Below are 57,671 nucleotides of genomic sequence, written 5' to 3'. Positions count from 1 at the left end.
GCCGACCGTTGTCGATGAAGTGGTCGACCTTCACCTCGATGAAGAGCGCGTCGGCGCGGACGGCGACGGGGCCGTCCGGGCCGCCTATCCGGCCCACCGCGGTGGAGTAGATCTTCCGGCCCGCGACGGCCGTGACCTCGGCCTCCAGGTGCAGCACGGTGTCCACGGGGACGGGCCGCACGAAGTCGGTCTCCAGCCGGCCGGTCACCGCGATCACGCGCAGCAGCCAGTTCAGGGAGCCCAGCGTCTCGTCGAGCGCGGTGGCCAGCACCCCGCCGTGGGCGAGGCCGGGCGCGCCCTGGTGGGCGGGACGGACGGTGAACTCGGCGGTGACGCGCACGCCCTCGCCCGCGCGGGCCTCCAGATGGAGCCCGTGGGGCTGGCCCCCGCCGCACCCGAAACAGTGTTCGTAGTGCGCACCGAGGAGCTCTCCGGGTGCCGGGGCATCGGGATGCCGGACCGGAGCGACGGCATCGGCCGGGGGCGTCAACGCTGTGTTTCGTCCACTCACAGCCGCAGACCTTACCCGCGCGGCTACCCGCCGGTCGCCTCGTGGGAGGCTTGAAGGCATGCAGCTCTCCCCCGCGCACCACGACGAACGCCTCTCCGCCCCCCGCTCCTGGTGGGGCATCGCCGCACTGACCGGTGTGGCCGGCGCCCTGATCACCCTTCCGCTGGGCACCCTGCCGCTGCTGGCGGGGTTCGTCGGCGGCGGGGCGCTGGCGGGGATGCTGGTGAGCTCGATGGGCTCGGCACGGGTGCGCGTGGTGAACGGGGTGCTGGCGGCGGGCGACTCCCGCATCCCGGTGTCGGCGCTGGGCGAGCCCGAGGTGCTGGAGGGCGAGGAGGCGCGGGCCTGGCGCACCTACAAGGCCGACATGCGGGCCTTCATGCTGATGCGCAGCTACATCCCGACGGCGGTCCGGATCGAGGTCACGGACCCGGAGGACCCCACCCCGTACGTGTACGTCTCCACGCGCGAGCCGCAGGCCCTGGCGGCGGCGGTCCGTGCGGCGCAGGAGGCGTCCGCCCCCCGGGCCTGAGCACCGGGGGCGGCCGGCGGGCGGGCGCCGGGACCGTCAGCGTCCGAACCCGTCCCGCTCCGGCGGTTCCGGCAGGGCCGGGGCCGCTCCGGGGGCCCCGGGAAGGGGCTGGGAGGGGTGCTGCGGGGGCGTGGCGGCGGGGAGCGCCTCCCAGGGCACGGCCCGGCGGCGCAGGTCCCTGCGCACCTTCTCGGCGACTTTCCGGGTGTCGCGGCGGTTCATGGCCGCGCCGACGACGGCGCCCACCATGAAGGGCATCAGGTTCGGGAGGTTGCGGAACGTCCGCTTCATGACCTGCTGGCGCACTTCGCGCCTCATCTGGCCGCCGAGCGCCGCGTTGAGCGTGGTCGGTCTGGTCAGGTCGATCCCCCGCTCCTCGGACCAGGCGAAGAGGTAGGCGAGGGCGCGGTCCTTCTTCGCGCCGGGCGGCCGCTGCCCGTAGACCTCGTGCAGTTCGGCGACGAGCTTGAGCTCGATCGCGGCGACGCCGGTGATCTCGGTGGCCAGCTCCGCCAGCAGGGCGGGCGGGACCGGCAGCATGGCCGCGGCGCCGACGCTCGCGCCGACGGCCGAGGTGGCGTTCGCCGCCCCGGCGATCAGCTTGTCGGCCAGCTGGTCGGGGCCGAGGCCGGGGAACTGCGCGCGCAGGGTCGCGAGGTCCCGGACGGGAACGCGCGGGGCGTTCTCGATGATGCGGTCGGCGATGTACAGGGCGACGTTGCGCGCGCTTGCGCCGCCCTTGCGCACACCGTTCTTGACGGCTTGCATCCGACGCGTCCCGGGCCCGTCCCGGGACTCCTCGTCCGCCACGGTGGCCGGCGGCACCGCCGCGGCGGTGTCGGACGGCACGGCGGTCGTCCCGGAGGTACGGCCGCCGGGGGCCCCGGGGCCCGTTTCCGGGCCCGTGGTTCCCGCCTGCGTACCCGCCTCCGGATCGCCGGTCTTCCGAAAGCGGAGCTTCCGGAACGGCGTCGAGCCGGTCACGGCCGAGACCTAGTCGCAGTCGCGGCAGATCGGCTGGCCGTCCTTCTCGCGCGCCAGCTGGCTGCGGTGGTGCACCAGGAAGCAGCTCATGCAGGTGAACTCGTCGGCCTGCTTGGGCAGCACCCGGACGGCCAGCTCCTCGTTGGAGAGGTCCGCACCCGGGAGCTCCAGGCTCTCGGCGCCGTCGAAGTCCTCGATGTCGACGCTCGAGGTGACCTTGTCACTGCGCCGCGCCTTCAGCTCTTCGATGCTGTCGTTGTCGACGTCGTCGTCGGTCTTGCGTGGGGTGTCGTAGTCCGTTGCCATTTTTTCGCTCTCCCCCTCTGGGATTTAGCGGTGTCTCAGCGCACGTAACGCGCGAGAGGCCGGACTTGTGCCCGACCTGAGGCGGAGATTTTGCCTCACATCAAGGTCTGTTACTCAATCGACACCCAGCCCCACGCCCGCAGGGGCCCGCGGCTGGGATGACGACCGGGACCGTACACGGTCCGGGGGCCGTCTTGCACGAACGCCACCCCGTGTATTTCCCGCCATTCGAGGGGCCGGAAACCCGGACTTCCCGGGCTTTCCGGCCGTCTCGGGGTCACGGAACGCGCATGCCCGGACACTCGGCAATGTGATCGATCACACAGCCGAGGCCCTCCGCCCCAGGGGGCGGTTCAGCTGACAGCGAACAGTCCCGGGGCGGATCAAAGGGGCAACGTGACACGCATCACCAGTCCGCCGCCCTCGCGCGGGGTCGCGAGGATGCGACCGCCGTGTGCGCGCGCCACAGAGCGTGCGATGGACAGGCCGAGGCCCACACCCTTGTCGCTGCCCGTTCGCTCCGTACGCAGCCGCCTGAAGGGCTCGAAGAGGTTGTCCACCTCGTACGCGGGAACCACGGGACCCGTGTTCGAGACGAGCAGCACCGCCTGACCGTGCTGGACCTCGGTCGCGACCTCCACCCAGCCGTCCTCCGGGACGTTGTACCGGACGGCGTTCTGCACCAGGTTGAGGGCGATCCGCTCCAGCAGCACGCCGTTGCCCTGGACCACGGCCAGGGCGCGCTCGCCCCGGATCTCCACGCCCTTGGCCAGCGCCTCCCCGCGCGCCTGGTCGATGGCGCGCGAGGCGACCTCCGCCAGGTCGACGGGTTTGCGCTCCACGATCTGGTTCTCGCTGCGGGCCAGCAGCAGCAGGCCCTCGACCAGCTGCTCGCTGCGCTCGTTGGTGGCCAGCAGCGTCTTGCCCAGCTGCTGGAGCTCCACCGGAGCACCCGGGTCCGAGAGGTGGACCTCCAGCAGGGTCCGGTTGATGGCCAGCGGGGTCCGCAGCTCGTGCGAGGCGTTGGCCACGAACCTCTGCTGGGCGGTGAAGGCCCGCTCCAGGCGGTCGAGCATCTCGTCGAAGGTGTCGGCGAGCTCCTTCAGCTCGTCGTCCGGCCCGTCCAGCTCGATCCGCCGGGTCAGGTCGGAGCCGACCACCCGGCGGGCGGTACGGGTGATCTTGCCCAGCGGCGAGAGCACCCGGCCGGCCATCGCGTAGCCGAAGGCGAAGGCGATCACGCTCAGGCCCATGAGGGCCATCAGCGAGCGGCTGAGCAGGTCGTCCAGCGCGTGCTTGCGCTGGTCGAGGATGCACTGCCCGATCGCGGCGTTGAACTGCTCGATCGACTGGTCGATGCCCACGCCGGGGCAGGTGCTGCTGGAGACCTCGACCTTCTGGCCGCCCACGATCTTGAACGGGAGGGCGTTGCCCTCCCGCAGGGCCTGTGCGGCCAGCAGGTAGATGATCGACAGCAGCAGGATCCCGGCGATCAGGAACATGCCGCCGTAGAGCAGCGTGAGCCGTATCCGGATGGTCGGCCGCAGCCAAGGGAAGGGACCCTCGGGCTGGCCGGGGTCCCAGGTCGGTTTCGGTGGCGCCGGTGGTGGCGAGGGGGTCGCGGCCATGGGGTCAGATCCGGTAGCCGGAGCCGGGCACGGTCACGATGACGGGCGGCTCGCCCAGCTTGCGGCGCAGCGTCATGACCGTCACGCGGACCACGTTGGTGAAGGGGTCGGTGTTCTCGTCCCAGGCCTTCTCCAGCAGCTGCTCGGCGGAGACCACGGTCCCCTCGCTGCGCATGAGCACCTCCAGCACCGCGAACTCCTTGGGCGCCAGCTGTACCTCGCGGCCCTCGCGGAAGACCTCGCGCCGGTTGGGGTCCAGCTTGATCCCGGCCCGCTCCAGCACCGGCGGCAGCGCCACGGTCGTCCGCCGCCCCAGGGCGCGGACGCGGGCGGTCAGCTCGCTGAAGGCGAAGGGCTTGGGCAGGTAGTCGTCGGCGCCCAGCTCCAGGCCCTCGACGCGGTCGCTGACGTCACCGGAGGCGGTGAGCATGAGGACGCGCGTGGCCATGCCGAGTTCGATGATCTTCCGGCAGACGTCGTCGCCGTGCACCAGCGGAAGGTCCCGGTCGAGCACGACCACGTCGTAGTCGTTCACCCCGACGCGCTCCAGGGCCGCGGCGCCGTCGTACACGACGTCCACGGCCATGGCCTCCCGGCGCAGGCCCGTGGCCACCGCATCGGCGAGCAGCTGCTCGTCCTCGACGACGAGTACGCGCACGTCGTTTCCTTCCTTCGAGCCCCGAGGGCACACCTGAGGGCACACCTGTATTGCGCCTCCATCCTGCCGGTTTCGGCCGTAAACCGGCTGTAAGGCGCCTCTGGACCGCTTCTCGGGGCCCTCGGGGGCATGGAAGTGAGGATTCCCTCGCCTCACGAGGTTTCTGGGCCCAGGGTGCCGGGGAGGACGTCTGCACACCCCATCCACTCCCTGACGGCGGACTGCCCCGCGCTCGTCCGTCGCGACCCACGAAGAGGGGGCGCACCCACCATGGACGCATTCACCGCGGGTCTCCTGCAGCGCATCAGCGCCACGCAGTCGGACCTGAGCAAGGCCCGTGAGACGGGCGACGACTACCTCGCGGACGTGGAACAGGCCGCGTTGGAAGACCTCCAGCGGCTCGCCGCGGAGCACGGCGTGGCGGTCACGGCGGCCTGACCGGGGCACCGCCCCGGTCTGCCTCCGGGCCGCCCCGGCCCGAGCGACACGTCAGCCCGGGAGCCCGCCAGGGCCCCGGGAGGGCACGGAACGGCGACGGACCCCCTGCCGCACCCGCGGCAGGGGGTCCGTTCACGTCCGCGCCCGGGCCTCAGTCGTGCCAGGCCCCGGCCTCCTCCAGGAGCGGCTGGAGGGAGGCGAAGACCGCCGGGGTGGCGGCCAGCGTCAGCTCTCCCGAGGCCGGAGCGGAGGGCCGGCCCCCGGTCAGCGCGCCCGCCTCGCGGGCGATCAGCTCGCCCGCCGCGTAGTCCCAGGGGTTCAGCCCGCGCTCGTAGTACCCGTCGAGCCGGCCGGCCGCGACGTCGCACAGGTCGAGCGCCGCCGAGCCGCCGCGCCGGACGTCCCGCACGAGGGGGATGATCCGGCGGGCCACCTCGGCCTGGTGCTCCCGGCGGCTGCGGAGGTACCCGAACCCCGTGGCGACGAGCGCCTGGTCCAGCGGGGCGGCCGCCCGGCAGGCCAGCCGGGCGGTGCCCGACCAGGCACCGCCGCCGAGCACGGCGTGGTACGTCTCCCCGCGCATCGGCGCCGCCACCACGCCCACCACCGTCTCGCCCCCGTACTCGGCGGCGACGGACACGCCCCAGGAGGGGAGCCCGTAGAGGTAGTTCACGGTGCCGTCCAGCGGGTCGACGACCCAGCGGACCCCGCTCGTGCCGGGGACGTCCGCGCCCTCCTCGCCGAGCAGCCCGTCCCCGGGCCTGCGCTCCGCAAGGACGCCGGTGATCAGCTTCTCGGCGGCGAGGTCCATCTCGGTCACGACGTCGATGGGGCTGGTCTTGGTCGCAGCCACCGCCAGGTCGGCCGGGCGGCCGTCGCGCAGCAGCTCCCCGGCCCGCCGGGCGGCCTCCAGGCCGACCTCCAGCAGTTCGGCCTTCAGCTCTTCGGAGATCACGCCGTCCCCCTACGCGTACGGGCTGTCCGCGCCGGCGGCCGCCGGGCGGGGCGAGCGCGCCGGGCAGCAGCCCACGGCGCACAGGTCGTGGCTCTGGCCCAGCGTGCCCACCCAGCACTCGGCGGGCCGCTCGCCGCGCTCGCGGGCGGCGCGCTCCAGCACCAGCTCGCGGACGGCAGCGGCGAAGCGCGGGTCGGCGCCGACGGTGGCGGAGCGCTCGGCGGGCAGGCCCAGCTCCGCGGCCTTGGCGGCGGCCTCGGTGTCGAGGTCGTAGAGGACCTCCATGTGGTCGGAGACGAAGCCGATGGGCACCATGACGACCGCCGGCGCGCCCTCGCCGTGCAGGGCCTCCAGGTGGTCGCAGATGTCGGGCTCCAGCCACGGGATGTGCGGGGCCCCGCTGCGGGACTGGTAGACGAGCTCCCAGGGGCGGGCCGTGCCGGTCTCGGCCTCGACGGCGTCGGCGATCACCCGGGCCACGTCCAGGTGCTGCCGGACGTAGGCCCCGCCCTCGCCGCCGCCGGTGTGGTCCTCGACCGGGCCGGAGGCGTCGGCCGCGGCGGTGGGGATGGAGTGGGTGGTGAAGGCCAGGTGGGCGCCGTCGCGGACGTCCTCGGGCAGGGCGGCGAGGGAGGCCAGCACCCCGTCGATCATGGGGCGCACGAAGCCGGGGTGGTTGAAGTAGTGCCGCAGCTTGTCCACCCGGGGCGGCTCCAGGCCCTCCTCGGCCAGGGCGGCCAGCGCGTCGGCGAGGTTCTCGCGGTACTGGCGGCAGCCCGAGTACGAGGCGTACGCGCTGGTGGCGAGGACGGCGATGCGGCGGCGCCCGTCCCGGACCATCTCGCGCATCACGTCGGTCAGGTACGGGGCCCAGTTGCGATTGCCCCAGTACACGGGCAGGTCCAGCCCGGCGTCGGCGAAGTCCTTGCGCAGGGCGGCCAGCAGCTCGCGGTTCTGCCCGTTGATCGGGCTGACCCCGCCGAAGCCGAAGTAGTGCTGCCCGACCTCCTTGAGGCGCTCGCGCGGGATCCCTCGCCCGCGGGTGACGTTCTCCAGGAAGGGCACGACGTCGTCGGGTCCCTCGGGGCCGCCGAAGGACAGCAGCAGGAGGGCGTCGTAGGGGGCCGCGAGGCCGTCGGCCGCGGGCGCGTCGGGGGCACGGAGCTGGTCTGACATGCCCCGAATCCTGCCACCCGGGGCGTGGGCGGGAGAACCGGCCGGTCCGCATGCCGGGACGCATTCCAGGTAAGGTGACCCTAAGTTCCGCCGCCCGAGATGCCTGACATGTCGGTGGCGGAAGATTCCCCGTGCGGGTGCCTCGTCGGCGGTCGTAACCTGTATGGGCCGATGACGTCCCTTACGGAGAGACCTTGCCCAGTCCCTACCGCGCGATATTCGCGGCCCCCGGCACCAAGGCCTTCAGCGCCGCCGGCCTGATCGGCCGCCTGCCGATCTCCATGGTCGGCGTCGGCATCCTCACGATGATCTCGGAGATCACCGGCCGCTACGCGATGGCCAGCGCCCTCACCGGCACCCTGGCCCTGGCGGCCGCGGTCGTCGGCCCCCAGGTCTCCCGGCTGGTCGACCAGTACGGGCAGCGGCGGGTGCTGCGGCCCGCGACCCTGGTCTCCGTCGCCTCCGTCACCGCCCTGGTGCTGGCCGCCGCCAACGGACTGCCCGACTGGACCCTGTTCGTCTTCGCCGCCGTCGCCGGCTGCGTGCCGAGCGTCGGCTCGATGGTCCGCGCCCGCTGGACCGAGCTCTACCGCGACACCCCGCGCGAGCTGCACACCGCGTACTCCTTCGAGTCCGTGATCGACGAGGTCTGCTTCATCTTCGGCCCGATCCTGGCCATCGGGCTCTCCACCACCTGGTTCCCCGAGGCCGGTCCGGTGATCGCCGCCGGCTGCCTGCTCGTCGGCGTCTGGCTGCTCACCGCGCAGCGCGCCACCGAGCCCCCGCCGCATCCGCGCAGCCGGGACGGCGACCGCTCCTCCGCCCTGCGCTCCCCCGGCCTCCAGGTGCTGACGGCCACCTTCGTGGCGACCGGCGCGATCTTCGGCTCCATCGACGTGTCCACGCTCGCCTTCGCCGAGGAGCAGGGCCACAAGTCCTCCGCCAGCTTCATCCTGGCCATCTGGGCGGCCGGATCCTGCCTGGCGGGGATCGTCTTCGGCCTGCTGCACCTCAAGGGCCGGACGGAACGCAGGTGGGTACTGGGCATCTGTGCGATGGCCGTGAGTATGATCCCCCTCCTACTGGCCGGGAACCTTCCGTTTCTGGCCGTGGCGCTCTTCGTCTCGGGCCTCGCCATCGCTCCCACGATGATCACCACGATGGCCCTGATCGAGGCGCACGTACCACGCGCGAAGCTCACCGAGGGCATGACGTGGATCAGCACCGGCCTGGCGGTCGGTGTCGCGGCCGGCTCCTCCGTGACCGGTCTGGTCATCGACGCGGCCGGGGCCCAGCGCGGATACGTCGTCTCGGTCACGGCGGGGCTCGCCGCGGCGGCGGTGGCGTTCGCGGGTTACCGCCGGCTGACGAGGCCGGCGCAAGGGGAGGAGCCCTCGCGTGACGGCGACATCGGGGACAGCAGCGAAGAGCGGGCGGACCGCGTGGCGTAACTGGGCGGGCAACGTCCGCGCCACGCCCGCGCGGGTGGTGAGCCCCGCCTCGGTCGACGAGCTCCGGGAGGCGGTCGTACGGGCCGCCTCCGAGGGCCTGCGGGTCAAGGCGGTCGGCACCGGCCACTCCTTCACCGCGGCCGCCGCCACGGACGGGGTGCTCGTACGGCCGCAGGCGCTCGCCGGGATCCTGTCGGTCGACCGGGCCGCGGGCACCGTCACCGTGGCGGCCGGCACGGCCCTGAAGGACCTCAACCGCGCCCTGGCCGCGCAGGGCCTGTCGCTCACCAACATGGGCGACATCATGGAGCAGACGGTCTCCGGCGCCACCAGCACCGGCACGCACGGCACCGGCCGCGATTCGGCCTCCATCGCCGCACAGATCCGCGCGCTGGAGCTGGTCACCGCCGACGGGCGGCTGCTGTCCTGCTCGCAGAAGGAGGAGCCGGAGGTGTTCGCCGCCGCCCGGCTCGGGATCGGGGCGCTGGGCGTCCTCACCTCGCTCACCTTCGCGGTGGAGCCGCTGTTCCTCCTGAACGCCCGTGAGGAGCCGATGCGCTTCGACCGGGTGACCGCCGAGTTCGAGCAGCACGTCGCGGAGAACGAGCACTTCGAGTTCTACTGGTTCCCGCACACCGGCAACTGCAACACCAAGCGCAACAACCGCAGCCAGGGCCCCGCCGCGCCGCCCGGGGCGGTCAGCGGCTGGATCGAGGACGAGCTGCTCTCCAACGGCGTCTTCCAGGCCGTCAACGCCCTGGGCCGCGCCGTCCCGGCGACGATCCCCTCCATCGCCCGGCTCGCCAGCCGCGCCCTGTCGGCCCGGACGTACACGGACATCCCGTACAAGGTCTTCACCAGTCCGCGCCGGGTGCGGTTCGTGGAGATGGAGTACGCCCTCCCGCGCGAGCGGGCGGTGGAGGCGCTGCGGGAGCTCAAGGCGATGGTCGACCGGTCCGACCTGCGGATCAGCTTCCCGGTGGAGGTGCGCACGGCCCCGGCGGACGACATCACCCTGTCCACGGCCTCGGGGCGGGACACGGCGTACATCGCGGTGCACATGTACCGGGGCACCCCGTACCAGGCCTACTTCACGGCGGCCGAGCGGATCTTCACCGCCCACGGCGGGCGCCCCCACTGGGGCAAGGTGCACACCCGGGACGCGGAGTACCTGGCCGCGGCCTACCCGCGCTTCGGGGAGTTCACGGCGCTGCGCGACCGCCTCGACCCGGACCGGGTGTTCGGCAACGACTACCTGCGGCGGGTGCTGGGGGACTGACGCCCGCTCACTCCCCGGCGGCGGGACCGGCGCCGCCTCCGCCCGGGGCGAGGGTGGGGCCGGAGCCCGGGGTCTGCCGGGAGGGCGAGGGGGACGGGTCCGGGCCGGGGCGGCCCGAGCCGGAGGGGGTGGGGGTCGGGGCGGGGTCCGGGCCGCGGCCGCCCTGGGAGCCGGAGGGGCTCGGCGGGCTCCCGGGGCCGGGGCTCCGCCCGTCCGTCCCCGCCGTGCCGTCCGTTCCCGCCGTGCCGTCCGTCCCCGCACGGCCGTCCTTGCCGCCCTTGCCGTCCCTCTCAGCCTGCCGGCCGCCTCCACCGGGCTCCGGGCCGGTCTTCCGCTCGGAGGGCCTGTGGTCGGGGGCGGTTCGGAAGCCGCCCGACAGGAGGGTGCCGCCGCCGCTGCTGACGGAGGTGCCCGCGAAGGCCTCGTACGTCCCGAGCCCGCCGATGGCGAGGGCGAAGGCCGCCCCGGAGGCCACCGCCGTGCGCTTCCAGCCCCGTACGCGGGTGCCGTGCACGGTCGGCTCGCCGAACTCCCCCGGCGGCGGGGCCGCGGGCGCCTCCTCCCCGACGGGCGCGGGGACCTGACGGCCCCTGGGGCGGGCGCCCTCGCGCAGCCGGTCGCCGGTGCGGCGGAAGGCGTGCTGGATGACCGGCCCGCCGGCGGTGGCCACCACGCTGACCACGCCCGCGCCGAGGATGGTGCCGTAGACGCCCAGCTGGGAGGCGAGCAGCGCGGCCGCCACGGTGGCCAGGGAACTGCCGGCGACCTGGGTCGCGCTCAGGTCCAGCTTCCTGCGCTCCGGGCCCCGCGCGTCGTCCTCACGACCGCCCGGCTCGCCTTCCCCCACCGTCTTCTGACCCATCGCCATCCCCTGCTTGTCCTGCCCCTCGCGCTTCTCCTCTTTCAGCAGTTACTGACACATGAGCGAAATGAGAAGTTCCGTTTCTGCGGATTCTGTGAAGCAGGACACCCCGAAACGGCCCCGTACGCAGGGGGAGTACGCTCCGGGCCCGATTCCGGGCAGGCCAACTCCCGCCGCCCGGGACAACTTCGGCGGCGCGGCGGTCCACCCAGGTGGCCCGAATGGAGTACTGTGGCGAGCCCTGGGACTGTGCTTCCTTTCGGATGCCCGGACCCGGGAGAGGGGGCCGGCTGACGGAGAAGCGGCGCTCAAGACCGGTGATGCCGCGGTATCGCACGGGCTCCTGCTGCGCACAGTAACCACTTGGTCACTGTGTGTGCCCAACAGGTAACCGTGCCATAACGTCGATCAAGGGCGCATGCCCGACACGCCGGTTTAACTCGGCAAGGTTGTGGCAGGCTGCACCCGGGCAGGCCACACTCGACTAGCGGAAGCAGCGACGCACGTGACGTCGGCAGGCACCACCCGGGAGGTCCCCATGCCCGAACTGCGTGTCGTGGCCGTCTCGAATGACGGAACACGACTGGTGCTCAAGGCTGCGGACAGCACGGAGTACACGCTTCCGATCGACGAGCGGCTGCGGGCTGCCGTGCGCAATGACCGCGCGCGCCTGAACCAGATCGAGATCGAGGTGGAGAGCCACCTCCGCCCCCGCGACATCCAGGCCCGCATACGGGCCGGTGCCTCCGCTGAGGAGGTCGCGCAGCTCGCCGGCATCCCGGTCGACCGGGTCCGCCGCTTCGAGGGTCCCGTCCTGGCCGAGCGCGCCTTCATGGCCGAGCGGGCCCGCAAGACCCCCGTCCGCCGCCCCGGGGAGAACACCGGTCCGCAGCTGGGCGAGGCCGTGCAGGAGCGGCTCACGCTGCGCGGGGCCGACAAGGACTCCGTCCAGTGGGACTCCTGGCGCCGCGACGACGGCACCTGGGAGGTCCTGCTGGTCTACCGGGTGGTGGGCGAGCCCCACTCCGCGAGCTGGACCTACGACCCGCCGCGCCGACTGGTCGTCGCCGTGGACGACGAGGCCCGCTCGCTGATCGGCGAGTCGGACGACCTGCCCTCGACCCCGGAGCCCAGCTTCCCGTTCGTGCCGAGGATCGCCCGGCTGCCGCGCGACCGGCCGCTGGACCGCACCCTCGACCGGCAGATCGAGCGGCCCGACAGGCCGGCCGCTCCCCCGCCCGCGCCGGAGCCCGAGGAGGAACGGGACACCCTGACCAGCCTGCTGGAGGCGGTCCCCAGCTTCCGGGGCGACCTCGTGGTCCCGGAGCGGACCGACGTACCGGCCGAGGAGTCCGAGGCGGAGGAGCCCCCGGCCGCGGCGGCCTCCGCCGGCGCGGCGTACGCGGACGTGCTGATGCCGCGCACGGTCGCGGGACACCGCGAGCGGCTGACGGGGACCACGGACCGGCAGGCCGAGGCCGACGGGGTCCGGCCGGGGCGCCGCGCGGCGGTGCCCAGCTGGGACGAGATCGTCTTCGGGACCCGGCGCAAGAAGCAGGAGTAGCCCGTCCGGCGGCGCCCCCTCGGGAGCGCCGCCGGACGGGGACCGTCAGGGGTTGGGCCCGGTGGCCACGGGGCGCTGCGGGTCCGAGGACCAGTGCGACCAGCTGCCCGCGTAGAGGGCGGCCGGAATGCCCGCCACCTCCAGCGCGAGGACCTCGTGCGCCCCGGAAACCCCCGAACCGCAGTACACGCCCACCTCGGTACCCGGCACGGCGCCCAGCTCCGCGAACCGGGCCCCCAGGGCCTCCGCCGGCAGGAACAGCCCGTCGGGGCCCGTGTTCTCGGTGGTCGGGGCCGACACCGCGCCCGGGATGTGGCCGCCGACCGGGTCGATGGGCTCGACCTCGCCCCGGTAGCGCTCTCCCGCGCGGGCGTCCAGGAGCAGTCCCGTCCGGGCCAGGGCGGCCGCGTCGTCGGCCTCCAGCAGGCCGAACAGGCCCGGGTTTGGCTTGAAATCGCCCTCGGTCGGGGTCGGCGCGTCGGCGGTCACCGGGCCCCCCGCCGCCGTCCACGCGGCCAGGCCCCCGTCCAGGACTCGCACGTTCGGGTGACCCGTCCAGCGCAGCAGCCACCAGGCGCGGGCGGCCGCCCAGCCCTGTCCGCCGTCGTACACGACCACCGGTTCGTCCGCGCGCACCCCGGCGCGGCGCATCACGGCGCCGAAGGCCTCCGGGTCGGGCAGCGGATGGCGACCGCCCGACCCGGGCGGACCTGCCAGTTCGCGGTCGAGGTCGACGTACACGGCGCCGGGCAGGTGCCCGGCCTCGTAGGCGGGGCGCTGGTCGGGGCCGCCCAGCTGCCAGCGGACGTCCAGGAGCACCGGAGGACGGGGGGCGGCCAGCTCGTCCATCAGTGCGGAAGCCGAGAGAATCGCAGTCATGGGCCCATCTTCCTCCGCGCCCTCGCACACGTGTAACAAGCCGGACATCGACGGGCCGCAGTGATCCGGTCATCTCCGGCCGGGGCCCCGCCGTCCGGCCCGGTCGGGGCGCGCCGCGCGCCGCGGAGTGGAAGCATCAGCGGCGTCATTCGGGACACGACGGAGGAGACTGCTGACATGACCGAGGCAGCGGGGGCTTCGCGGCGGCCGTCCGGCACACCGTGCTGGGTGAGCCTGATGGTGCACGGCCTCGGGAGGACCGAGGACTTCTACGCCGACCTGTTCGGCTGGGAGTACGAGCCGGGACCCACGCAGCTCGGGCCGTGCGTGCGGGCCATCCTCGACGGGGAGGAGGTCGCCGGGATCGGGGAGATGCCGCCGGACCGGCACCTCCCGGTCGCCTGGACGACCTACTTCGCCACGGACGACGCCGACTGCGCGGCCGAGGCGATCCGCTCCTGCGGCGGCACGGTGGCGGTCGGCCCGATGGACGCCGGGGCCGAGGGTCGGGTGGCGATCTGCGCCGACCCGCTGGGAGCGATCTTCGGGATCTGGCAGGACTCGGGGCACGGGCGGCCCTACGGCGTGCCGGGCACCCCGGTGTGGAACGAACTGGTCACCCAGGACACGCTGACGGTCGGCAAGTTCTACGAGCACGTCTTCGGCCACGAGGCCGAGCGGCACCCGGCCGCCTCGGCCGACTTCGACTACCTGACCCTGCGGCTGGACGGCCGCCCGGTGGCCGCGGTGCACGGGGTGGGCCGGTCGCTGCCGCACGACCGGGGGCCGCACTGGATGACGTACTTCGAGGTCCACGACACCGACGCGGCGGCCGCCCGGGTGACGGCCCTGGGCGGTCGGGTGCTCAGCCCTCCCCGGGACCGCATCCGGGGGCGGCTGGCGCTGGTGGCGGACCCGGAGGGGGCGGTGTTCGCCCTGGTGCGGTCCGCCGAGGGCAGCCCGGCCTAGGACACCGGGAGGGGCAGGGGGCGCTTCGCGGTGCGGCCGTCGCCGGAGGAGGTGCCGCGCAGCCGCCGGCCGAGCCAGGGGCCGAGGAAGCCGGCCGCCCAGCCGACCTCCGCCGCCACCGCCCGGGCGGCCGTACGGGGAGTCCGGGGCGGCAGGGGGCTGCGCCAGGTGCCGTCGGAGCCGGGCAGGGCGAGGGCCTCGGCCAGGGCGGCGGCGATCCGGGCGTGGCCGAGCGGGCTCGCGTGGAGCCGGTCGGTGCTCCACATGCGGGGATCGGTCGCCACGGCCGCCCGGGCTGTCTCGGCGACCACGACCCCGTGGCGCGCCGCGGCGGCGCGGACGCGGGCGTTGAGCTCCTCCACGCGCGGGCGCAGCGGCCGGGCCATCGGGGCGATCCGGGCCACGTCGGGGAAGGTCGCGGTCGCCACCCGCGCCCCGGCGGCGGTCAGCGCGGCGAACACCTCCTCCAGCTCCCCCGCCACCTCGGCGGCGTCGAACCGGGGCCGGAGCAGGTCGTTGACCCCGGCCACGACGGTGGCCACGTCGGGCTCCAGCTCCAGGGCCGGGCCGAGCTGTCCCGCGCGGACCTGGCCGGCGAGCCGGCCGCGGACGGCGAGGTTGGCGTAGAGCAGGCCCGGGTGGGCCGCCGCGAGGTGTTCGGCGAGCCGGTCGGCGAAGCCGCGCAGGCCCGCCGTGTCGTCGCCGTCGCCGACCCCCTCGGTCTGGCTGTCGCCCAGGGCGACGTAGCGCAGGGGTTCACCGTTGTGCATGGATCGACTGCCTTTCACGGAGGACGGCCGCGGTCCGCAGGCACCAGTCCCGGTGCTCCCGCTCGAAGGCCAGGCCGCGCAGACAGGTCAGGTACCGCCCGACGCGCTCGCCCCGCAGGAGGTACTCCGCCTCGTCCGTGTCGCCGCGCATGTGGTGCAGGAGCTTGCCGAGGAGTTCGATCTTGGCCCCGGCGGCGGCCGCCCGCTGCTCCAGCTGCTCGATGACGGGGCCGGTGCCGACGCGGTCGGCGGTCTGGACCTTGACGAGGAGGTCGTCGCGGATGAAGGACGGCTTGGACACGGCCTCGGCGAACCGCTCCAGCTCGGCGCGTCCCGCCTCGGTGACCCGGAAGAGGCGCTTGTTGGGGCGGGTCTCCTGGACCACCTCCCGGCCCGCGACCAGTCCGTCCGCCTCCAGCCGGGCCAGCTCGGCGTACAGCTGCTGGGGCAGGGCGTGCCAGAAGTTGGCGACGCTGATGTCGAAGGCCTTCGCCAGCTGGTAGCCGCTGTACTCGTCGTCGAGCAGCGCCGCCAGGACCGCGTGCCGCAGTGCCATGCCGGCCCCCTTCCCTTTTCTCGTGCGCCTCGGCATCCTACTCAAGAAAGTGACTAGTCAGATTGTTGAGTATCCGACATAGCCGAGGAATCCCAGGAGGGGTCATGGAGACTGCCGAACGCTTCCGCGCCGCCGTGGAGAAGCGCGATCTCGCCGCGCTGGAGGAGCTGTTCACGGACGACGTCCGCCTCTACAGCCCGGTGAAGTTCGTCCCGTTCGAGGGCAGGGCGATGGTCATGGGCCTGTTCGGGGTGCTGCTGCGCACCTTCGAGGACCTGCGCTACCTGGGACGGCTGGAGGGGGAGGTCGAGACCACAGCGGACGGGGAGGCCGCCCCGACGGTGGTGCTGCCCTTCCGGGCGCTGGTGGCGGGCCGGCAGATCCACGGCATCGACCAGCTGCAGTTCGACGGGGAGGGCCGGATCAAGGAGTTCACCGTGATGGTCCGGCCGCAGTCCGCCGTGCACGCCCTGGGCCAGGCGGTCCTGGCCGGGCTGGTGGAGGACGGTCTCGCCCCCGGGCCCGCCTGAGCCCCGTCGGACGCCCCGGCCGGCCGGCTACGCGGGTTCGCGGTCGCCGGCCGGCTACGCGGGTTCGCGGTCCGCGAGGTGCAGGAGGGAGCGCGCGGCCAGGCGGTAGCCGTAGGAGCCGAGGCCCACGATCACACCGGCGGCCAGGGGGGCGATCACCGATTCGTGGCGGAAGCGCTCGCGGGCCCAGACGTTGCTGAGGTGGACCTCGATCCAGGGCGGGGTGTAGCTCGCGAGGGCGTCGCGCAGGCTCCAGCCGGCGATCATGAGGGCGCCGGGGTTCACGATGGCGCCGACGGTGGTGTCGCAGTGCCGGTGCACGGCGCGGACGAGTTCGCCCTCGCAGTCGCTCTGGACGGAGCGGACCTCCCAGCCCCGGGCACCCACCTCGTCGGCGACGGCCGCCTCGATGTCGGCCAGCGTGTCGGTGCCGTAGACCTCCGGTTCGCGGCGGCCCAGAACACCCAGGTTCGGACCGTTCAGGAGAAGCACGACGCTCACGGGACAACACCTCGCTGTTGGCTGTCGGGGACCGGGTCGTCCCCATGCTGTCCGGGGTCCGGGGCGCGCGCCATCATCAGGACTGATAGTCCCGCGGCGGCGGAGGATGGCCGGGGAGCCACTTGACTCCCCGTCCGATCCGTTCGGACACCTCACGAATGATCACGCTTCGGGGGCCCGGGGGCCGTCTCGACCGGCACTCGAAGCTGGGCGGAAATCTCCTTTGCCCGCCGGACCGGTACTGAATCATGAGCCGGGCGTCCGCCGTTCCCCCACGAGTGCGGACGCGGCGCGACAGATGATCCGATGACAGGAGACGTAATGCCCGATTCCGTGACTCGCTTCCTGCCACCGGTCCTCTCCGTCCTGCGCACCTGCGAGAGCGGGTCCTGCGAGACGGTGAGGCTGGCCGAGCTGTCGTTTTCGGCCTGGTCGCGCGGGGATCTGGGGGAGGCCGTACGGCTGGCCGCCGCGGCCGCCCGCAGGCAGTCCTCCTCCTGCCCCGGCGCGTGCACGGGGCCGGCCATGATCTGGCATTCCGCGCTGCTGGTCAGGATCCGCGAACTCGCCTCCGGCGCCCGGGTGCTCGGCGGCATAGACGAGCTGGCGGCCACCGCCTCCCACCCCGACGGGCTGGTGGCGGCCTCGCTGACGTGCACGGCGGACCTCGCGTTCACCCGGGGCGACGTCGACTCGGCCGCCGACCTGGCGGGCAGGGGCGCGCTCAAGGCCCAGGAGGCCGACCTCGCCTGTCTGCTGCCCGAGGCGCACACCGTCCTGGCGCTGAGCGCGCTGCGGCAGGGCAACATGAGCACCAGCCTGGACTTCGTCAACCAGCTGCGCGAGGACGCCCTCCTCGGGCGGACGGCCGACCGGCCCAGCCAGTGCGCCTGGGCCGCGGCCCAGTACCTGGAGGTACAGGGCGGCGCGAAGAGCGCCGAGCACCTCGTCGTGGGCCTCATCACGGACGACCAGCTCCTCCTGGACCTGCTGTCCTCGCAGCCCGCCGCCGCCTCCTGGCTCGTACGGGCCGGACGGAACCTGGGCGACGAGGCCCTCGCCAGGCGGGCGGGCGCCGAGGCGGCCCGGCTGGCCGAGCTCAACGGCGGGCTCCGGTCGGTCGAGGCGGCGGGGATGCACGCCGACGGGCTGCTGGAGGAGGACCCCGAACGGCTCATCGCCGCCGCCCGGTCGCACCTGGACCTGTGGGCCGGCGCCTCCGCCTACGAGGACGCCGGGAGTCTGCTCTGCGAGATGGACCGGGAGCGGGACCGGGCCGTCGAGGTGCTGGAACGGGCCGTGGACGGGTACTCGAACTCGGCCGCCCCGCGCGATGCGCGCAGGGTCGTCAGCAAGCTCCGCTCCCTCGGGGTGCGGCGCGGGCGCTATCCGCAGTACGGCAGCCAGGACGGGACGAGCACCGGCTCCCTCACCGTCACGGAGACCGCCGTGGCGGAGCTGGTCAGCCAGGGGTTCACCAACTCCCAGGTCGGCGAGCACCTGTTCATCTCGGGGCACACCGTGGCCTTCCACCTGAAGAAGATCTTCCGCAAGATGAACGTGGCGTCCCGCGTGGAACTGACGCGCACGTGGAGCAGGGTCGCGAACTCGGCGCCCGAGCTCGCGAACGCCGGCTGACGCCCGGGCCCGCCGCCCGGTGGCCGCCGGCCGGCCCCGGGGTGACGCCGTCCCGCCGGTTCGCAGTCCCACGGGAACGGCGCCGCGCCCTCAGACCTTGGCGGCCGGCGAGGGCTTGAGCCCGCGCCCTCCGCCGCTGCCCAGGGCCATCTCGCTCTCCGCCCGTTCCTCGACCCGCGCCATGGCGGCGCGGAGGATGGGCGGCGCCATGAGGGAGGTCACGATGGCCACCAGGATGATGACGGTGTACGTCTCGGCGCCGAGGATGCCGAGCCGCAGGCCCACCATCGCCACGATCACCTCGATCACGCCGCGGGAGTTCATCCCGGCGCCGAGCGCGAGGGCCTCCCACCGGTTGAGCCCGCTCAGCTTCGCCCCGATGTACGCGCCGACGAACTTGCCGAGGACGGCCACGGCCAGCACGGCGACGGCCGTCAGCAGGACGGCGGGCCGGGCCAGTGCGGTCAGGTCCATCCGCAGCCCGGCCGTGGCGAAGTAGACCGGCGCGAGGAAGGCCAGCACCGTGGTGCGCAGCGGGGCGAGCTTCTCCGGGTCCAGCTCGCCGCTGGTGCTGATCAGCACGCCGCAGACGAACGCGCCGAAGACGGCCTCCAGCCCCAGGGCGTGAGTAGCCGCCGAGCCGAGCAGGACGGCCAGGGCCGCCACGGCGACGGTAGGCCCGGCCTGGGGGGACCTGTTGGCCGCCCGCAGGGCGAGCCGCACCAGGGGCCGGCCCGCCAGGAAGGCGACGAGCACCACGCCCACGGGGTAGAGCAGGGAGGCGGCGACCTTGCCGGTGGTCAGTCCCGCCGTGGCCATCGCCGAGACGATGGAGAGCAGGAACCAGCCGATGACGTCGTCGATCACGCCCGAGGCGAGGGTCAGTTGGCCGACCTCGCGGTGCAGCAGGTTCATGTCCATCAGCGTCTTCGCGATGACCGGGATCGCGCTGACGCACAGGGCCACGCCGAGGAACAGGGCGAAGACCGTCTGGTCGGTGCCGCCCGGCAGGAGCGAGGCGGGCAGCAGGAATCCGGTGGCGACGCCGAGGCCCAGGGGCAGCAGCAGACCGGCGAGGCTGACCCGGACCGCGGTGGTGCCCCGCCGCCTGACGAGGTCGAACTTCAGCTCCATGCCGGTGACCACGACGAGCAGCAGGACGCCGAGCTGGCCGACGGCGTCCAGCAGGTGCATCTGCTCGGGCTGCTGCGGCAGCAGCCAGTCGGAGAGGCCGGGCAGGAGGTGGCCGAGGACCGAGGGGCCGACGAGGACGCCCGCGAACAGCTCGCCGACGATCGCGGGCATCTTGAAGCGGGCCGCCAACTGCCCCAGCGTCAGGGCCAGGAGGAGCAGCAGGGCCAGCTGGAGGAGGAGCACCAGCAGGGAGTGGTGGGCGATGGTGGGCACGGGTGCCGCGCTCAGCTCCATCTCACGCCACCGCCGCTCGGGCCGGGGCGGGCTCCTCGGCGCCCCGCCCTGCCAGCAGCTCCCGCAGGAGTGCGATCACCAGCGCGCTCTCCCGCGGCTCGGCGAGGTAGAAGTGGCCCCCGGGGTAGACGTGGAGGTCGGCGGGTCCCGAGGTGTGGCGTTCCCAGGCCGCCGCTTCCTCGACCGTGACGCGGGGGTCGCGGTCCCCGGTGAGGGCCGTCACCGGGCAGTCGAGCTTGCGGCCGGGGTCGTGGGCGTACGTCTCGACGGCGCGGTAGTCGCTGCGGATGGCCGGCATGATCATTTCCAGCAGTTCGGGATCCGTCAGCATGGTGTCGGCGGTGCCGCTGAGCTTGCGGAGTTCGGCGACGAGCTGCTCGTCGGACTCGGCGTGGATCCGCTCGTCGCGCAGGCAGGAGGGGGCGCGCCGGCCGGAGGTGAAGACCCGTGCGGGCGCGGGGAGTCCGGCGTCCTGCATGCGCAGCGCCACCTCGTAGGCGAGGACGGCGCCCATGCTGTGCCCGAACAGCGCCAGGGGCTTGTCGTCGAGGTCGCAGACCGCGTCGAAGATCCGGTCCGCCATGGCGTGCAGGTCGGGGATGTTCGGCTCGTGGCGCCGGTCCTGACGGCCGGGGTACTGGACCGCCAGCACCTCCACCGCGGGCGCGAGCGCCCGGGACACCGGGAAGTAGAAGCTCGCCGAGCCGCCGGCGTGCGGCAGGCAGACCAGGCGGATCCCCGCCTGCGGCGCCGGATGGGATCTGCGGACCCATTTCGCGAATTGTTCCGCTGATTGAGGCACGACCGGGAATTCCTTTCAGGAATGGCCTTGCATTGTCCCTCAAAAGCGTAGGGCGGCCCACCGCAGCCGGGCATCCCCCGATCTGATAGACCGTCCCCCTCTTACCGCCGGGTCATTGCACGGCCCCTCCGGTTGAGGTCTACTTGCCCTGCCGGGATTCGAAATACCGTACGGCGACAGCGATTCGGAGGCAACCCCCGTGAAAATCACCGCGGACACCGAGAAGTGCATCGGAGCCGGCCAGTGCCTGCTCACCGAGCCGGAACTGTTCGACCAGAACGAAAGGGACGGCAGGGTCGTCGTCCTGAATGCCGAGCCCCAGGGTGAACTCCTGGCGCACAAGGCCCGGGAGGCCGTCTACCTCTGTCCGGTCCGGGCCCTGTCCCTCTCCTGATGAGCGCGCAGGCGGCGACGTGTCCGACGAGCGTAGGACCGGCGTCGTCGCCCGTACATCCCCCGATCTGATAGTCCGGGGTGGCGGAACGGGCCGGACCGCGGGCCCGCTCACCGGGTCGTCCGGATACGCATCCCCCGACCTGATAGTCCTTTGCGGATCCTTTGACACGCCCGTACCGGCGAAAATACTCTTCTGGCGATTTTTCAGGGGCGGGATTTTCGAGTAGGGGCACGAGGCCGACCATGCGAACGCACGACACGTACTCGAATGCGACGGACACGGACGTCGTCATCGTGGGCAACGGACCCATCGGCGCCGCCCTGTCGGTGCTGCTGGCCCGGCGCGGCTGGCGGGTGACGGTCCTCGAACGGCGGCCCAGGCCGTACCGGCTGCCGCGCGCCACCAGCTTCGACGGGGAGACCGCCCGGCTCCTGGCCGCCACCGGCATCGGACCGGGGCTGGGCCGGGTGACGGAACCGGCCAACGGCTACCAGTGGCAGACGGCCGCCGGGGCGGTGCTGCTGGACATCGGGTTCACCGACGCCGGCCCGTACGGCTGGCCGGACGCGAACACGATGCACCAGCCGGCGCTGGAGGACCTGATCGCCGCCGAGGCGCGGGCCCTCGACGGGATCACGGTGCTGCGCGGCCACGAGGTCGTGGGGATCGCCGACGGCGAGGGACGGGTGGAGGTGACGGCCACCACCGACGACGACGCGCGCGTCCTCTCCGCGCGGTGGGTGGTCGGCTGCGACGGCGCCAACAGCTTCGTCCGCGAGCACCTGGACGTCTCCGTCACCGACCTCGGGTTCTCGTACGAGTGGCTGCTCTGCGACGTCGAGCTGCGCGAGCCGCGCGAGTTCACCCCGACGAACGTGCAGGTGTGCGACCCGGCCCGGCCCACGACCGTGGTGGCCAGCGGACCGGGGCGGCGGCGCTGGGAATTCATGCGGCTGCCCGGCGAGAGCGCCGCCGAACTGGGCCGGGAGGAGACGGCCTGGCGGCTGCTGGCGCCCTTCGGCGTCACCCCCGCGACGGCGACCCTGCTGCGCAGCACCACGTACATCTTCCAGGCGCGCTGGGCCGACCAGTGGCGGGTGGGGCACGTCCTGCTGGCCGGCGACGCGGCCCACCTGATGCCGCCCTTCGCCGGTCAGGGCATGTGCTCGGGCATCCGGGACGTGGTCAACCTGGCCTGGAAGCTGGACCTGACCCTGCGCGGCCTGGCCCCCGAGTCCCTGCTGGACACCTACACGGAGGAACGGCGGGCGCAGGCCAGGGAGGCGATCCTGGCGTCGGTGCAGCTGGGCCGGGTGATCTGCGTGACGGACCCGGCGGCCGCCGCGGAGCGGGACGCCACCGTCCTGGCCAACCGGCGCGGCCGGCCGACGGGCCGGCCGGAGCCGGCGAAGCCGCTGACGGGCGGGCTGCTGCGGCGGCTTCCAGGGGCGCAGGAGGCGGAGCCGGCCGCGGGTGCCGTCGTGCCGCAGGGGCGGGTGGCGCGGCCGGGCGGGCCGGACGGGCTGTTCGACGAGGTCGTCGGCCGCGGCTTCGTCCTGCTGACCACGGACGACGCGCACACGGGGCTCGACGGGGAGCGGCTCGTCTTCCTGGCGGAGCTGGACGCCCGGGTGGTGCGGCTGCTGCCGCCCGGGCAGGAGGCGGACGGGGGCGGCGGGTCCGAGGTGATCGGCGTGACGGATGTGGACGGGGTCTACGGGCCGTACCTGGCGGGGTTCGGGGCGACGTCGCTGCTGGTCCGCCCGGACTATCACGTCTTCGGCGCCGCGGCCGGCCCGCAGGGCGCCGCGGCACTGGTCGACGACCTCCGGGCCGCCCTGCGCACCGCGGTCCCGGCCGGCACCCCCAGCTGACGGCTCCCCCGGCCGGGTGCGCCCGCTCCGGTCCGGGCGCACCCGGCCGGGGCACGGGAGTCCGACCGGGGCCGGCACGCCGGAGCCCCGGAGCACCGAGGGCCCGGATGCCGGGCCGCCTGGCGCACCCGGCCGGGGCACGGGGGTCCGACCGGGGCCGTCCCGCCGGCACGCCGGAGCGCCACGGGCCCCGGATGCCGGGCCGCCGGGGGCGCGGGCGGGCGCCCGACGGACCGGCGGGGGCCACAGAGGCGGGCGCCCGCGGTCAGGGAGCCGTCAGGTGGGCCGGGGTGAGGGCGCCGACGGGGGGCCGGGGTCAGGGAGCCGTCAGGTGGGCCAGGGCCAGGGCGCCGTGGAGGGACGACAGACCGCCGAGGGCGGCCGACCGTACCGGCAGCGGGGACTGGCCCGGGCGGGCCAGCGCGGCGAGGTGGGCGCCGACCCCGGTGACGACCTCGGGGACGCCCGCCGCGAAACCGCCGCCGACCACGACGAGCCGGGGGTGGAGCAGCTCCTGGACTCCCGACACCGCGGCGGCCAGGGCCCTGCCGGTCCGGTCGACCGCGCTGACCGCCCAGGGCCGTCCGTCGCCCAGGCCCCGCACCAGCTCCTCGAAGGCGACGGGCGCTCCGCGCAGCAGGGCCGCGCGGTCGAGGGTGGCCGGGCCGGAGGCGAGGGCCTGGAGGCAGCCGCGGCGGCCGCAGACGCAGGGGGCGCCGTCCAGCTCGACGATCACGTGCCCGAGTTCGAACGAGCCGCGGTCCGGGCCGGGGCACAGCCCGCCCCGCAGGACGAACCCGCCGCCGATGCCGGTGCCCACCCCGAGGTAGAGCAGGTCCTCGCAGCCGGACGCCCGGGCCTCGGCGAGGGCGCCGAGGTCTCCGTCGTCGGCCCGGGCGGTGGCCGCTCCGGGGAACAGGGCGCGCAGCGCCCCGTCCAGGTCGAGGCCGTTCCATTCGGGCCGGCTGGGCCAGGCGGTGACCCGGCCGTCCGGCCCGACCGTCCCGGGCATCGCGACGCCGACCGCGCGCAGCGGCCCCGCGAGCCTCCCGCGCAGCTCGCCCACGTGGCGGGCGAGCCGCTCCAGGTCCCGGTCGGCGCTGTGCCGCGGGTCCCAGCGGAAGGAGGACTCGTCGACGCACCGCCCGCCCGCCTCCACCCGGAAGGCGACCTTGGTGCCCCCGATGTCGACACCGAGGTGATGTGCCTGCCGCATGCCGTGGTGTCCCTCAGACGCGGGGCACGGCCGGGCACAGGGCCAGCAGTTCGGCGGGGCGGTGCAGGACGGAGCCCGGCCCGGAGGCCAGCAGGGCCTCCTCGTCGTCCACCTCCGCCCACAGCGCCGCGGCCGAGGCCACGTCGGCGCCGCGGGCGCTGGCGATGTCGGTCGGCGCGTCGCCGACCATGACGGCCTCCTCCGGGGACAGCCCCAGCAGTGCGAGGGCGTGCTCCACGATGTCGGGGGCGGGCTTGGGGCGGGCGACCTCGTCGGAGCCGATGACGTGGTCGAAGAACGACAGCAGGCCCAGCTCGTCGAGCAGGGAGCGGGCCCGCTCGCCCGCCTTGCCGGTGGCCACCGCCAGCCTGAACCCGCGGGCGCGCAGGGTCAGCAGCAGTTCGCTGATGCCGTCGAAGACCGGCACCTGGGGGGCGAGCCGGTAGCTCTCGCGGACGAAGGGCTCCTCCATCTCCAGCGGGAGGCCCATGATCCGCATGATGTCGGGGAAGTAGCGGCCCTGGTGGCGCCGGTACTCCGCGAAGGGCGCCTCGCCCTCGCCGACGACCTCCCGGTAGGCGATGGCGAACGCCTCCTCCATCACCGCGAAGCTGTCGACGATGACCCCGTCGAGGTCGAAGATCACGGCGCGCCGGACCGCCGGGAGCGTGCCCGTCGCCGCTGTTCCTACCGTTGCAAGTGTCACGTGATGCCATCCCGTGGGTGTGCTGGTCCTGTGGGAACCGGTGGTGCGGCCGGGGTCGGCCGCCGGTCGCGCCGTGGCCTACCGGTAGGCGGGCACGGCGTCGGGGGTGCGTGCGGACAGGGCCGACGCGTAGAAGTCCTCGATGACGCCGACCGTCGTCCGGGCCTCACCGATGGCCCGCCCCCGGTTGAGGGGGTCGGCGAGGACGGCGGCCAGGCGGTCCAGCTGGCGCCGGTACTCGTTGCCGACCGGCTCGTCGGGCACCGGCACCGGGGTGGTGGCGCCCTCCCGGGTGAGGGTCAGCTCCGAGGGCCGGCGGTTGGGGCTGAAGCCGAAGGTGCACCTGAGCTCGGCGGTGCCCTCGCCGCCCACCACCTGGATGCGGGTCACGTCCCGTGCCTCGTGCGAGGCCCAGCTGGCGTGCAGCGAGACGGAGACCCCGTCCTCGCGTACGAGGAAACCGCGGGCGGTGTCCTCGACGTCGCCCGCCGCCTCGGCGGCGGGCCGGTCGTGGCGCCATGCCGCGCTCCAGGAGCCGGCGTTGACGAAGTCGTTCGCCGTGACGCCGACGACCTGCGCGAAGCGGGCCGGGCCGAGCAGGGAGGCGAGGGTGTCGAGGAGGTGCCAGCCCAGGTCGAGCAGGACCCCGCCGCCGGCCTTGCTGCGCTGGGTGAACCAGCCGCCGGCCTGCGGGACCCCGCGGGCGCGTACCCACGCCAGGTCGACGTGCCGGATGCGGCCGAGGCCGGGCAGGACGTCCGCGAGGGCGCCGACGTCGGCGCGGTACGGGGCGGCGCTGCCGGCCAGCAGCATGGCGCCGCCCCGGCGTTCGGCGGCGGCCAGGGCGTCGGCCTCGGCGGAGGTCAGGCAGACCGGCTTCTCCAGGAAGACGGACACGCCCCGGCCGAGCAGGGCCGCGGCGACCTCCGCGTGCAGGAAGTTGGGGACGGCGACGACGGCGAGGTCGACCGACCGGGGGCTGAGCGCCTCGACCGTCGAGTACACGGGCAGGCCCGCCACCCCGCCGAAGGCCTCGCGGGCCTCAGGCCGGGTGTCGACGACCGCCACGACCTCGAAGTCGGCGTGCTCGCTCAGCAGGGGGAGCCACAGCTCCCGGCCCGCCCAGCCGAGGCCGACGACGGCGACCCGGACGCTCATGCGGCGCCCACGACGTCGGCGATGATCTCGGCCGTGCGCCGGATGTCCCCTTCGCTCGCGAGCAGCACGCGGTGGTGCAGCCAGATGCAGTCCCGGCTGAGGGCGTCGGAGTGGGGGCAGCGCCGGGCGAGTTCCTCGGGGGTGGTGTCGGGCGCGCCGATCTCCCAGAAGGCGTCGGTGCGGTAGATCGCGCGGAAGCCCGCGAACGCCGGTACGCCGATCTCCACCAGGCGGTCGACGAGGGCGTTGCGCTTCTCCTCGGAGATGCCGGGCACCCGGAACATCGCCATGTAGTGCGAGGGGACGTCGGTGCGCTCGTCGCCGCGCTGCGGGACCACGCCGTCGATGGAGTCGAGCAGGCCGGACAGCTGGGTCCAGCGCGCGTGGCGGGTGGCGATCTGCCCGTCGAGGCGGCGCAGCTGGGCGCGCAGCACCGACGCCGAGAACTCGTTCAGCCGCAGGTTGGAGCCGGCGATGGAGTGGAGGTAGCGGCGGTCGGTCTTGGGCCGTCCGCAGCTGTGGCGCAGGAAGGCGTTCTCGTACATCTCGGCGTCGGGGAAGAGTACGGCGCCGCCCTCGCCGGCGGTCATCAGCTTGCCGTTCTGGAAGCTGAAGGCGGCGACCGAGCCGAGCTCGCCGACGCGCTTGCCCTGCCAGCGGGCGCCGTGGGCGTGCGCGGCGTCCTGGACGAGGGGGACGCCGGTGTCGGCGGAGAGCTTGTCGAGGGCGTCCATGTCGGCGAGGAAGCCGGCCATGTGGACCGGCATGATCGCCCGGGTGCGCGGGGTCACGGCGTCCGCGGCGCGGGCCACGTCGATGTTGAAGGTGTGCTCGTCGACGTCGACGGGGACGGCGACGGCTCCGAGGCGCTGCGCGGCCTGGGAGGACGAGATGAACGTGAAGGCGGGGACGATGACCTCGGAGCCCGGGCCGACGCCGAGGACCTGGAGGGCCAGTTCGAGGGCGTGGGTGCCGTTGGTGACGGCGAGGGCGTGGGGGGCGCCGTGGTGCTCGGCGAACTCCTGCTCGAAGGAGTCGACCTCGCTCCCGCCCATGCGCCACCACTGGCCCTGCTCAAGGGCGCGGATGAGGCCTTCCCGCTCGGCGTCGTCGTACTGGGGCCACTGGGGGAATTCCGGTGCCTGTCGCGCGTTCATGTTTCTCCAGAGGAAATGGATGTGGCTCGACGCGAGATGCGGAGCGGGCGTCGAAATAGGCTGGATTACCGGTCCAACGTAGGTCTCGGAATGCGGCTGCGCATCCCTCGGTCCGGTAGTTCTCGGGGGGTTTCAGTTCATATCGAAGAAAGCTCGATATGAATTCAGCTGGCCCTCTAGCATGTGAATCCCGTGAAGGACGGGGTGGCCCAGTGCGGCCGCTTCGCGCAGCAGGCGCGTCTCGTGGGGCTTCATGACGACGTCCGCCACGACCGCGCCCGGGGGCAGGGCGTCCAGGGGGAACGGGAGGGGGTCGTCGGGGCGCATGCCCAGGGGGGTCGCGTTGACGGCGATGTCCGCCCCGCGCAGGTCCGGCCCGGGCAGGGCGCGGACCCGTCCGGGCCAGTGCGCGTCGAGGCGGGCGGCGAGGGCGCCCAGTTTCGCGGGGTCCGCGTCGTACAGGGCGAGCCGGTCGGCGCCGGCCGCCAGCAGGGCGGCTGCGACGGCGCTGCCGGCGCCCCCCGTCCCGACGAGCGCGACCCTTCTGCCCCGGGGGTCGTGTCCGGCGCCGACCAGGCCGGACACGAAGCCCGAGCCGTCGAAGTTCTCGGCCAGCCAGCTGCCGTCGGGCTCCCGGCGCAGCACGTTGGCGCTGCCGACGACGTCCACGGTGGGGCCGCAGCGGTCGGCGAAGCGGCGCACGGCCGCCTTGTGGGGCACCGTGACGAACATGCCGTCGAGGTTCTCGATCCGCTGCAGGCCGCGGACGACCCGTTCGAGGTGCTGCGGCCGGACGTGCACCGGGAAGAGGACCGCGTCGATGCCCAGGTCCGCGAAGACCGGGTTCATCAGGGCCGGGGCCCGCACCTGGGCGACGGGGTCGCCCAGGACGGCGTACAGCCGGGTGGTGCCGCTGACGGGGATGCCGGCGGCGGGGTGTCCCGTCATCGGGCCACCGCCCCGGATCCGGTGACCGCGACCGCAGCCATCTCCGCGGTCAGGGAGGCGATTTCCCTCGCCTGTTCCGCGTTGAGCCGGGGGTCGCAGGCCGTCCGGTAGCGGGCGGGGAGATCGGCTTCCGTGATTCCGCAGGAGCCGCCGACGCATTCGGTGACGTCCTCGCCCGTCATTTCGATGTGGATTCCTCCGGGATGGGTTCCCAGACTCCGGTGGACTTCGAAGAATCCGGCGATCTCGTCGGCTATGTGCCGGACGTCGCGGGTCTTGTACCCGTTGGCCGAGGTGCGGGTGTTGCCGTGCATGGGGTCGCACTGCCACACCACCCGGTGGCCGGAGGCGGTGACCTCCTCGACGATGGCCGGCAGGACCTCGCGGATCCGGTCGTGCCCCATGCGGCTGATGAGGGTCAGCCGTCCGGGTTCGCGGTACGGGTCGAGCCGCCGTACGTAGGCGGCGGCCGCCGCCGGGGTGGTGCCCGGTCCGATCTTGAGGCCGATCGGGTTGGAGAGGAGTTCCGCGAAGGCGATGTGGGCGCCGTCGAGCGCGCGGGTGCGCTCCCCGATCCACAGGAAGTGGCCCAGCGCGCTGGACAGGCGGGGTTCGGGCCCGCTGGTGTCGGACCGCAGCAGGGAGCGCTCGTAGTCGAGGAGGAGCGCCTCGTGGCCGACGTGGATCTCGCCGCCGCCCGCGTCCGCGGCCGTTTCCGCGCCGAACGCGCGGACGAGGTCCATCGCGGCCGCCGCGTGGGCGTGGGCCCGCAGCATCCGCCAGGGGTCGGGGGTGCGGGCGGCCCGGGTGGGCACCAGCGAGTTGACCATGTCGCCGCGGTAGACGGGCAGGCCCTGTGCGTCGAGGTCCTGGGAGCGCGGTTTGGCGTACTGGCCGGCCAGCCGGGCGATCTTGACGACGGGCAGTCCGGTGCGCCGGCCGAGGACCGCGGCCATGTCCACGAGGCTGCGCAGGTTGGCCCGTACGTGGGCTTCGGTGTTCGCGGCGAAGGTCTCGGCGCAGTCGCCGCCCTGGACGAGGAAGGCCTCGCCGCGGGCGACGGCCGCGAGGGCGCCGCCCAGCCGCGCCGTCTCGGCCCGGGTCACGAGCGGCTCGGCCCGTGACAGCCGCTCCCGGACCTCCCGGAGCGGCCCGGGGTCCGGCCAGAGCGGCTGTTGTGCGGCCGGTCTGGCCAGTGCCGCCTCCAGCCGGGCGGCCTGCGCCGGGTCCGGGGGCGGGGCGGCGCCGGCCGGCGCGAGGGGGGCGGCCGGCCACTGCATCGTGCGCGTCATGTGAGAGCCGCATCGTTCGAGGGGGATCCGGGCGCGCCTTCGCCGACCAGGTCGGCCAGGCCCGCCCGGGGCATCCGGTCCAGGACGTCCGCGACCACCGCGTGCGGTACGTCGTCCACCAGTTCCGCGCCGTCCGGCCCGTCCAGCACGAACGTGAGGCCGGTGAGGGCCTTCTTGTCGTGCCGCATCAGCCGGACGAGCGTCTCGGTGGCGGGCCCTTCGGGCAGGGCCGTGGGGAGGCCGTAGGACCCGACGACCTCCTGGTGCTCTCGCACCCGCTCCTCGCCGATGCGCCCGAGGGCGCCGGCGAGGCGGCCGGCGAAGACCGTGCCGATGGCGACGGCCTCGCCGTGGCGCAGCGCGAAGTCGGTGGCCCGTTCCAGCGCGTGGCCCAGGGTGTGGCCGTAGTTGAGCAGGTGCCGCGGTCCGGAGTCCCGTTCGTCCCGCTCCACGATGCCCGCCTTGAGGGTGACGCTGGCGGTGATCTGCTCCGGCAGCGTCAGCCCCCGCAGGTCGCCCGCGCCGATGAAGTGGCAGCGGGCGATCTCGCCGAGGCCGTTGAGCACCTCCCGGATGGGCAGGGTGGAGAGGTAGTCGGTGTCGCACAGCACGGCGCTGGGCTGCCAGTAGGCGCCGACCAGGTTCTTGCCGGCCGGCAGGTTCACCGCCGTCTTCCCGCCGACGCTGGCGTCGACCTGGGCGAGCAGTGTGGTGGGCAGGTGGACCACGGGGACGCCCCGGTGGTAGAGCGCCGCCGCGAGTCCGACCACGTCGGTGGTGGTCCCGCCGCCGCAGGAGACGACGACGTCGGAGCGGGTGAGCCCGAAGCGCACGAACTCACCGCACAGCGCCTCCACCGTGCTGAGCGTCTTGTCCCGCTCGCCGTCCCGGGCCGGCAGCAGCAGGGTCTCCACCCCGGTGTCGGGCACCCATTCCTCCGGGCGGGCCGACACGACGACGGCCCGTCTGGCGCCCAGTCGTCGGACGGTCCCGGCGAGCGACGCGCGCACGCCCGGGCCGATGAGTACCTCGTACGAATGGTCTCTGAGGCGCAGAGGAATGGAAGCCATGGTCCGCCTACTTGCCCGCCGTCGCCCTGCGGACGCGGGACTCGGCCCGCTCCTTGCGGTCGGCCTCGTCGAGGTGCGGGTAGGCGGGGCAGCCGAAGACCCGCTTGAACGGTGCGAACGTGTCCCACTCGGTGCGCTTGCGCATCTCCTGGGCGACCGGGTTGTGCTCGCTCCAGAAGTCGCCGCCGATGAGGCGGACGAGGTACTTCTCCAGGGTGTCGCGGTCCGTGGAGCGGGCGGCGTCCGCGGCCGCGGCGACCAGTTCTCCGTCGTAGTAGGCGTGGATGAGCCGGATGTAGGTGTCGTAGCCGGTCTTGAAGAAGCTGGCGTACCGGTCGATCAGGTGGTCCTCGGCGGCCGGGTCGTCGAGGGCGGCGCCGATCGTCTCGGCGGCGCGGACGGCGGTGGCCGTGGCCACCAGGACGCCGCCGGAGAACATCGGGTCGCCGAAGCAGCCGGCGTCGCCGACCATGACCCAGCCGGGGCCGGTGACCGTGTCGGAGTGGTAGCAGTAGTCGGTCTCGACGCGGAGGTCGCCGGTGGGGTGGGTGCCGGTCAGGCGGGCGGTGATCCGCGGGATGCGGCCCACGTGCTCCTCGAACGCCTTCTCGGGGGTCGAGCCGCGCAGGACGTCGCGGGGCATGACCGTGCCGACGCTGATGGCGTCCTTGGAGAGCGGGATCGCCCAGACCCAGCCGTCGTCGTGGGCGCCGACCTGGATGTCGCCCTCGACGCCGAGGTTGTGGCTCTCGTCGAGCCCGGCGTAGTGCCGGAACACGGCGACCATGCGGAGCTTCTCCAGCGTCTTGCGCAGGCCGAAGCGGTTGGCGATCCGGCCGGCGCGGCCGCTCGCGTCGATGACGTACTTGGAGCGGACCTCGTGCTGCTCGCCCTCGCGCTCGTAGCGGACGCCGACCATGCGGTCGCCCTCCATGAGCAGTTCGTTGACGTTCGCCCCGAAGAGGACGCGCGCGCCGGCCGCGGCGGCCTGCTCGGTGAGCATCTTGTCGAACCGGGCGCGCTCCACCTGGAAGGCGCTGGAGTAGCGGCCGTCGCCCTGCTTGGTGAAGTCGGCGCGGAAGACGCCCTCGAAGAACTTCTTCTCGGTCGGGTCGATGAACTCGCCGCCGAACTTGGGGACGTAGCCCTGGGCCTCGACGGCCTCGCGCAGGCCGATCTGGTCGAACATGCCCATCATGTAGGGCAGCAGGGACTCGCCTATGTGGAAGCGGGGGAACTCGTCGCGTTCGAGCAGCACCACGTTGTGCCCCTGCTTGGCGAGCACCGTGGCGCTGACGGCGCCGGCCGGTCCTCCGCCGATCACGATCACGTCGGTCGTGTCGTTTGCCATCACATTTCCCTTCGAATTTCTTTTGCTGACCCGTCCGCGGGGATTTCCCCCGCGGACGGTGTACGGAAGTCGGCGAACGGGGCGGATCAGCCGGGTCGACCGGAGAGGATGCCGTCGATCAGCGCCCGGTGCTCGTTGTCGTCCGTGATGGTGTGGGCCTGCTCGCGGCCGTCACGGACCGTCAGGTAGCGGCGCCCCTTGAGTACGGCCTGGCCGTTCTCGAAACTCCGGCCGCACAGGATTTCGCGGCCGTCGCGCGGCCTTTCCTCCGCCAGGATCTCCCGGAGGAGGTCCTCCATTTCCTTCCAGTCGCTCCACTGGCGGGATTCCATCGTGAAGGTGTAGACGACGCTCCACCTGGTGACGGCTCCGCGGCGCTGGAGGGCGATCTCGTTCCCGCGGTCGACCAGCCGGTACTGGCACCGGTACTGGGTCTGCACCGCGTCGGTGACCAGCAGCGGCTCGATGTAGGAAGGCCCAGGATATCCAACGTCCACCAGCCATTCCTGCCCGTCCAGCGCGACGCGACTGAACATGTGCTCGACATCGAGCGCGAATGCCTCGGCCCCTTCCGCGGTCCGGGCCGCCATCAGCGTCACCTCGTAGCCGAGTTCGCTCAGGAGGCGGAAGAAAAGGCGGTTCAGCTGGAAACAGGTTCCGCCCTGGCCGTTCATGACGGTCGTTTCGAACATGGCGTCCTCGTCGATGTCGACGAGGTCCACGCCGTCTTCGTAGTTCTCGGTTACCCCGTTGTACGGAATCGCCATGAGGTGGTGCTTGTGCAGTTTCCGCAGGGTGGCGATGTCCACCCCGGTTTCCCCTGCGCAGCCGATCCGCTGCAGGTACCTGCCCGCGTCGAACATGTCGTGCACCTTCTTTCGGAGTTCGGACCTCAGACGGCCACGGGACCGGCGGCCCGGGCACCGCACAGCAGCTCGTGCAGGTATCCGGCGAGCAGTCCCGGCGTCGGGTGGTCGAACACGAGGTTGGGAGAGAGCTTCCGTTCCGCGAGGGTGCGGAGCCTGTTGCGGAGCTCGATGGCGGTGAGGGAGTCGAATCCGATCTCGAACAGCCCCTGGTCGGCGTCGAAGTGGTGGTTCGCGCCGTATCCCAGGACGGCGGCCACCTGCGCCCGCACCAGGTCGAGCAGCGCCTTCCGCTGCTCGGCGGCGGGCAGCGCGGCCAGCCGCTCGGGCAGCCGCCGGCCCTCCTCGGCCCCCGCTCCGGCGTGCGCCTGCTGGCGGGCGGCCTTGACCAGTCCGCGCAGCATGTGCGGTACGCCGCCACCCGCCGCCGAACCGCTGCGGACGCCCCGCAGGTCCAGCTTGGCGGGCACCAGCAGCGCCTGCCCGGATCCGAGGGCGGCGTCGAAGAGTTCCATGCCCTCCGCCGGGGTCATCGCCCTCAGGCCGCCGCGCCGGTTGAGCCGGGCCTTGACGACCTCGTCGGTGCCCGCCGCCATGCCTGCGCCGGTCTGCTCCCACAGGCCCCAGGCCAGGGAGAGGCCCGGCAGGCCGGCCGCCCGGCGCCGGGCCATCAGGCCGTCGAGGAAGGCGTTGGCGGCCGCGTAACTGCCGCTGCCCGCGCCCATGAAGACGGCGGAGACCGAGGAGTAGACGACGAAGGCGTCCAGGTCCAGGCCCCGCGTCAGCTCGTCCAGGTGCCGGACCGCGTCGACCTTCGGCGCGAACACCCGCGCCAGCCGCTCGGGGGTCAGCATGCCGATCACCCCGTCGTCGGTCACGCCGGCGGTGTGCACCACTCCGGTGAGCCGGTGTTCTGCGGGGACGGACGCCAGCAGGTCGGCGACCTGCCCGCGGTCGGAGAGGTCGCAGGCGGCCACCGAGACGGTGGCGCCGCGCTCGGTCAGCTCGGCGACCAGCTCCCCGACCCCTTCCGCCTGCGGGCCGCGACGGCTCGCCAGCAGCAGGTGCCGCACGCCGTACCGGGAGACCAGGTGCCGGGCCGCGAGCGCGCCCAGTGAACCGGCGCCCGACACCAGGACGGTGCCCTCCGGCGCGAAGACCACCGGAGCCCCCTGCCCCGGACCGGCGACACGGGCGAGACGCGGCACGAGCAGGGCCGTCCCGCGCACCGCCAGCTGCGGCTCGCCGCAGGCCAGCACGGCCCCCAGCACCGCTTCCGCACCACCGTCGGCGGCGGGGTCGGTGTCCACCAGGACGATCCGGTCGGGGTTCTCCGCCTGCGCGGCCCGCACCAGGCCCCACACCGCCGAGGCGGCCGGGTCGGTCACCGTCGCCTCGCCGGCGGCGGGTACCGCGCCCCGGGTCACGACCAGCAGCCGCGACTCCTCCAGCCCGGCCCCGGCCAGCCAGCACTGGACGACCTCCAGCACCCGGTCGGCCAGGTGCAGCACCGGGTCCTCGCCCGCGGGGAGCGGGGCGGCGCCGCTGACGGCCTCCAGGACGGCCAGCGCCGGGGCGGCCGTCCGGCCTTCGAGCACGTCGTCGGCCAGGGTGGCCACCTCCTCCGCGGTGGCCACCGCCACCCACGAGGGGGCGGGCCCGCCGGCCTGCGCCTGCGGCAGCCCGGTCCACTCCACCCGGAACAGCGGGTTGGCGGGGCGGGCCGTGCCCGCGGCCGTCTCCAACTGCTCGGCGGACACCGCCCGGGACACCAGGGAGTCCAGGGTCACCACCGGCCGGCCGGTCTCGTCCGCCGCTTCCAGGGCCAGTGCCCCGGGCTCCGGCTGCGAGAGGCGGACGCGCAGCGCCGGAGCCCCGGCCGCGTGCAGGGCCAGCCCGTTCCACGCGAACGGCAGCCGCAGCTCCTGGCCTTCGCCGCCGGCCGACGCGGGCTGCGCCGCGCCGTTCAGCAGCGGCGAGTGCAGGGCGGCGTCCAGCAGCGCCGGGTGGATGCCGTACCGTCCGGCTTCCTCGCGGTGCTCCTCGGCGAGGGCGACCTCGGCGAAGAGTTCCTCCCCGCGCCGCCACACCGCCCGTACGGCCCGGAACGCCGGCCCGTACCCGTATCCGACCCCGGCGATGGCCTCGTAGCCGCCGCTGATGTCGACGGACTCCGCGCCGGCCGGGGGCCAGGCGGCGAAGTCGAACCCGCTGCCGGGGCGGCCGCCCGACGCGGCCGGGGCCGCCAGCGTGCCGGAGGCGTGCCGCGTCCAGCCGTCACCGTCGGCGGCGTCCTCGCGGCGGGAGTAGACCTCCACGGTGCGCGAGCCGCCCTCGCCGGGACCGCCGACGGCGACCTGCACCTGGACCCCGCCCTGGGCGGGGACCACGAGCGGCGCCTCGATCACGAGCTCCTCCAGCAGCTCGCACCCGGCCTCGTCACCGGCGCGCACGGCCAGTTCGACCAGTCCGGTACCGGGGACGATGACCACTCCGTCGACCGCGTGGTCGGCGAGCCAGGCGTGCGTGCGCAGGGACAGGCGGGAGGTGCAGAGCAGCCCGTCGGACTGCGGCAGCTGGACCACCGCGCCGAGCAGGGGGTGTTCGACCCCGGCGAGACCCAGCGAGGCCGCGTCGCCGGCCGGTTCGGCGGCCTGGATCCAGAAGTGCCGGTGGTCGAAGGCGTACGTCGGCAGCTCCGGGCGCCCCGTCGTGGCCGGCAGGACCGCGGTCCAGTCCACGGCCACTCCCCCGGCGAACAACTCGGCCATGGAGGTCAGCAGGCGGCGCATGCCGCCGTCCTCACGGCGCAGCGACCCGGTCACCACCACGTCGGCGTCGAGGCCGTCGACGGTCTCGCTGATGGGCTGGACCAGCACCGGGTGGGCACTGACCTCCAGGAACACCCCGTAACCCCGTCCGGCCAGTTCGGCGACGGCCGGGCCGAAGCCGACCTGACCGCGCAGGTTGCGGTACCAGTACCCGCCGTCCAGGACGTCCGCGTCCTCGACCCAACCACCGGTGACCGTCGAGTAGAAGGGCACCGTCGGCGCCTTCGCAGCGATCCCGGCCAGCAGTTCGGCGAGGGAGTCCTCGATGGCCTCGACGTGCCGGGTGTGCGACGCGTAGTCCACCGCGACCCGGCGGACCCGGACGCCCTCGAAAGCCAGGGCCTCCAGGGCCTCGTCGAGTGCCTCGGCGTCACCGGCGACCACCACGGACGACGGGCTGTTGACCGCCGCGACCTCGACCCGGTCGGACCACCGCTCCAGCTTCGCGGCCGCCTCCTCGGCGCCCAGCGCGACCGAGGCCATACCACCCCGACCCGCCAGCTCCTTGGCGATGGCCCGGCTGCGCAGGGCCACCACCCGGGCCCCGTCCTGCAACGACAGCGCGCCCGAGACACAGGCGGCGGCGATCTCACCCTGCGAGTGGCCGACCACCGCGTCGGGGCGGACACCCAGCGAGGCCCAGACGGCCGCCAGACCGACCATGACCGCGAAACTCGCCGGCTGGAGCACGTCCACCCGCTCCAGCAGCTCCGCCGCGACCTCACCGCGCAGCACCTCGGTCAGCGACCAGTCCACCCACGGCTCCAGCGCCGCAGCACACTCCGCGATGCGATCGGCGAACACCGGCGAGGAGTCCAGGAGTTCCCGACCCATACCGGCCCACTGCGCGCCCTGACCCGGGAACACCCACACGGCCCTGCCCGGCGCCGCCGAGCCCGCGCTGCCGGTCACGACGCCGGCCGCGTCCTCGCCGCGGGCCAGCGCCCGCAGCCCGGCCAGGGCCTCCTCGGGGGAGCCGGCCGTGACGACCGCCCGCTCCCCGAAGACCGACCGGCCCGACGCCAGCGCCCCGGCCACCTCCGCCAGGGAAACCCCCTCGGCGCCCTCCAGGAACCCCGCCAGCCGCTCGGCCTGACCGGCCAGCGAGGCGGCGCTGCGCGCCGACACCACCAGCGGGACCACGCCACCGGCCACCGGAGCCGGGACCGTCGCCGCGGCCTCCTCCCCGGCCGGGGCCTCCTCCAGGATCAGGTGCGCGTTCGTCCCGCTGATGCCGAACGAGGACACGCCCGCCCGGCGCGGCCTGCCCTGACCGGGCCACTCCCGCGCCTCGGTCAGCAGCTCGACGGCCCCCTCGGACCAGTCCACCTGCCGCGTCGGTGCGTCCACGTGCAGCGTCGGCGGCATGATGCCGTGGCGCATCGACTGCACCATCTTGATGACGCTCGCCACGCCCGCAGCGGCCTGCGTGTGGCCGATGTTGGACTTCAGCGAACCCAGCCACAGCGGCCGCTCGGGGTCGCGCCCCTTGCCGTACGTCGCCAGCAGCGCCTGCGCCTCGATCGGATCGCCCAGCGCGGTGCCCGTGCCGTGCCCCTCCACCACGTCCACGTCGGACGCCCCCAGCCCGGCGCTCTGCAGCGCCTTGCGGATGACCCGCTGCTGCGAAGGGCCGTTGGGCGCGGTCAGTCCGTTGGAGGCGCCGTCCTGGTTGACCGCACTGCCGCGCAGCACCGCCAGTACCCGGTGGCCGCGCTCGCGGGCCACCGACAGCCGCTCCAGCACCACGAGGCCCACGCCCTCGGCCCAGCCGGTGCCGTCCGCGCCGTCGGCGTACGCCTTGCAGCGGCCGTCCCCGGCGAGGCCGCGCTGCCGGGAGAACTCGACGAAGGAGACCGGGGTCGCCATCACCGTCGCGCCGCCGGCGAGGGCCATCGAGCACTCGCCCTGCCGCAGCGCCTGCGCCGCCAGGTGCATGGCGACCAGCGACGAGGAGCACGCCGTGTCCACGGTGACCGCCGGGCCCTCGAAGCCGAACACGTACGAGACGCGGCCCGAGGCCACGCTCGCCGCCGTGCCGGTGCTGGCGAAGCCCTCCAGTTCCGGGGCGGCCACGCCGGCCCCGTATCCCTGGCTGGACACACCGGCGAACACGCCGACGTCGGTGCCCTTCAGCGAGAACGGGTCCAGGCCGACCCGCTCCAGGGCCTCCCAGGAGGTCTCCAGCAGCAGCCGCTGCTGCGGGTCCATCGCCAGGGCCTCGCGCGGCGAGATCCCGAAGAACGCCGGGTCGAAGAGGCCCGCGCCGTGGACGAAGCCGCCCTGGCTGGTGTACGAGGTGCCCGCGCTGTCGGGGTCGGGGTCGAACAGGCCGTCCAGGTCCCAGCCCCGGTCGTCCGGGAACGAGGACATCCCCTCGCGCCCCTCCGACACCAGCCGCCACAGGTCCTCCGGACCGGCCACCCCGCCCGGCAGACGACAGGCCATGCCCACGATCGCGATCGGCTCGTCCGGATCCACGGCGACGGGCGCCACGGCCGGCGCCGGGGATCCGGCGTCGGTCGCGTCCCCGAACTCCTCGCGCAGGTAGCCGGCCAGGGCCAGCGGGGTCGGGTAGTCGAAGACCAGGGTGGCCGGGAGCTTCAGGCCGGTCGCCTCACGCATCCGGTTGCGCAGCTCCACGGAGGTGAGGGAGTCGAACCCGGCGTCCTTGAACGCCATGTCGGCCCGGACCCCGCCCGGGCCGGTGTGGCCGAGGACGACGGCGGCCTCGGAGCGCACCAGGTCCAGCAGGAGGGCCTCCCGCTCCTCCTCGCCGAGCCCGGCGAGCCGCCGGACCAGCCCGCCGTCCCCGGCGGACTGCGCCCGGGCCTGCTGCCGGCCGGAGCGGACCAGGCCGCGCAGCAGGTGCGGTACGCCGCCGCCCGCCGCGGCCCCGGCCCGCGCCCCGCGCAGGTCCAGCTTGATCGGCACCAGCAGGGCCCGCTCGGCCACCAGGGCGGCGTCGAAGAGCTCCATGCCCTCCGCCGCGGAGATGGCCAGCGCGCCGCCCCGGTTCATGCGCGCCTGGTCGACGGCGCTGAGGTCGGCGGTCATGCCGGAGGTCTGCTCCCACAGGCCCCAGGCCAGCGACAGGCCCTGCTCCCCGGCGGCCCGGCGGTGGGCCATCAGCCCGTCGAGGAAGGCGTTGGCCGCCGCGTAGTTGCCCTGGCCGGCGGATCCGAACACGCCGGAGGCGGACGAGAACACCACGAAGGCGGCGAGGCCGAGGCCCCGGGTCAGCTCGTCCAGGTGCCGGACCGCGTCGACCTTCGGGGCGAACACCCCGGCCAGCCGCTCCGGGGTCAGCGCTCCGATCACCCCGTCGTCGAGCACACCCGCCGTGTGCACGACACCGGTCAGCGGGTGCCCGGCCGGCACCGACGCCAGCAGCGCCTGCGCCTGCGCGCGGTCGGAGACGTCACAGGCCACCACCGAGACGGCGGCGCCCTGCCCGGTCAGCTCGGCGGCCAGTGCCTCCGCACCCTCGGCGGCCGGTCCGCGGCGGCTGGCCAACAGCAGGTGCCGTACGCCGTGCCGGGAGACCAGGTGCCGGGCGACGAGGGCGCCCAGCGAGCCGGTACCGCCGGTGATGAGGACGGTGCCCCCCGGCGCGAACACGGCCGGGGCATCGGGCACCCGGGCGGCCGTCCGGGCGAGCCGGGGCGCCGAGAGCTCGCCGGCGCGGACCGCGACCTGCGGCTCGCCGCCGGCGAGGACGGCGCCCAGCACCGGCTCCGCCCCCGCAGCGGAGGCGGGGTCGGTGTCGATCAGGACGATCCGGTCCGGGTTCTCCACCTGGGCGACGCGCACCAGGCCCCACACCGCCGCGCCCGCGGGGTCGCCCACGGCGCCGTCGCCGGCGGGCACCGCGCCCCGGGTGGCCACGACGAGCCGGGACTCCTCCAGGCCCGTACCGGCCAGCCAGGCCTGGACGACGCCCAGCACGCGGGAGGTCAGCGCCAAGGCGGAGTCCTCCTCGCCGACGGCCTCCAGCAGCGCGACCGCCGGCACCCGGTCGCCGCGCTCCAGCGCCGCCACGTCCTCGGCGGTGGCCACCGGCGCCCACTCCGGCTCGGCCACGGCCCCCTCGGCCGGGGCCGGCGGGGCCCATTCCACCCCGAACAGCGCGTCGGTGACGGCCGGTGCGGCCGCCGCGCCGAGCTGCTCGGCGGAGACCGGGCGGGACACCAGCGAGTCCAGGGTGACCACCAGGGCGCCGGTCTCGTCGGCGGCCTCCAGGGACACGGCGCCGGGCCCGCCGGGCACGAGCCGCACGCGCAGCACCGAAGCACCCGAGGCGCGCAGCACCAGCCCGTTCCACGCGAACGGCAGCACCGCTTCCGCGGCCTCCCCGGCCCCGTCGGCGGGTGCGTCCGCCGGGACGCCGAACATCCCGGTGTGCAGGGCGGCGTCCAGCAGCGCGGGGTGGATGCCGAAGCGGCCGGCGTCCCCCCGCTGCTCCTCCGGCAGGGCGACCTCGCCGAAGAGCTCCTCGCCGCGCCGCCACACCGCCCGCAGGCCCTGGAAGGCGGGCCCGTACCCGTAACCGCGGCCGACGAGCTCCCCGTAGAAGTCCCCGACCTCGACGGGCCGGGCGCCGGCGGGCGGCCAGGCGGCGAAGTCGAACCCGCTGCCGCCCGGCCGGGCCGCGGCGGACAGGGTGCCGGCGGCGTGCCGCGTCCACGCGTCCTCGCCGTCCGCGTCCTCGCGCAGGGAGTGGACCTCCACGGTGCGCGAGCCGGTCGCGCCGGGCGCGCCGACGGCGACCTGGACGCGGACCCCGCCGTGGTCGGGCACCACCAGGGGCGCCTCGATGACGAGCTCCTCCAGCACCCCGCACCCGGCCTCGTCGCCGGCCCGCACGGCCAGCTCCACGAGCCCGGTGCCCGGGACGAGGACGACCCCGCCCACGGCGTGGTCGGCGAGCCAGGGGTGGGTCCGCAGCGACAGCCGCGAGGTGAAGACGAGCCCGTCCAGCTGCGGCAGCCGGACGACCGCGCCCAGCATGGGGTGGTCGGCCGCCGTCTGCCCGAGCGCGACGGCGTCGGTCGCGGGGCCCGCGTCCTTCAGCCAGTAGTGCTGGTGCTCGAAGGCGTACGTCGGCAGGTCCACCCGGCCGGGGGCGGCGGACGCCGGCAGGACCGCCGTCCAGTCCGCGGCCGCGCCGCGGACGAACAGCTCGGCCACGGAAGCCAGCAGCGTCTGCTCCTCGGGACGCCCGTCGCGCAGGGCCGCGACGGCCGTCACCGCCCCGGCGCCCGCCGCGGCGGCGCTCTCCGCGACCAGCCCGGTCAGTGCGGCGCCCGGTCCGACCTCCAGGAACAGGGTGGCGCCGGACTCCACGGCGGCCGCGATGCCCTCGGCGAACCGCACCGGCCGGCGGACGTGCGCCGCCCAGTACTGCGGGTCGGCGAGCTCGCCGGGGCCGGCGAGCCGGCCGGTGACGTTCGAGACCACCGGGACGGCCGGCTCCTGCCACACCACTGCGGCCAGCTCCGCGGCGAACTCGGCCAGCATGGGCTCCATGCGGGCGGAGTGGAACGCGTGCGAGACCGACAGCCGCTTCGTCTTGTGGCCGCGCTCGCGCAGCACGGCGGCCGCGGCGAGCACGGCGTCCTCCTCGCCGGAGAGCACCACCGAGGCGGGGCCGTTGACGGCCGCGAGCTCGACGCCGTCACCCAGCAGCCCGGCGGCCTCCTCCTCCCCGACGGCCACGGCGACCATCGCGCCGCCCGGGGGCAGCGCCTGCATCAGCCGGCCGCGGGCCGCGACCAGCCGCGCCGCGTCGGGCAGGGTGAGGGCGCCGGCCGCGTGGGCGGCGGTGATCTCACCGACCGAATGGCCGATGACGGCGTCCGGGCGCAGCCCCCAGGATTCCAGCAGCCGGAACAGGGCGCTCTCCACGGCGAACAGGCCCGCCTGGGTGAACACGGTCTGGTCGAGGAGCCCGGCGGCGCCGGGCGCCCGGCCGAGCACCACGTCCCGTACCGGGTGGTCGACCCGGCCCGCGAGGGCGGCATCGAGCTGCTCGCAGGCCGCGTCGAAGGCCTCGGCGAACACCGGGTGGAGGTCGTACAGTTCCCGGCCCATCCCGACGCGCTGCGAACCCTGGCCGGGGAAGACCCACACGGCCCGGCCCGGCCCGCCGACGGCGGCGCCGGTCACGACGCCGGCCGCGCCCTCCCCGCGGGCCAGCGCCCCCAGCCGGGCCAGCGCCTCGGGCCGGGAGCCGGCCAGTACGACGGCACGCTCGGCGAGGAGCGCCCGCTCGGACAGCAGCGCCCGGCCCACCTCCGCCAGCGGCACCCCGTCGGCGTCCTCGAGGTACGAGGCCAGCCGCGCGGCCTGCCCGGCCAGGGACCCGGTGGTGCGCGCCGACACCACCAGCGGGACCACGCCGCCGGCCACCGGGGCCGGGGCCGTCGGCGCGGCCTCCTCCTCGGCGGGGGCCTCCTCCAGGATCAGGTGGGCGTTCGTCCCGCTGATGCCGAACGAGGACACGCCCGCCCGGCGCGGCCGGCCGTCGCGCGGCCACTCCCGGCCCTCGGTGAGCAGTTCGACGGCGCCCGCCGTCCAGTCGACCTCGGTGGTGGGCCGCTCCACGTGCAGGGTGGGCGGCATGACGCCGTGGCGCAGGGCCTGCACCATCTTGATGACGCTCGCCACGCCCGCGGCGGCCTGCGTGTGGCCGATGTTGGACTTCAGCGAACCCAGCCACAGCGGCCGTTCGGGGTCACGGCCCTGCCCGTAGGTGGCCAGGACGGCCTGCGCCTCGATCGGGTCGCCGAGGGCCGTGCCCGTGCCGTGGGCCTCGACGACGTCCACGTCGGACGAGACCAGTCCGGCGCCGGCCAGCGCCTTGCGGATGACCCGCTGCTGCGAGGGGCCGTTGGGGGCGGTCAGACCGTTGGAGGCGCCGTCCTGGTTGACGGCGCTGCCGCGCAGCACGGCCAGCACCTTGTGGCCCTTCTCGCGGGCCACCGACAGCCGCTCCAGCACCACGACGCCGGCGCCTTCGGCCAGGCCCATGCCGTTGGCGCCGTCCGCGAACGCCTTGCACCGCCCGTCGGTGGCCATGCCCCGCTGCCGGGAGAACGCGACGAAGGTCCCGGGCGTCGACATCACCATCGCGCCGCCCGCGAGCGCCACGGAGCACTCGCCCTGGCGCAGCGCCTGCGCGGCCAGGTGGATGGCGACCAGGGAGGAGGAGCAGGCGGTGTCCACCGACACCGCGGGCCCCTCGAAGCCGAACACGTACGACACGCGGCCCGAGGCCACGCTGGGCGCCACGCCCGTCCCGGTGAAGCTCTCCAGTTCCGGGGCGATGGCTCCGGCGCCGGTCCCGTAGCCCTGGCTGCACACGCCGGAGAACACGCCGACGTCGGTGCCCTTGAGGGAGACGGGGTCGATTCCCGCGCCCTCCAGGGCCTCCCAGGAGGTCTCCAGCAGCAGCCGCTGCTGGGGGTCCATGGCGAGGGCCTCGCGCGGCGAGATCCCGAAGAACCCGGCGTCGAACAGGCCCGCGCCCCGGAGGAATCCGCCCTGGTCGGTGTACGAGGTGCCGGGGTGGTCGGGGTCGGGGTGGAAGAGGCCCTCCAGTTCCCAGCCGCGGTCCTCGGGGAACCCGGAGACCGCGTCCCGGCCCTCGGACACCAGCTGCCACAGGTCCTCCGGGCCCGCCACGCCGCCGGGCAGGCGGCAGCCCATGCCCACGATGGCGATGGGCTCGCCGGCGTGGTTCGACCCCTGCTTCTTCAGGGTGTGCAACTCGGCCGTGACCCGCTTGAGGTACTGGAGGAGTTTTTCGTCCGTGGCCATTCTTTTCGATTCCTTACGAAGTGGAGTGGGAGCGCAGGGCCTGAACCACGGTCAGAGGAGGCCGAATTCACCGTCGATGAATTCGAAGATCTCGTCTGCGGAGGCGGATTCCAGCTGGTCGGCGACCGTGGGGGCGTCCGACGTGTCGAGCACTCCGTTGCACCTGGCCAGCAGCCCCTGGAGGCGGAGCGCGATCCCGGCCTTCATGGACTCGTCGAGGGCCAGGGTGCTGATCAGTGATTCGACGTCCTCCAGCCGGGAGTTCACCCGGGCCAGGGCGTCGTCGCCGATCCCGAGCCCGTCGCGCAGGTGGCGGGCGAGGACCAGCGGGGTGGGGTGGTCGAAGACGAGGGTGGCCGGGAGCTTCAGGCCGGTCGCCTCGCGGACCCGGTTGCGCAGCTCGACCGAGGTGAGCGAGTCGAAACCGACGTCCTTGAACGCCGTCTCCGGCCGGACGCCCGCCGGGTCGGTGTGTCCGAGGACGAGCGCGGCCTGGGTGCGGACCAGGTCGAGGAGCAGCGCCTCCTGCTCGGCCGGGCCGAGTTCGGCCAGCCGGCGCACCAGCCCGCCGCCGTCGCCCGCGGCCGCCGCGCGTGCCTGCTGCCGGCCCACGGGGACCAGTCCGCGCAGCAGGTGGGGGACGCCGCCGCGCGCCGCGGCGCCGGCCCGGACGCCCCGCAGGTCCAGCTTGGCGGGCACCAGCAGGGGGCGGCCCGCCGCGACGGCGGCGTCGAACAGCTCCGTCCCCTCGGCGGGCGTGAGCGCCACGACCCCGTCGCGGCTGGCGCGGCGGCTCATGCGCGCCTGGTCGTCGGCGCTGAGGTGGGTGGTCATGTTGGTCGCGTGCGCCCACGTGCCCCAGGCGAGGGACACGGCGGGCAGGCCGGCGGCCCGGCGGTGGTCCATCAGCCCGTCGAGGAAGGCGTTGGCGGCGGCGTAACCGCTGCTGCCGGCGCCCATGAAGACGGAGGAGGCGGAGGAGTAGACGATGAACGCGTCCAGGTCCAGGTCCCGGGTGAGGTCGTCCAGGTGGCGCACCGCGTCGACCTTCGGGGCGAACAGCTTCGCCAGCTGTCCGGGGGTCAGCGCCTCGACCAGTCCGGCTTCGAAGACGCCCGCCGTGTGGACGACGCCGGTGAGGGGGTGCTCGGCCGGGACGGAGGCCAGCAGCGCCTGGGCCTGGTCGCGGTCGGACATGTCACAGGCCGCGACGGTGACTTCGGCGCCCTCCGCCGTCAGCTCGGCGACGAGCTCCCGGACGCCCTCGGCCTGCGGGCCGCGGCGGCTGGCCAGCACCATGTGCCGGACGCCGTGCCGGACGACGAGGTGCCGGGCGATCAGGGAGCCCAGCGAGCCGCCGCCGGAGACGAGGACGGTGCCTTCCGGCGCGAACACGGCGGGTGCGTCCGGGGCGTCGCCGCCGGCGCGGACGAGCCGGGGGACGGACAGGGTGGTCCCGCGCACGGCGACCTGCGGTTCGCCGCAGGCGAGGAGGGGGCCGAGCACCGGCTCCGCGTCCCCCTCGGCGGCGGGGTCGAGGTCGACGAGCACGAGCCGGTCGGGGTTCTCGGCCTGCGCGGCCCGCACCAGGCCCCACACCGCCGAGCCGGCCGGGTCGGTCACCGTACCGCCGTCACCGGCGGGAACCGCGCCCCGGGTGGCCACGACCAGCCGCGACTCCTCCGGGCCGGCCCCGGCCAGCCAGGCCTGGACGACGCCCAGCACACGGGAGGCCAGGGCCAGCGCCGCGTCCTCGGCGCCGTCGCCGACGGCCTCCAGCAGTGCGACGGCGGGCACCTGCCCGCCCTCGGCGAGGGCCGCCACGTCGTCGGCGGTGGCCACGGGTGCCCAGGACGGCGGGGCGTGCTCGGCGGGCGGCGCCGACTCGGTCCACTCCACCGCGAACAGCGCGTCGGAGTGCGCCCCGCGGGCCGCCGTCTCCAGCTGCTGGGCGGAGACCGGACGGGAGACCAGCGAGTCCAGGGTCACCACGAGCCCACCGGCCTCGTCGGCGGCCTGGAACGACAGCGCGTCCGGACCGGTCGGGGCGATCCGCACGCGCAGGGCCGGGGCGCCGGCGGCGTGCAGCGCGAAGCCGTTCCAGGAGAACGCCAGCCGCGGCTCCCCGCTCGCCTCCTCCCCCGCCGCGGAGGGGGCGAAGGTGCCGGCCTGGAGGGCGGCGTCCAGGAGGGCCGGGTGCAGGCCGAACGCGCCGGCCTCCTTGCGCTCGTCGTCGGGCAGGGCGACCTCGGCGAACACCTCCTCGCCGCGTCGCCAGACCGCCCGCAGACCCTGGAACGCCGGCCCGTACGCGAGACCGTGCGCGCGCAGCTCGTCGTAGAACGCCGGGGCGTCCACCTCGACCGGCCGGGCGCCGGCCGGCGGCCAGGCGGCGAAGTCGAAGCCCGGGGCGGGGGTGGCCGGGGCGGGCGACAGGAGCCCGGTGGCGTGCCGGGTCCACCCGTCCCCGTCGACGGCGTCCTCGCTGAGGGAGTAGACGTCGACGGGACGCGAGCCGTTCTCGCCGGGCGCGCCGAGCGCCACCTGCACCCGGATTCCGCCGTGGTCGGGGACGACGAGCGGCGCCTCGATGACGAGCTCCTCCAGCAGCCCGCAGCCGACCTCGTCACCGGCGCGCACGGCGAGTTCCACCAGCCCGGTGCCGGGGACGAGCAGCACGCCGCCGATGGCGTGCTGGGCCAGCCAGGGGTGCGAGCGCAGGGACAGCCGGGAGGTGAAGACGAGCCCGTCGGACTGCGGCAGCCGGACCACCGCCCCCAGGAGGGGGTGCCCGGCCTCGGCCTGCCCGAGGGAGGCCGCGTCGGTGGGCGTTTCGGTGGCGTGGAGCCAGTAGTGCCGGTGCTCGAAGGCGTAGGTCGGCAGCTCGACGTGTGCCGCCGTCGTGGCGGGCAGCACGGCGGTCCAGTCCACGGCCACGCCGCGGACGAAGAGTTCGGCCATGGAGGTCAGCAGGCGGCGCATGCCGCCGTCCTCGCGGCGCAGGGAGCCGGTCACCACGACATCGGCGTCCAGACCGTCGACGGCCTCGGTGATCGGCTGGACCAGCACCGGGTGGGCGCTGAGCTCGACGAACACGCCGTGCCCCTGGGCGAGGAGGGCGGCGACGGCCGGGCCGAAGCCGACCTGGCCGCGCAGGTTGCGGTACCAGTACCCGCCGTCCAGGACGTCCGCGTCCTCGACCCAACCACCGGTGACCGTCGAGTAGAACGGCACCTCCGGAGCCTTCGCGACGATCCCCGCGAGGGTCTCGGCCAGCAGGTCCTCGATGGCCTCGACGTGCCGCGTGTGCGACGCGTAGTCCACCGCGACCCGACGCACCCGGACGCCCTCGAAAGCCAGGGCCTCCAGGGCCTCGTCGAGTGCCTCGGCATCACCGGCGACCACCACGGAGGCGGGGCCGTTGACCGCCGCGACCTCGACCCGGTCGGACCACCGCACCAGCTTCGCGGCCGCCTCCTCGGCGCCCAGCGCGACCGACGCCATACCACCCCGACCCGCCAGCTCCTTGGCGATGGCCCGGCTCCGCAGGGCGACCACCCGGGCCGCGTCCTCCAGCGACAGCGCACCCGAGACACAGGCCGCGGCGATCTCACCCTGGGAGTGACCGAGTACGGCATCGGGCTCGACACCCACGGACCGCCACACGGCAGCGAGACCGACCATGACCGCGAAACTCGCCGGCTGGAGCACGTCCACCCGCTCCAGCAGCTCCGGCGCGACCTCACCGCGCAGCACCTCGGTCAGCGACCAGTCGATCCACGGCTCCAGCGCGGCCGCGCACTCCGCGATCCGCGCCGCGAACACCGGCGAGGAGTCCAGGAGTTCCCGACCCATACCGGCCCACTGCGCACCCTGACCCGGGAACACCCACACGGCCCTGCCCGGCGCCGCCGCACCGCCGGTCACCACACCCGCCGCGTCCTCACCCCGGGCCAGCGCCCGCAGCCCGGCCAGGGCCTCCTCCGCGGAATCGGCCGTGAGGACCGCCCGCTCCCCGAAGACCGACCGGCCCGACGCCAGCGCCCCGGCCACCTCCGCCAGGGAAACCCCCTCGGCACCCTCCAGGAACCCCGCCAGCCGCCCGGCCTGACCGGCCAGCGAGGCCGCGCTGCGCGCCGACACCACCAGCGGCACCACACCACCGGCCACCGGCGCCTGCTCCGCGGGCTCCTGCTCCGGGGCCTCTTCCAGGATCAGGTGCGCGTTCGTCCCGCTGACCCCGAAGGACGAGACGCCCGCCCGGCGCGGCCGGCCGTCGCGCGGCCACTCCCGCGCCTCGGTCAGCAGCTCCACCGCGCCCGCCGACCAGTCCACCTCGGTGCTGGGCCGCTCTGCGTGCAGGGTCGGGGGGATCACCCCGTGCCGCAGCGCCTCCACCATCTTGATGACGCTGCCGACGCCCGCGGCGGCCTGCGTGTGGCCGATGTTGGACTTGAGCGAGCCCAGCCACAGCGGCCGCTCGGGGTCGCGCCCCTTGCCGTACGTCGCCAGCAGCGCCTGCGCCTCGATCGGGTCGCCCAGCGCGGTGCCCGTGCCGTGGCCCTCGACCACGTCGACGTCGGAGGCGGAGATCCCGGCGCCGGCGAGCGCCGCCCGGATGACGCGCTGCTGGGAGGGACCGTTGGGGGCGGTCAGGCCGTTGGAGGCGCCGTCCTGGTTGACCGCGCTGCCGCGCAGCACCGCCAGTACCCGGTGGCCGCGCTCGCGGGCCACCGACAGCCGCTCCAGCAGCACCACGCCGACGCCCTCGGCGAGGCCCATGCCGTCCGCTCCGTCGGCGAACGCCTTGCAGCGGCCGTCGGTCGCGAGGCCGCGCTGTCGGGAGAAGGCCATGAAGGACCCGGGCGTGGCCATCACCATCGCGCCGCCGGCCAGTGCCATGGAGCACTCGCCCCGCCGCAGCGACTGCGCGGCCAGGTGCATGGCCACGAGCGACGAGGAGCAGCCGGTGTCGATCGACAGCGCCGGCCCCTCGAAGCCGAAGACGTACGACACCCGGCCCGAGGCCACGCAGGACGCCGCTCCGGTGCCCGCGAAGCCTTCGACCTCCGGGGTCACCACGCCGGCGCCGGCGCCGTACCCCTGGCCGGAGACCCCGGAGAACACGGCGACGTCCGCGCCCTTGAGCGCGTAGGGGTCGATGCCGGCCCGTTCCAGGGCCTCCCAGGAGGTCTCCAGCAGCAGCCGCTGCTGCGGGTCCATCGCCAGGGCCTCGCGCGGCGAGATCCCGAAGAACCCGGCGTCGAACAGGCCCGCGCCCTCCAGGAAGCCGCCCTGGTCGGTGTACGAGGTGCCCGCACGGTCGGGGTCGGGGTCGACCAGGCCGTCCAGGTCCCAGCCGCGGTCCTCGGGGAATCCGGAGACCGCGTCGACGCCGTCGGCCACGAGCCGCCACAGGTCTTCGGGCGAGGAGACGCCGCCGGGGTAGCGGCAGGCCATGGAGACGATGGCGATCGGCTCGCGCGCCTGGTCCTCGACCTCGCGCAGCCGCTTGCGGACATCGCGGGCGTCGGCGATGGCCTTCTTGAGGTAGTCGCGGAGTTGTGCCTCGTCAGCCACTGGATTCAGCTCCAAGGAAGGGTGATGTGAGCAATTGCTGTGGGGGGTCCCGCACCGGGTGCGGGGGGGGGACGGCCGGGCGCGCCCGTGCGGGCCCGGCCGTCCGGTGCGGCTCAGTCGAGCCGGTCGAAGATCGCGAACAGCTCTTCGTCGTCGGCGGTTTCGAGATCCTCGTCGGAGGCGTCGGCGCCTCCCGGCGCGGTGTCCGGACGGCCCGCCGCCTCGGCTGCCTTCAGCAGCTCCCGCAGGCGTGCGGTGATCCGCTCGCGCGCCTCCTGATCGGCGGCGGCGGACGCGATGGCCGCCTCCAGGCCGGTGAGGCCGGCCAGCACCGGATCCGCCGCGGACGCCTCCTCGACGGCGCACTCCTCGCGCAGGTGGCGGGCGAGGACCAGCGGGCTGGGGTAGTCGAAGACGAGCGTCGCCGGGAGCTTCAGCCCCGTCGCCTCGCGGACCCGGTTGCGGAGCTCGACCGAGGTGAGCGAGTCGAACCCGGCTTCCTTGAAAGCCGTTTCGGCGCGGAGGCCGCCCGGGCCGGTGTGCCCGAGTACGGCCGCAGCCTGGGTGCGCACCAGGTCGAGGAGCAGGGCCTCCTGCTCCGCCGCACCGAGTCCGGCGAGCCGGTCGGTGAGCTTGCGGGCCTGCTGACCCGTGCCCCCCGCCCTGGCCTGCTGCCGGCCCGCGGGGACCAGTCCGCGCAGCAGGGGCGGTACGCCGCCGCCCGCCGCCGCGTCGGCCCGTACCGCACGCGGGTCCACGCTGACCGGGACCAGGAGCGCATGCGCCGATCCCAGGGCGGCGTCGAAGAGTTCCATGCCCTCGGCGGATCCGAGCGCCCGGACTCCGCCGCGTCCCTCGCGCCGGCTCATGCGGCTCTTGGTGAGCTCGTCGATGGTGGTGGCCATGCCGGTGAGCTGCTCCCACGGGCCCCAGGCCAGGGAGAGGCCCGGCAGTCCGGCGGCCCGGCGCCGGGCCATCAGGCCGTCGAGGAAGGCGTTGGCAGCCGCGTAGGCGCCGCTGCCGGCTCCCATGAAGACGGAGGAGGCGGAGGAGTAGACGACGAACGCGTCCAGGTCCAGGCCCCGCGTCAGCTCGTCGAGGTGCGTGACCGCGTCGGCCTTCGGCGCGAACACCCCGGCCAGCCGCTCCGGAGTCAGCGTCCCGATGACGCCCGGGTCGAAGACGCCGGCGGTGTGGACGACCCCGGTGAGGGGGTGCCCGGCCGGGACGGACGCCAGCAGCGCTTCGGCCTGGGCCCGGTCGGAGAGGTCGCAGGCGGCCACCGAGACGGTGGCGCCGCGCTCGGTCAGCTCGGCGACCAGCTCCCCGACCCCTTCCGCCTGCGGGCCGCGACGGCTCGCCAGCAGCAGGTGCCGCACGCCGTACCGGGAGACCAGGTGCCGGGCCGCGAGCGCGCCCAGCGAACCGGCGCCCGACACCAGGACGGTGCCCTCCGGCGCGAAGACCACCGGAGCCCCCTGCCCCGAACCGGCGACACGGGCGAGACGCGGCACGAGCAGAGCCGTCCCGCGCACCGCCAGCTGCGGCTCGCCACAGGCCAGCACGGCGGCGAGGACGGAGTCCAGCACCGAGTCCGTACCGCCTTCGGCGAGGGGGTCGACGTCGACGAGGACGATCCGGTCGGGGTTCTCGGCCTGCGCGGCCCGTACGAGACCCCACACGGCCGAGCCGGCCGGGTCGCTCACCGCACCGCTCTCACCGGCCGGCACCGCACCCCGGGTGGCCACGACGAGACGCGACTCCTCCAGCCCGGACCCCGCCAGCCACGCCTGCACGACCCCCAGCACACGCGAGGTCAGCTCCAGCGCCGAATCCCCGCCGCCGACGGCCTCCAGCACCGGCACCGCCGCGGCTGCGGCGCCCCCGGCCAGGGCCGCCACGTCGGCGGCACCGGTCACCGGCAGCCATGACGGGCCGGAGTCGGCCGCGTCGGCCGTGCCCGCCTCGGTCCACTCCACCCGGAAGAGGGAGGTGGCGGCCGCGGCGTCGGCCGCGGCGCCCAGCCGGTCGACGTCGACCGGTCGCAGGACCAGCGAGTCCAGCGACACCACCGGGCTGCCGGTCTCGTCGGCGGCCTGGAAGGACACCGCGTCGGGACCGCTCGGCGCGATCCGCACCCGCAGGGCTGCGGCCCCGGCGGCGTGCAGGGCCAGCCCGTTCCACGCGAACGGCATCACCGGCTCGCCGGACTCCTCGTCCGCCGTGCCCGCCGCGGCGCTGAACGTCCCGGCCTGGAGGGCCGCGTCCAGCAGCGCGGGGTGCAGCCCGAACGCGGCGGCCTCCTTGCGCTGCTCCTCGGGCAGGGCGACCTCGGCGAAGAGCGCCTCGCCGCGCCGCCAGACCGCCCGCATGCCCTGGAACGTGGGCCCGTACGCGTATCCCATCTCGGCGAGCAGGGCGTAGCCGGCACTGATGTCGACCTGCTGGGCACCGGCCGGGGGCCAGGCGGCGAAGTCGAACCCGTGACCGGCGGGCCGGCCGGCGGCGGACAGCATGCCGGTGGCGTGCCGCGTCCACCCGTCCCCGTCGACGGCGTCCTCGCGGCGGGAGTAGATCTCCACGGTGCGCGAGCCGCTCTCGTCGGGCGCGCCGACCGCGACCTGGAGCCGGATTCCGCCGTGGTCGGGGACGACCAGCGGCGTCTCGGTCACGAGCTCCTCCAGGAGCCCGCACCCGGCCTCGTCACCGGCGCGCACGGCGAGTTCGACCAGACCGGTGCCGGGGAGGAGCACCAGGCCGCCGACGCGGTGGTCGGCGAGCCAGGGGTGCGTGCGCAGGGACAGGCGGGAGGTGAAGACGAGCCCGTCGGACTGCGGCAGCTGGACGACCGCGCCCAGCAGCGGGTGGTCGGCCGTCGCCTGGCCGAGGGAGGCCGCGTCGGTGGCCGCCTCGGCGAGGTGCAGCCAGTAGTGGCGGTGGTCGAAGGCGTACGTCGGCAGCTCCAGGCGCCGGGCCGGCTGCGGCAGCACACCGCTCCAGTCGAGGTCGACGCCGCGGACGAACAGCTCGGCCATGGAGGTCAGCAGGCGGCGCATGCCGCCGTCCTCACGGCGCAGGGAGCCGGTCACCACCACGTCGGCGTCGAGGCCGTCGACGGTCTCGCTGATCGGCTGGACCAGCACCGGGTGGGCGCTGACCTCCAGGAACACCCCGTGGCCCTGGGCGAGGAGGGCGGCGACGGCCGGGCCGAAGCCGACCTGGCCGCGCAGGTTGCGGTACCAGTACCCGCCGTCCAGGACGTCCGCGTCCTCGACCCAACCACCGGTGACCGTCGAGTAGAACGGCACCTCCGGAGCCTTCCCGACGATCCCCGCGAGGGTCTCGGCCAGCAGGTCCTCGATGGCCTCGACGTGCCAAGTGTGCGACGCGTAGTCCACCGCGACCCGACGGACCCGGACACCTTCGAAGGCCAGGGCCTCCAGCGCCTCGTCGAGTGCCTCGGCATCACCGGCGACCACCACGGAGGCGGGGCCGTTGACCGCCGCGACCTCGACCCGGTCGGACCACCGCTCCAGCTTCGCAGCGGCCTCCTCGGCGCCCAGCGCCACCGACGCCATACCACCCCGACCCGCCAGCTCCTTGGCAATGGCCTGACTCCGCAGGGCCACCACCCGGGCCGCGTCCTCCAGCGACAGCGCACCCGAGACACAGGCCGCGGCGATCTCACCCTGCGAATGACCCAGCACCGCATCCGGCTTCACACCCACCGACCGCCAGACGTCGGCCAGACCCACCATCACCGCGAAACTCGCCGGCTGGAGCACGTCCACCCGCTCCAGCAGCTCCGGCCCGGCCTCACCCCGCAGCACCTCGACCAGCGACCAGTCGATCCACGGCTCCAGCGCCGCAGCACACTCCGCGATCCGCGCCGCGAACACCGGCGAGGAGTCCAGGAGTTCCCGACCCATACCGGCCCACTGCGCACCCTGCCCCGGGAACACCCACACGGTCCGGCCCGGCGCGCCCACGCTGCCGGTCACCACACCGGACGCGTCCTGGCCGCCGGCCAGCGCCCGCAGCCCTGTCAGCGCCTCCTCGTCCGAGCCCGCGAGCACCACCGCACGCTCGCCGAAGACCGCGCGGCCCGAGGCCAGCGCTCCGGCCAGCTCCGCCGCCGACACCCCGTCGGCGCGCTCGGCGTACGCCGCCAGCCGCCCGGCCTGACCGGCCAGCGAGGCCGCGCTGCGCGCCGACACCACCAGCGGCACCACACCACCGGCCACCGGAGCCGGGACCGTCGCCGCGGCCTCCTCCCCGGCCGGGGCCTCCTCCAGGATCAGGTGGGCGTTCGTGCCGCCGACGCCGAAGGAGGAGACCCCCGCCCGGCGCGGCTGGGTGCCGCGCGACCACTCGCGGGCCTCGGTCAGCAGCTCCACCGCGCCCGCCGTCCAGTCGACCTCGGTGGTGGGCCGCTCCACGTGCAGGGTGGGCGGCATGACGCCGTGGCGCAGGGCCTGCACCATCTTGATGACGCTCGCCACGCCCGCGGCGGCCTGCGTGTGGCCGATGTTGGACTTCAGCGAACCCAGCCACAGCGGCCGCTCGGGGTCGCGCCCCCTGCCGTACGTCGCCAGCAGCGCCTGCGCCTCGATCGGATCGCCCAGCGCGGTGCCCGTGCCGTGCCCCTCCACCACGTCCACGTCGGACGGGGAGAGCCCGGCACCGGCCAGCGCCTTGCGGATCACCCGCTGCTGCGAGGGACCGCTGGGAGCCGTCAGGCCGTTGGAGGCGCCGTCCTGGTTGACCGCACTGCCGCGCAGCACCGCGAGCACCTCGTGGCCCTTCTCGCGGGCCACCGACAGCCGCTCCAGGACGACCACGCCGACGCCCTCGGCGAGGCCCATGCCGTCCGCGCCGTCGGCGAAGGCCTTGCAGCGGCCGTCACCGGCCAGGCCGCGCTGCCGGGAGAAGGCGAGGAAGGCCCCGGGCGTGGCCATCACCATCGCGCCGCCGGCCAGTGCCATGGAGCACTCGCCCTGGCGCAGCGACTGCGCGGCCAGGTGCATGGCGACCAGCGAGGACGAGCAGGCGGTGTCCACGGACACCGAGGGGCCCTCCAGGCCGAACACGTACGACACGCGGCCGGTCGCCACGCTCGGGGCCAGGCCCGTGCCGGCGAAGCCCTCGACCTCGGGTGCGACCGTGCCGGTGCCGTAGCCCTGGCTGGAGACGCCGGAGAAGACGCCGACGTCGCTGCCCTTGAGTGAGAACGGGTCGATGCCCGTGCCTTCCAGGGCCTCCCAGGAGGTCTCCAGCAGCAGCCGCTGCTGCGGGTCCATCGCCAGGGCCTCGCGCGGCGAGATCCCGAAGAACCCGGCGTCGAACAGGCCCGCGCCCCGGAGGAATCCGCCCTGGTCGGTGTACGAGGTGCCGGCCTGGTCGGGGTCCTGGTCGAACAGGCCCTCCAGGTCCCAGCCGCGGTCCTCGGGGAACCCGGAGACCGCGTCGCGGCCCTCGGACACCAGCTGCCACAGCTCTTCGGGCGAGGAGACGCCGCCGGGGTAGCGGCAGGCCATGCCGACGATCGCGATGGGCTCACCGGCGTCGGCGGCCGCGGACGCCGTCTGCTCGACCGGGGCGGGCGCCACGTCGCCGAACTCCTCGCGCAGGTAGCGGGCGAGGGCCAGCGGGGTCGGGTAGTCGAAGACGAGCGTGGCCGGGAGCTTCAGGCCGGTCGCCTCGCGGACCCGGTTGCGCAGCTCGACCGAGGTGAGGGAGTCGAACCCGGCGTCCTTGAACGCCATGTCGGCCCGGACCCCGCCCGGGCCGGTGTGGCCGAGGACGACGGCGGCCTGGGTGCGCACCAGGTCGAGGAGCAGGGCCTCCTGCTCGGAGGCCGTGAGTCCGGCCAGCCGAGCGGAGAGCGTGCGGCCCTCGTCGGCGGTGGCTCCCGCCTGCGCCTGCTGCCGTCCGGCCTTGACGAGGCCGCGCAGCAGGTGCGGTACCGCACCGCCGGCCGCCGCGTCGGACCGTATCCCGCGCAGGTCCAGCTTGACGGGTACGAGCAGCGGCTGCCCGGCGCCGAGGGCTGCGTCGAAGAGGCCCATGCCCTCGCCGGCGGAGATCTCCAGCACCCCGCTGCGGCTCGCCCGCGCCTGGTCGACGCTGCTGAGGTGCGAGGCCATGCCGAGGGACTGCTCCCACAGGCCCCAGGCCAGCGACAGGCCCGGCAGGCCGGCGGCCCGGCGGTGGTCCATCAGGCCGTCGAGGTAGTGGTTGGCCGACGAGTAGTTGCCCTGCCCGGCACCGCCGGAGAGGCCGGCGACGGACGAGAACACGACGAAGGCGTCGAGGTCCAGGCCCCGGGTCAGCTCGTCCAGGTGGCGCACCGCGTCCACCTTCGGTGCGAACACCCCGGCCAGCCGCTCCCTGGTCAGCGCCCCGATCAGCCCGTCGTCGAACACGCCGGCCGTGTGGACGACGCCGGAGAGGGGGTGCTCGGCCGGTACGGACTCCAGCAGCGCGGCGAGCTCGTCGCGGTCGGAGAGGTCGCACGCCACCACCGAGACCTCGGCACCCCGCTCGCCGAGTTCGGCGACCAGTTCCGCCATGCCCTCGGCGGCCGGTCCGCGGCGGCTGGCCACCAGCAGGTGGCGGACACCGTGCCGGGCGACCAGGTGCCGGGCCACCAGACCGCCCAGCGATCCGGCGCCCGAGACCAGGACCGTGCCCTCCGGGGCGAAGGTCCCCGGAACGTCCGGGACCTGCGCGGCGGCGCGGGCGAGCCGGGGCACGGAGAGGGTGGTCCCGCGGACGGCGACCTGCGGCTCACCGGCGGCCAGTACGGCGCCGAGGACGGAGTCCATCACGGAGTCCGTGGCGCCTTCGGCGGCCGGGTCGACGTCCACCAGGACGATCCGGTCCGGGTTCTCGGCCTGCGCGGCACGCACCAGACCCCACACCGCAGCACCGGCGGGGTCGGTCACCGTACCGCCGTCACCGGCGGGCACGGCCCCCCGGGTCGCGATCACCAGCTGCGACTCCTCCAGCCCGGCCCCGGCCAGCCACGCCTGCATGACGTCCAGCACGCGGGAGGCCAGGTCCAGCACCGGGTCCTCGCCGCCGTCGCCGACGGCCTCCAGCACCGCGATCAGCGACAGGCCGTCGGCGGCCGCGAGGGCCTCGGACAGCGCCGTCACCTCGTCGGCGGTGGACACGGGCGCCCACGTCTGGACGGCGTCCACCTCCTCCTCCGGCTGCGGGAGCTCGCTCCACTCCACCCGGAACAGCGCGTTGGCGGCCGCCGTGTCCGCCGGGGATTCCAGCTGCCCGGCGGAGACCGGACGGGAGACCAGCGAGTCCAGGGTCACCACGAGCCCGCCGGTCTCGTCGGCGGCCTGGAAGGACAGCGCGTCCGGACCGTTCTGTGCGACGCGCACCCGCAGGGCCGGGGCGCCGGCGGCGTGCAGGGCGAAGCCGTTCCACGCGAACGCGAGCACCGGCTCCCCGGGCTCCTCGTCCGCCGCGCCCGCGTGGGCGAAGGTCCCGGCCTGGAGGGCCGCGTCCAGCAGGGCCGGGTGGACCCCGTACCCGCCGGCCTCCTTGCGGTACCCGTCGGGCAGGGCGACCTCGGCGAAGACCTCGCCGTCACGCCGCCAGACCGCCCGCAGGCCCTGGAACGCGGGCCCGTACCCGTAGCCGCGCTCGGCCAGGTCGCCGTAGAACTCCCCGGCCTCGACCGGCTGCGCGCCGGCCGGCGGCCAGGCGGCGAAGTCGAATCCGCCGCCGACCGGTCGGGCCGTGGCCGTGGCCGACAGGATGCCGGTGGCGTGCCGGGTCCACGCGTCGGTCTCGGCGTCCTCGCTCAGGGAGTACACGGCCACGGAGCGCGAGCCGTTCTCGCCGGGCGCGCCGAGCGCCACCTGCACGCGTACGCCGCCGTGGTCGGGGACGACGAGCGGCGCCTCGATGACGAGCTCCTCCAGCAGTTCGCAGCCGGCCTCGTCACCGGCGCGCACGGCCAGCTCGACCAGCCCGGAGCCGGGGAGGATGACCACACCGCTGACGGCGTGGTCGGCGAGCCAGGGGTGCGTGCGCAGGGACAGGCGGGAGGTGAAGATGAACCCGTCGGACTGCGGCAGCCGGACCACCGCGCCGAGCAGCGGGTGATCGACCTGCGTCTGTCCCAGCGAGGCCGCGTCCGTCGCCCCGCCCGTGTCCTTCAGCCAGTAGTGCCGGTGCTCGAAGGCGTAGGTCGGCAGCTCGACGTGTGCCGCCGTCGTGGCGGGCAGCACGGCGGTCCAGTCCACGGCCACGCCGCGGACGAAGAGTTCGGCCATGGAGGCGTACAGGCGGCGCGGGCCGCCGTCCTCACGGCGCAGGGAGCCGGTCACCACGACATCGGCGTCCAGACCGTCGACGGCCTCGGTGATCGGCTGGACCAGCACCGGGTGGGCGCTGAGCTCGACGAAGACGCCGTGGCCCTGGGCGAGGAGGGCGGCGACGGCCGGGCCGAAGCCGACCTGGCCGCGCAGGTTGCGGTACCAGTACCCGCCGTCCAGGACACCGGCCTCCGTCACCCAGCCGCCGGTCACGGTCGAGTAGAAGGGGACGGTGGGGGCGAGGGCCTCCACTCCGGACAGGGTCTGGGCGAGCAGGTCCTCGATGGCCTCGACGTGCCGCGTGTGCGACGCGTAGTCCACCGCGACCCGACGCACCCGGACGCCCTCGAAGGCCAGGGCCTCCAGGGCCTCGTCGAGTGCCTCGGCGTCACCGGCGACCACCACGGAGGCGGGGCCGTTGACCGCGGCCACCTCGACCCGGTCGGCCCAGCGCTCCAGACGGGCGGCCGCCTCGTCGGCGCTGAGGGCGACCGAGGCCATACCGCCCCGACCCGCCAGCTCCTTGGCGATGGCCTGACTGCGCAGGGCGACCACCCGGGCCGCGTCCTCCAGCGACAGCGCACCCGAGACACAGGCCGCAGCGATCTCACCCTGCGAGTGACCGAGTACGGCATCGGGCTCGAC

General features: G+C 74.6%; 34 protein-coding genes and 2 pseudogenes (1 of these 36 running past the window's edge). 10 read left to right on the top strand and 26 right to left on the bottom strand.

Annotated elements, in window-relative coordinates; genetic code table 11:
- Nucleotides 1–511 carry the 5' portion of a PaaI family thioesterase gene (locus tag ACIRBY_RS24010; protein WP_042809538.1) on the bottom strand. It extends 74 nt beyond the left edge of the window, so 511 of the gene's 585 nt are visible here — the first part of the coding sequence; it begins with the start codon at nt 509–511; the stop codon falls past the left edge of the window.
- A 58-nt stretch (nt 512–569) separates the two neighbouring features.
- Between ACIRBY_RS24010 and ACIRBY_RS24005 the strand changes: the two genes are divergently transcribed.
- Nucleotides 570–1,043, top strand: coding sequence for a DUF3093 domain-containing protein (locus ACIRBY_RS24005; protein ID WP_403903665.1), 474 nt, complete (start codon nt 570–572; stop codon nt 1,041–1,043).
- Between the two features lie 36 nt (nt 1,044–1,079).
- On the opposite strand, the gene ACIRBY_RS24000 is transcribed toward ACIRBY_RS24005, so the two are convergent.
- The 4 genes from ACIRBY_RS24000 to ACIRBY_RS23985 form a co-directional block, all read right to left on the bottom strand.
- A complete protein-coding gene (locus ACIRBY_RS24000; RefSeq protein WP_403903663.1) occupies nt 1,080–2,027 on the bottom strand; it encodes a hypothetical protein in 948 nt (315 codons plus the stop codon).
- 9 nt (nt 2,028–2,036) lie between these two features.
- Nucleotides 2,037–2,333, bottom strand: a complete 297-nt coding sequence (locus ACIRBY_RS23995) for a DUF4193 domain-containing protein (protein WP_042809536.1) — start codon at nt 2,331–2,333, stop codon at nt 2,037–2,039.
- 383 nt (nt 2,334–2,716) lie between these two features.
- Nucleotides 2,717–3,961 carry a sensor histidine kinase gene (locus ACIRBY_RS23990; protein ID WP_403903660.1) on the bottom strand — a complete coding sequence of 415 codons (1,245 nt, stop codon included), beginning with the start codon at nt 3,959–3,961 and terminating at the stop codon, nt 2,717–2,719.
- Nucleotides 3,962–3,965: 4 nt separating this feature from the next.
- Nucleotides 3,966–4,619, bottom strand: coding sequence for a response regulator transcription factor (locus tag ACIRBY_RS23985; RefSeq protein ID WP_042809534.1), 654 nt, complete (start codon nt 4,617–4,619; stop codon nt 3,966–3,968).
- 270 nt (nt 4,620–4,889) lie between these two features.
- Between ACIRBY_RS23985 and ACIRBY_RS23980 the strand changes: the two genes are divergently transcribed.
- Nucleotides 4,890–5,057: a hypothetical protein gene (locus ACIRBY_RS23980; protein ID WP_362063422.1), complete on the top strand. Its 168-nt coding sequence runs from the start codon at nt 4,890–4,892 to the stop codon at nt 5,055–5,057.
- 151 nt (nt 5,058–5,208) lie between these two features.
- On the opposite strand, the gene ACIRBY_RS23975 is transcribed toward ACIRBY_RS23980, so the two are convergent.
- Complete coding sequence (locus tag ACIRBY_RS23975; protein ID WP_403903658.1) at nt 5,209–6,012, bottom strand: inositol monophosphatase family protein; 804 nt, start codon at nt 6,010–6,012, stop codon at nt 5,209–5,211.
- A 9-nt stretch (nt 6,013–6,021) separates the two neighbouring features.
- Nucleotides 6,022–7,188 (bottom strand): ferrochelatase, encoded by a 1,167-nt coding sequence (locus tag ACIRBY_RS23970; RefSeq protein WP_403903655.1) that lies wholly within the window; start codon nt 7,186–7,188, stop codon nt 6,022–6,024.
- Nucleotides 7,189–7,382: 194 nt separating this feature from the next.
- Here ACIRBY_RS23970 and ACIRBY_RS23965 point away from each other — a divergent pair, with 194 nt between their 5' ends.
- Entirely contained in the window at nt 7,383–8,639 is a 1,257-nt protein-coding gene (locus ACIRBY_RS23965) for an MFS transporter (protein ID WP_403903652.1), read from the top strand.
- The gene (locus tag ACIRBY_RS23960) at nt 8,587–9,918 is read left to right on the top strand and encodes a D-arabinono-1,4-lactone oxidase (protein WP_403903650.1); all 1,332 of its coding nucleotides are present in this window, start codon (nt 8,587–8,589) and stop codon (nt 9,916–9,918) included. The genes ACIRBY_RS23965 and ACIRBY_RS23960 overlap by 53 nt, the downstream gene beginning before the upstream one ends.
- A 7-nt stretch (nt 9,919–9,925) precedes the next feature.
- Here ACIRBY_RS23960 and ACIRBY_RS23955 read toward each other — a convergent pair whose 3' ends face one another.
- Nucleotides 9,926–10,780 carry a hypothetical protein gene (locus tag ACIRBY_RS23955; RefSeq protein ID WP_403903647.1) on the bottom strand — a complete coding sequence of 285 codons (855 nt, stop codon included), beginning with the start codon at nt 10,778–10,780 and terminating at the stop codon, nt 9,926–9,928.
- Between the two features lie 538 nt (nt 10,781–11,318).
- Between ACIRBY_RS23955 and sepH the strand changes: the two genes are divergently transcribed.
- Entirely contained in the window at nt 11,319–12,344 is a 1,026-nt protein-coding gene (sepH, locus tag ACIRBY_RS23950) for a septation protein SepH (RefSeq protein WP_403903645.1), read from the top strand.
- Nucleotides 12,345–12,389: 45 nt separating this feature from the next.
- Here sepH and ACIRBY_RS23945 read toward each other — a convergent pair whose 3' ends face one another.
- Nucleotides 12,390–13,223, bottom strand: coding sequence for a sulfurtransferase (locus tag ACIRBY_RS23945; protein ID WP_403903642.1), 834 nt, complete (start codon nt 13,221–13,223; stop codon nt 12,390–12,392).
- A 177-nt stretch (nt 13,224–13,400) separates the two neighbouring features.
- On the opposite strand from ACIRBY_RS23945, the gene ACIRBY_RS23940 reads away from it, so the two are divergent.
- Complete coding sequence (locus tag ACIRBY_RS23940) at nt 13,401–14,192, top strand: VOC family protein (RefSeq protein WP_403903639.1); 792 nt, start codon at nt 13,401–13,403, stop codon at nt 14,190–14,192.
- On the opposite strand, the gene ACIRBY_RS23935 is transcribed toward ACIRBY_RS23940, so the two are convergent.
- Together ACIRBY_RS23935 and ACIRBY_RS23930 are read right to left on the bottom strand one after the other, a co-directional pair.
- Entirely contained in the window at nt 14,189–14,962 is a 774-nt protein-coding gene (locus ACIRBY_RS23935; protein WP_403903637.1) for an SGNH/GDSL hydrolase family protein, read from the bottom strand. The two genes, ACIRBY_RS23940 and ACIRBY_RS23935, sit on opposite strands and share 4 nt — an antisense overlap.
- Nucleotides 14,949–15,518 (bottom strand): PadR family transcriptional regulator, encoded by a 570-nt coding sequence (locus ACIRBY_RS23930; protein ID WP_403903635.1) that lies wholly within the window; start codon nt 15,516–15,518, stop codon nt 14,949–14,951. The genes ACIRBY_RS23935 and ACIRBY_RS23930 overlap by 14 nt, the downstream gene beginning before the upstream one ends.
- Nucleotides 15,519–15,622: 104 nt before the next feature.
- Between ACIRBY_RS23930 and ACIRBY_RS23925 the strand changes: the two genes are divergently transcribed.
- Nucleotides 15,623–16,048 carry a nuclear transport factor 2 family protein gene (locus ACIRBY_RS23925; RefSeq protein ID WP_403903633.1) on the top strand — a complete coding sequence of 142 codons (426 nt, stop codon included), beginning with the start codon at nt 15,623–15,625 and terminating at the stop codon, nt 16,046–16,048.
- Between the two features lie 54 nt (nt 16,049–16,102).
- On the opposite strand, the gene ACIRBY_RS23920 is transcribed toward ACIRBY_RS23925, so the two are convergent.
- Nucleotides 16,103–16,549, bottom strand: coding sequence for a type II 3-dehydroquinate dehydratase (locus ACIRBY_RS23920; protein ID WP_403903631.1), 447 nt, complete (start codon nt 16,547–16,549; stop codon nt 16,103–16,105).
- Between the two features lie 321 nt (nt 16,550–16,870).
- Here ACIRBY_RS23920 and ACIRBY_RS23915 point away from each other — a divergent pair, with 321 nt between their 5' ends.
- Nucleotides 16,871–18,187, top strand: coding sequence for a LuxR C-terminal-related transcriptional regulator (locus ACIRBY_RS23915; protein ID WP_403903628.1), 1,317 nt, complete (start codon nt 16,871–16,873; stop codon nt 18,185–18,187).
- A gap of 90 nt (nt 18,188–18,277) precedes the next feature.
- Here the strand turns inward: ACIRBY_RS23915 and ACIRBY_RS23910 are convergent, their stop codons facing one another.
- Nucleotides 18,278–19,615: a cation:proton antiporter gene (locus ACIRBY_RS23910; protein ID WP_403903626.1), complete on the bottom strand. Its 1,338-nt coding sequence runs from the start codon at nt 19,613–19,615 to the stop codon at nt 18,278–18,280.
- A 1-nt stretch (nt 19,616) separates the two neighbouring features.
- Nucleotides 19,617–20,417 (bottom strand): thioesterase II family protein, encoded by an 801-nt coding sequence (locus tag ACIRBY_RS23905; protein ID WP_403903623.1) that lies wholly within the window; start codon nt 20,415–20,417, stop codon nt 19,617–19,619.
- Nucleotides 20,418–20,616: 199 nt separating this feature from the next.
- On the opposite strand from ACIRBY_RS23905, the gene ACIRBY_RS23900 reads away from it, so the two are divergent.
- Nucleotides 20,617–20,811 carry a ferredoxin gene (locus ACIRBY_RS23900; RefSeq protein ID WP_403903620.1) on the top strand — a complete coding sequence of 65 codons (195 nt, stop codon included), beginning with the start codon at nt 20,617–20,619 and terminating at the stop codon, nt 20,809–20,811.
- A 245-nt stretch (nt 20,812–21,056) separates the two neighbouring features.
- Entirely contained in the window at nt 21,057–22,688 is a 1,632-nt protein-coding gene (locus ACIRBY_RS23895; RefSeq protein WP_403903617.1) for a bifunctional 3-(3-hydroxy-phenyl)propionate/3-hydroxycinnamic acid hydroxylase, read from the top strand.
- 316 nt (nt 22,689–23,004) lie between these two features.
- On the opposite strand, the gene ACIRBY_RS23890 is transcribed toward ACIRBY_RS23895, so the two are convergent.
- From ACIRBY_RS23890 to ACIRBY_RS23835, 12 genes and pseudogenes are all read right to left on the bottom strand, one after another.
- Nucleotides 23,005–23,904 (bottom strand): ROK family protein, encoded by a 900-nt coding sequence (locus ACIRBY_RS23890; protein ID WP_403903614.1) that lies wholly within the window; start codon nt 23,902–23,904, stop codon nt 23,005–23,007.
- Nucleotides 23,905–23,917: 13 nt separating this feature from the next.
- Nucleotides 23,918–24,610 carry an HAD-IA family hydrolase gene (locus tag ACIRBY_RS23885; protein WP_403903611.1) on the bottom strand — a complete coding sequence of 231 codons (693 nt, stop codon included), beginning with the start codon at nt 24,608–24,610 and terminating at the stop codon, nt 23,918–23,920.
- Nucleotides 24,611–24,688: 78 nt separating this feature from the next.
- A complete protein-coding gene (locus ACIRBY_RS23880) occupies nt 24,689–25,768 on the bottom strand; it encodes a Gfo/Idh/MocA family protein (RefSeq protein WP_403903608.1) in 1,080 nt (359 codons plus the stop codon).
- Nucleotides 25,765–26,925, bottom strand: a complete 1,161-nt coding sequence (locus tag ACIRBY_RS23875; protein ID WP_403903606.1) for a DegT/DnrJ/EryC1/StrS family aminotransferase — start codon at nt 26,923–26,925, stop codon at nt 25,765–25,767. The genes ACIRBY_RS23880 and ACIRBY_RS23875 overlap by 4 nt, the downstream gene beginning before the upstream one ends.
- A gap of 132 nt (nt 26,926–27,057) precedes the next feature.
- Entirely contained in the window at nt 27,058–27,873 is an 816-nt protein-coding gene (locus ACIRBY_RS23870; protein WP_403903603.1) for a shikimate dehydrogenase family protein, read from the bottom strand.
- Nucleotides 27,870–29,165, bottom strand: a complete 1,296-nt coding sequence (locus ACIRBY_RS23865; protein WP_403903600.1) for a 3-deoxy-7-phosphoheptulonate synthase — start codon at nt 29,163–29,165, stop codon at nt 27,870–27,872. Before ACIRBY_RS23865 ends, ACIRBY_RS23870 begins: the two co-directional genes overlap by 4 nt.
- Nucleotides 29,162–30,235: a 3-dehydroquinate synthase family protein gene (locus tag ACIRBY_RS23860; RefSeq protein WP_403903597.1), complete on the bottom strand. Its 1,074-nt coding sequence runs from the start codon at nt 30,233–30,235 to the stop codon at nt 29,162–29,164. The genes ACIRBY_RS23865 and ACIRBY_RS23860 overlap by 4 nt, the downstream gene beginning before the upstream one ends.
- A gap of 7 nt (nt 30,236–30,242) precedes the next feature.
- The gene (locus ACIRBY_RS23855; protein ID WP_403903595.1) at nt 30,243–31,586 is read right to left on the bottom strand and encodes an NAD(P)/FAD-dependent oxidoreductase; all 1,344 of its coding nucleotides are present in this window, start codon (nt 31,584–31,586) and stop codon (nt 30,243–30,245) included.
- Nucleotides 31,587–31,672: 86 nt separating this feature from the next.
- Complete coding sequence (locus ACIRBY_RS23850) at nt 31,673–32,449, bottom strand: arylamine N-acetyltransferase (protein WP_403903592.1); 777 nt, start codon at nt 32,447–32,449, stop codon at nt 31,673–31,675.
- A 29-nt stretch (nt 32,450–32,478) separates the two neighbouring features.
- Nucleotides 32,479–43,101: pseudogene (locus ACIRBY_RS23845) on the bottom strand (type I polyketide synthase); the annotation flags it as partial.
- Between the two features lie 54 nt (nt 43,102–43,155).
- A pseudogene (locus ACIRBY_RS23840) lies at nt 43,156–48,669 on the bottom strand (type I polyketide synthase); the annotation flags it as partial.
- 128 nt (nt 48,670–48,797) lie between these two features.
- Nucleotides 48,798–57,671, bottom strand: an 8,874-nt coding sequence (locus ACIRBY_RS23835) for an SDR family NAD(P)-dependent oxidoreductase (protein WP_403903589.1), incomplete at its 5' end; no start/stop codon positions are given.

The organism is Streptomyces sp. NPDC096136, from assembly GCF_044763325.1.
Taxonomy (GTDB): Bacteria; Actinomycetota; Actinomycetes; order Streptomycetales; family Streptomycetaceae; genus Streptomyces.
Note: the sequence above shows the minus strand (reverse complement) of the source record. Positions and strands in the feature narration are given on the sequence as shown.

Bases quoted from the DNA above. Each gene is read 5' to 3' on its own strand.
- ACIRBY_RS24005 (WP_403903665.1), top strand. From the start codon at position 570: ATGCAGCTCTCCCCCGCGCACCACGACGAACGCCTCTCCGCCCCCCGC.
- ACIRBY_RS23890 (WP_403903614.1), bottom strand. From the start codon at position 23,904: ATGCGGCAGGCACATCACCTCGGTGTCGACATCGGGGGCACCAAGGTC.
- ACIRBY_RS23880 (WP_403903608.1), bottom strand. From the start codon at position 25,768: ATGAGCGTCCGGGTCGCCGTCGTCGGCCTCGGCTGGGCGGGCCGGGAG.
- ACIRBY_RS23895 (WP_403903617.1), top strand. From the start codon at position 21,057: ATGCGAACGCACGACACGTACTCGAATGCGACGGACACGGACGTCGTC.
- ACIRBY_RS23995 (WP_042809536.1), bottom strand. From the start codon at position 2,333: ATGGCAACGGACTACGACACCCCACGCAAGACCGACGACGACGTCGAC.
- sepH (WP_403903645.1), top strand. From the start codon at position 11,319: ATGCCCGAACTGCGTGTCGTGGCCGTCTCGAATGACGGAACACGACTG.
- ACIRBY_RS23925 (WP_403903633.1), top strand. From the start codon at position 15,623: ATGGAGACTGCCGAACGCTTCCGCGCCGCCGTGGAGAAGCGCGATCTC.
- ACIRBY_RS23935 (WP_403903637.1), bottom strand. From the start codon at position 14,962: ATGCACAACGGTGAACCCCTGCGCTACGTCGCCCTGGGCGACAGCCAG.
- ACIRBY_RS23940 (WP_403903639.1), top strand. From the start codon at position 13,401: ATGACCGAGGCAGCGGGGGCTTCGCGGCGGCCGTCCGGCACACCGTGC.
- ACIRBY_RS23865 (WP_403903600.1), bottom strand. From the start codon at position 29,165: ATGACGCGCACGATGCAGTGGCCGGCCGCCCCCCTCGCGCCGGCCGGC.
- ACIRBY_RS23875 (WP_403903606.1), bottom strand. From the start codon at position 26,925: ATGAACGCGCGACAGGCACCGGAATTCCCCCAGTGGCCCCAGTACGAC.
- ACIRBY_RS23855 (WP_403903595.1), bottom strand. From the start codon at position 31,586: ATGGCAAACGACACGACCGACGTGATCGTGATCGGCGGAGGACCGGCC.
- ACIRBY_RS23930 (WP_403903635.1), bottom strand. From the start codon at position 15,518: ATGGCACTGCGGCACGCGGTCCTGGCGGCGCTGCTCGACGACGAGTAC.
- ACIRBY_RS23980 (WP_362063422.1), top strand. From the start codon at position 4,890: ATGGACGCATTCACCGCGGGTCTCCTGCAGCGCATCAGCGCCACGCAG.
- ACIRBY_RS23990 (WP_403903660.1), bottom strand. From the start codon at position 3,961: ATGGCCGCGACCCCCTCGCCACCACCGGCGCCACCGAAACCGACCTGG.
- ACIRBY_RS23945 (WP_403903642.1), bottom strand. From the start codon at position 13,223: ATGACTGCGATTCTCTCGGCTTCCGCACTGATGGACGAGCTGGCCGCC.
- ACIRBY_RS23970 (WP_403903655.1), bottom strand. From the start codon at position 7,188: ATGTCAGACCAGCTCCGTGCCCCCGACGCGCCCGCGGCCGACGGCCTC.
- ACIRBY_RS23915 (WP_403903628.1), top strand. From the start codon at position 16,871: ATGCCCGATTCCGTGACTCGCTTCCTGCCACCGGTCCTCTCCGTCCTG.
- ACIRBY_RS23860 (WP_403903597.1), bottom strand. From the start codon at position 30,235: ATGGCTTCCATTCCTCTGCGCCTCAGAGACCATTCGTACGAGGTACTC.
- ACIRBY_RS23870 (WP_403903603.1), bottom strand. From the start codon at position 27,873: ATGACGGGACACCCCGCCGCCGGCATCCCCGTCAGCGGCACCACCCGG.
- ACIRBY_RS23850 (WP_403903592.1), bottom strand. From the start codon at position 32,449: ATGTTCGACGCGGGCAGGTACCTGCAGCGGATCGGCTGCGCAGGGGAA.
- ACIRBY_RS23910 (WP_403903626.1), bottom strand. From the start codon at position 19,615: ATGGAGCTGAGCGCGGCACCCGTGCCCACCATCGCCCACCACTCCCTG.
- ACIRBY_RS23955 (WP_403903647.1), bottom strand. From the start codon at position 10,780: ATGGGTCAGAAGACGGTGGGGGAAGGCGAGCCGGGCGGTCGTGAGGAC.